Source organism: Phytobacter sp. RSE-02, from assembly GCF_040578655.1.
GTDB classification, from domain to species: Bacteria; Pseudomonadota; Gammaproteobacteria; order Enterobacterales; family Enterobacteriaceae; genus Phytobacter; species Phytobacter diazotrophicus.
In genome coordinates, this window is record NZ_JBEULY010000006.1 from 230,687 (window position 1) to 287,861 (window position 57,175).

The window sequence follows — 57,175 nt, forward strand, 5'->3', positions numbered from 1 at the left end:
AGAGGAGGACTGGGTAATCAGCACGACAGAAATACCCGCACGCGACATCGCGGCAAACACGCGCGCCGCCATGCCAACCATGCCTTTCATCCCCGGACCTGAAACACTGAACATCGCCATGTTATTCAGATTGGAAATACCTTTGACCGGCAGGCCATCCTCATCAGAGGTGGCACCAATCAGAGTACCGGGTGCCTGCGGGTTACCGGTATTTTTAATGAGGCAAGGGATCTGGAACTGAGCGATAGGGGTAATGGTACGCGGGTGGAGCACTTTCGCACCGAAGTAGGAGAGTTCCATCGCTTCCTGGTACGACATGGATTTCAGCAGACGGGCATCCGGTACCTGGCGTGGATCACAGGTGTAGACACCGTCAACATCGGTCCAGATTTCACAACAATCCGCACGCAGGCAGGCAGCCAGAACCGCAGCGGAGTAATCAGAACCATTACGTCCCAGAACAACCAGCTCACCTTTTTCGTTTCCGGCAGTGAACCCTGCCATCAACACCATATGGTCGGACGGGATACGGCTGGCGGCGATGCGGCGCGTTGACTCCGCAATATCCACCGTAGACTCAAGATAGTGCCCAATAGCCAGCAGTTTCTCGACCGGATCAATCACACTCACCTTATGACCGCGCGCTTCAAGCAACCCCGCCATAATGGCGATGGAGAGCTTTTCGCCACGGCAGATTAGCGCCGCATTAATGCTGTCAGGGCATTGCCCCAGCAGGCTTATCCCGTGCAAGACGTGTTTGATCTGCGCAAATTCTTGTTCGACAAAGGTTTTTAACTGTGCGAGGGGAAAACCAGGCTGTGCATCCGCCAATCCTTGCAGTAGCTCAGAAAAAATACGTTCGGCATCGCTAATATTTGGTACGGCATCCTGACCTCCGATCGTTTTTTCGATCATTGCGACCAGGTGATTGGTGATTTTCGCCGGGGCAGATAACACAGTTGCCACCTGCCCCTGCCTGGCATTGCTCTCCAGGATGTCGGCAACACGCAGAAACCTTTCCGCATTTGCCACTGATGTACCGCCGAACTTCAACACTCGCATGGTATTACCCCTTGATCTTTGCTCGAAAAAAAAGCCCGCACTGTTCAGGTGCGGGCTTTTTTCTGTGTTTCCTGTACGCGTCAGCCCGCACCGTTACCTGTGGTAATGGTGGTGGTAATAATAATGGTGACGGTGCTGGTGCGTTTCATGGATGTTGTGTGCTCTGTAATTTTATTCTGTCTGTGCTCTGCCTATATTGGTTAAAGTATCTGCCGCCTTAAGTCAACGAATTTTTAGTTTTCAGCTATTTTGCGCAACCTTGCGCTACGCCCGCTGCTTATTGACTTATCATAGGTAAAGACCATACAAACCGCATCATTGTAGTGACTTCATCCATAAAATATTCTTATGACAGTGATTTACTCGGCGAGTTTTTTTTCAATGTCATGAAGCAAACGATGCAACATTGCAGTGTCTCGCTGCTCCAGCATCCCCACACGCTGATCCAGCCAGTCGGCCATTTTCATGTCATCCGCCACATCGAGTTTTTCGAGCAACGCATGCGCGCGCAGACGTAAAGCACGAAGCTGGTTATCATCACGTTGCGTTACCACTTTGGCAGCATTTTGTATTAAAGATGCTAATTGATAACAATAAACCATGACGGCCTGCCCCAGATTGAGTGAAGGATAATCGGCAACCATCGGCACACCCGTCAGAATGTCTGCAAGCGCCAGTTCGTCATTTGTCAGACCCGAATCTTCCCGGCCAAACACCAGTGCGGCGGCGGGGAGCCACGCGTTTTTTTCCGCCAGAAGCGGTACCAATTCTGCAGGCGTTGCATAGTAATGGAATTTCGCGCGACTTCGCGCCGTCGTGGCGACGGTGAATGAAATATCGGCCAACGCATCGGATAATGAAGAATAAGTTTTAACATTATCAAGCACATCCCCGGCGCCATGTGCGACACGGCGAGCGCCTTCCTGTAAATGGGCATCGCTGTCGACAATGCGCAGATCTGTGAAACCCATCGTTTTCATCGCGCGCGCGGCAGCGCCAACATTCTCCGCTCTGGCGGGAGAAACCAATACAATGGCCAGGTGCATTTTTACTCTCTTTTTTATCATATCGACGCGCGAGTGAAGGATTATGTCAGCATATTACGCGTCGCGAATTTACAATTTTGTAACAGCAATCACTGAATTTCGTCTTGCCAACGGTTAAAAAAAGCTAAACTGTTGACTGGCGGATTAACCGCTTAAATGTTAACAGAAAATGCTTATCCCTATGTTTCTTCATGGCATTTTAATTATGAATCTGAATCTCCTATTGGATTCAGCTTATTTATCAATTAATATCCGCAACTAGTTGGTTTATTGAAAAATTGTGATAATCGCTAGCATTTAGATATCAAGATTTCACCAAACTGTTAACGTGCTACAATTGAACTTGATATATGTCAACGAAGCGTAGTTTTATTGGGTGTCCCTTGCGTCTTAGCCTGTTATGTTGCTGTTAAAATGGTTAGGATGACAGCCGTTTTTGACACTGTCGGGTTCAAAGGGAAAGTGCCCACGACCAAGCTAATGATGTTGTTGACGTTGATGGAAAGTGCATCAAGAACGCAATTACGTACTTTAGTCATGTTACGCCGTTCATGTTAATTTGCGACATGTACCAGGCTGGTCAGGGACTTTTGTACTTCCTGTTTCGATTTAGTTGGCAATTTAGGTAGCAAACATGCAGACCCCGCACATTCTTATCGTTGAAGACGAGTTGGTAACACGCAACACGTTGAAAAGCATCTTCGAAGCGGAAGGTTACGATGTCTTTGAAGCGACAGATGGCGCTGAAATGCATCAGATCCTCTCCGAAAATGATATCAACCTGGTGATTATGGACATCAATCTGCCAGGTAAAAATGGCCTTTTACTTGCCCGTGAATTACGCGAGCAAGCAAATGTCGCACTGATGTTCCTGACCGGTCGTGACAACGAAGTAGACAAAATCCTGGGCCTCGAAATCGGTGCGGATGACTACATCACCAAACCGTTTAACCCGCGTGAACTGACTATCCGTGCGCGTAACCTGCTGTCCCGTACCATGAATTTGGGCACCATCAGCGAAGAGCGCCGCAGTGTCGACAGCTATAAGTTTAATGGCTGGGAACTGGATATTAACAGCCGCTCACTGATCAGCCCTAATGGCGAACAGTATAAGCTGCCGCGTAGCGAATTCCGTGCGATGCTGCATTTCTGCGAAAACCCGGGCAAGATCCAGTCCCGCGCCGAATTGCTGAAAAAAATGACCGGGCGTGAGCTGAAACCACACGACCGTACGGTTGACGTCACCATCCGTCGCATCCGTAAGCATTTTGAATCCACTCCGGACACACCGGAAATCATCGCGACGATCCACGGTGAAGGTTACCGTTTCTGCGGTGATCTGCAGGAATAATCCTCCTTCAAAAAAAAGCGGCGCCAGGCGCCGCTTTTTTTATTTCCATATCCGTAGTTCTTCATCGACAGGAACCTGGCTTTCTACGGGCTTTTTCACCGCCCGCGAAAGGGAGTACCAGTCGAAGCGCCGTGTCAGTATCATCACGGTACTCAGTGCCGCAAACAGTACGCCTGTTCCCAGTAACAACGCGCTGTCTTCGGAATTCAGCAAACTCCACATTACGCCATAGAGCACCAATAGCGCACCGCTAAAGGGCAGGCTGGCACGCCAGCTTTTCATCACGCCTTGCAAATAGATACCGTTAATCGCCGCCCCCAGTCCACTGGCAATAATCCACGCCCAGGTAAAGCCGACATGCTCTGACAACGCCAGCAGGACCAGATAGAACATCACCAGCGATAACCCCACCAGTAGATACTCCATGGGGTGCATTTGCCGCCCGGTAAGACTTTCAAAGACGAAAAACGCGGCGAAAATGAGGGCAATAAGCAAAATCGCATACTTCACCGCTCTGTCCGTCAGTTGGTACTGATCCGCAGGCGTGGCGATATTGACGCTGAATGCGGGCAGGCGCCACTCGTTGTCGCTGCTCAGACTCAGGACATCACGAATTTTGCTGTCCAGGTTATTGGCAAACCACGTACTTTGCCAGCGCGCCTGGTAACCCGCAGGGGTAACTTCGCGTTTCGCAGGCAGAAAGTCACCGGTGAAGCCGGGGTGAGGCCAGTCCCCCATCAGCGCCATTTCGCTGTTTCTGCCTAGTGGGACCACGGAAAATGCGCCGGTACCATTGAGACTAAATGAAGCGTTTAGTTTGATATTTTTTTGCGTAATACCCGGCGCCGTCAGTGGAACATGGATACCCTGTAAGTCGCTCATCAGCCCCGATCCCGGCTCTACGCTGAGCGATTCACCGTTCACCTTCATCGCCCGTATTTGCCCAATCCCTCGGGCATCACTCAGAGCAAACACGACAAACGGCTCGCCCAGTTGCCTGGTATCACTCGCCTCCAGCCCGGCACGTTTTGGGTCAAACTCAGCGTTGATACTGATATCCCCATGCCACACTTGCCCGTCGTAGATACCCACCTGGCGGTTTTCGACTTGCTGTTTCCCCTCAACCATGAGTGATTCAGGTAGCCAGAAACGGATATAGCTTTTCGAACGGCGAACTTCCTTCGGGGGTTCATCTCCCGTCGACTCCAGCGAAGTCACAACGTCCGTCACCGGAATCGCAATTAGCGGACCAATCAACTTTTGCGGCCCGGCGCTACTTTGCCGCAGCGTATCGGCGACCTCATTACGGTAGTCGCCTCTCTCTTTGATTAAATTGCCAACCATTATCAGTGGGATCAGCAACAGACAAATGCACCCTGCCAGGGTGGTAATTTTCCAGAATAACGGTGATTTCAACATAGCCCCTCCTTTGTGTTGCGCGCAGAGTAACGGGGCTATAAGAGGAGAATTTGAAGTTATGTGAAGTGACGGTGAAGTGTCAGTCGCGCCTCTGCGCCACCCTGCGGCAGGTTACATACCTGAATCGTTCCCTGGTGCAAACGCGCCACCTCCTGCACCAGGGCCAGTCCAAGGCCACTGCTCTTTTGTCCATTCTCTCTGGGCAATGAGTAAAACCGTTCAAAGATCCGCTCAAGGGCGTAATCCGGAATACCCGGCCCGTTATCGCATACGGTGAAGACGACATATTCAGCGTGCTCGTGAGCGCGCAGCGAAATATGCCCGTCGCGAGGGGTAAAATCGATCGCATTGTCGAGCAGATTGCCCAATGCCTGGCTAAGCAGCCCGGCATCCGCTTCGACGACAAGCTGCCCCGCATCGCATTCCAGGGTCAGATTTTTGGCGGACAGCACCACGCTACGTTCGTCCTCAAGCTGTCGGAACAGGGCATCAACAGGGATGGATGTTGTCACTACTTCCTGGCGATTTTCGAGCTTCGCCTGCTGTAGCAGCTTCTCAACCAGCATCTGCATCCGCGCATTTTGCGCCAGGATATTGTTAGTAAAACGGGTGGCGATATCCGGCGGCGGGTTCTCATGGAGAATTTCTGCCGCGCCGCGTATGGCCGCCAGCGGGCTTTTAAGTTCATGGGTAAGCGCGTAGACGTACTGCTCAATATAATTTTTTCCTTCGAGCTTAAGGCGCATACTCTCCAGCGCCTGCGCCAGCTTACGCAGCTCGCTACTTCCCAAGTCAGGAAGAGGTAAAGGATTTTTTTCGCTCACGGCATCCGCATAGCGTGTCAGCTTGCCGATGGAACGGTTAATCCACAGCGTCACCCCAAACCCAATCACCAGAGCAATCCCCAGTAAGGCCGCACTGGCCCAGAGCATGCGCCGCTCACTGCGTTTGATGACCGGGGCAATCGCACTATTAGGTTTGCCCACGCTCAAAACGCCGATAATGCGCCCCTGGTCAGTGACGGGAGCCGCCACATACATCACCGTACTTTCCGGGTCGTTCGGATCGGAAGGGGTACTGCGCGCGCCATATTTACCGCGCAGCGTCAGCCAGACATCGTTCCAGCGGGAATAATCCTGACCTACGGCCTGGCCCGCAGAATCAAAAACAACCTTACCCAGCGCATCCGTCATGTAGACATGGTATTCGTTACGTACTTTGCGAATGCCGCTGATATTGGCGTTAATGTTGCTTTGGTTGAGCGAAGTGAACGCCTCTGCCAGCTTGCCATTTTGCGCCTGTCCGGAGAGCAAATCATCGTGCGCTACCTCGGCCAGCAGCGTGGCGGTATCAATGAGCGTGCCTTCGGTTGCCCGTCTGACGCCCGGTTTGATCTCCTGGACAAAAATCGACAACACAAACCAGGCGGCAACCGCCACAAGGAGAAAGTAGCCCAGCAACAATCGCATCCCGATACGCATTAGCGGATGCCCAGGCTGTAACCCATACCGCGATGAGTATTAATCGGTGACAATTCGCTATTCACCGCACGCAATTTGGCGCGCAGCGTTTTGATATGGGTATCGACAGTGCGATCGAAGCTCTCTTCGGCATCGGTCCAGACGAGATCCATGAGTTGCTGGCGTGAGAAAACCCTACCCGGTGCATGCAGCAGGGTTTTTAACAGCAGAAATTCATAGCGTGTAAGGGGGAGAATATCGCCAAACCAACGAACGATAGCCGCCTCTTCGTCCAGTTCGAATTGCCCGACACGGAGAAGAGAAGATTGCACCGTGGCTTTCTGGAAGCGGCGCAGCACGGTACGTACTCTGGCGCAAACTTCCCTTGGCGAAAACGGTTTGGCGATATAATCATCAGCCCCCATTTCCAGCCCCAGCAATTTGTCGATCTCGTCGCTGCGTGCGGTCAGAAACAGCACCGGTAGCCCCGGCGCCCTGGCCAGCAAACGGCGGCACAGCTCAAAACCACTGATGTCCGGCAGCCCGACATCCAGGATCGCCAGGTCCGGTAACTGCCGCGCCGCCGCGTCAAGAACAGGCAGTCCCCGTTCAAATGACGTGACGGCGAACCCATCCTGCTGCAGCATATAAATCAGCGTCTCGGCAATACTTGCCTCATCTTCAACCAGCCAGATTCGCGGTTGTGACATCTCCATTCCTTTTTATTTACTCCACGGCATAATCGGCACCGCACTCAGTGCGTTTTTCGGGGAACCTTCCACCACCTTATCGGAATAGGTCAAATAAACCAAAGAGTTACGCTTACTGTCATAAAAGCGGACCACCTGAAGTTTCTTAAACACCAGCGAGGTACGCTTCTGGAAGACCACATCGCCCTGGGCTTTGCCATTTTTAATCTTATCACTGAGTTCGATTGGCCCTACCTGCTGGCAGGAAATCGCCGCATCGGATGTATCCTCCGCCAGCCCCAGTCCCCCTTTAATGCCGCCTGTTTTTGCCCGGCTAATGTAACAGGTCACATTTTGCACATCAGGATCGTCAAAGGCTTCCACCACAATTTTGTGATCCGGGCCGAACATTTTAAACACAGTGTCCACTGAGCCAATCTGTTCCGCCTGCGCAGAACCCCACAGCAACGCTAATGAGGAAAGTATTAAACGCGTGTATTTCATATTGTTACCATTTTTGAATATAACGTTGAGCGACTATTCTCGGGTTTAAGAGGAAAAGGTTTATAGATCACCAATTTACAAAAATTATCATGAAAATCAGACACAATGCGCACTAATGCACAAAAAAAACACTGAATGCTAAAACGCCAAACAGTGGTATTATCCATCCCCTGGTATCAGGCGTAAGCCGTTTTAAGGATGAGGATATTTTATGGATCAGGCTGGGATTATTCGTGATCTACTTACCTGGCTGGAAAGCCACCTGGATCAGCCATTGTCGTTAGATAATGTGGCGGCAAAAGCGGGTTATTCCAAGTGGCATCTGCAAAGGATGTTCAAAGACGTGACGGGCCATGCGATTGGCGCTTATATTCGCGCGCGCCGCCTGTCGAAGTCTGCTGTTGCTTTGCGTCTGACCTCGCGTCCCATTCTGGATATCGCCCTGCAGTACCGCTTTGACTCTCAGCAAACCTTTACCCGCGCGTTTAAAAAGCAGTTTAATCTGACGCCCGCGCTGTATCGCCGTTCACCTGACTGGAGCGCCTTCGGCATTCGTCCGCCGCTGCGTTTAGGTGAGTTTGCCATGCCGAGACATGAATTTATCACCCTTCCGGATATGCAGCTCATCGGTACAACGCAGAGCTATACCTGCTCGCTGGAAGAAATTTCCGATTTCCGCAACCAGATGCGTATCCAGTTCTGGCGTGACTTTTTAGGCAATTCGCCCACTATTCCGGCTGAGATGTATGGCCTGCATGAACCGCGACCAAGCCTTGAGAAAGATGACGAGCAAGAGGTGTTTTACACTACTGCTTTAACGCCGGAGATGGCGAATGGCTACATGCATAATGCCCAGCCGGTGAAGCTCGAAGGCGGTGAGTATGTCATGTTCTTCTACGAAGGGCCGGGCACGGGCGTGCAGGAGTTTATCCTGACCGTCTACGGTACCTGCATGCCGATGCTGAATCTGACACGCCGTAAGGGTCAGGATATTGAGCGTTTCTACCCGCAGGAAGATGCGCGGGCGCAAGAGCCACCGCTTTACATCCGCTGCGAGTATCTGATTCCCGTCCGCCGTTAACGCTGCAGTTCATCCAGCGCAGGGGCGTCCAGATGTGAGACGTCTCCTGCCGTTTCCACTACCCATCCCGACGCCAGCCATGCGCTATCCTGATAATCGATACGGGAAATAGAGCAGTTACGTAAGCGCAGGCGGCGCTCAGCATACGCCGGAAGCCCCAGAATAGTGCTGACCAGACAGCCCAGGGCCATGCCGTGGCTGACGATCATCGGGCGGCTACCCTGCGGTAACTCCAGCGTGGTCGCAAGGGCAGCATGCATACGATCGGCAAGCTCCTGCATCGACTCGCCACCGGGAATGCGCCCCCCTGCGGTGCCATTTACCAGTTGGCGACGCCAGCCTTCTTCTTCTTCGGTCAGGGTTTCAAGATTGCGCTGTTCGAGCACGCCCATATCAAGTTCACGCAGGCGCGAGTCGAGGGTGATATCGCAGCCACATAGCTCTGCAATGATTTCAGCCGTGCGACGTGTACGTCCGAGATCGCTGGCAATAATATGGGTGATGCCCAGCGCTTTCGCGCGTTCAGCCACCTGCCATGCCTGCTGCTCGCCTTTTTCGGTTAACGGACTGTCTGAATGGCCTTGAATACGACGCTCGGCGTTCCACTGCGTTTCACCGTGGCGGACAAGGTATACCTGTAACATGCTTTTATATCCATTATACTGCGATGAAGTTTATTATATGAGGAAGGCCTTACCCGTCATGCAGACAGAACTGGTCTCGTTACGGGCAGCCAGCTATAGATTATGCACCATGTTGTCGCTGCTACCACAAACCCCGCCAAAATTCGGGCTATTCTGCACGCTTTTAATGAGATTTTCGGTGAAGACGCCAGCCGCATCGACGCGATTGCTGTTGAAAGCGGTGTACCGGAACAGCCTATGGGCAGTAAAGAGACGCTTGAAGGCGCACGTAACCGTGTCGAAAATGCCCGCCACGCCTGTCCGAATGCGGACTTTTGGGTGGCTATCGAAGCCGGAATCGATGAAGGCAGCACGTTTAGCTGGGTCGTCATCGAAAGTCGCGACCAGCGCGGCGAAGCCCGCTCTGCCACCCTGCCCTTGCCTGAGGTGATTCTGCAAAAAATCCGTGCCGGGCAAGCGCTTGGTCCGGCGATGTCGGCATATACCGGTATTGATGAAATTGGGCGCAAAGATGGCGCAATTGGCGTGTTTACCGCCGGAAAATTGACGCGCGCCAGCGTCTATCATCAGGCCGTGATACTGGCATTAAGCCCCTTTCACAATGCGGTCTATCGCTGATCGTTAAGCAGCGTCTGCTCCAGCCATAAACGCAGGTCGGCTGGCGCCGCTTTCAGGCTGTTGGATCCCCGGGTGATCGTGGCAATACCCGCCCCGAGTTCACTTTTGAGTTCTCGTTGACTCATCTCTCCGCGCAACAACTCTTCGATAATACGTACGCGGGTACCCAGCGCTTCACGTTCATCGGGGGTGAGCATCAGGTTAAGTAACGGAAGATGTAGATCCTGTTCGTAAGACTGCCTGACGAGTTCAACAAAGCGAAGCCATTCCTGGTGACGCTGCTCGGCCATGGCCGCTGAATAAGGTGATTGCTGGGTCATAATATGCCGCCGTTATGCTATGTACTCGCTTGAGAGTACACAGCATAACACAAACCACAAAAATCAGTAACGACGCTGCCATTCCGCGTCCGTCAGCACTGGCCCTTTGTTGCCATTGATAAAGAAACGGTAATACGCGTCATAGGCCAGCACGTTTTTCACATAACTACGGGTTTCGGAAAAGGGGATGCTCTCAATAAAGGCCACCGCATCAATTCGTCCACCGCTGTTGTTCAGCCAGGTGCGCACCCTGCCCGGCCCGGCGTTGTACGCCGCAGAGGAGAAGATGCGGTTGTTACCAAACTGCTGATAGACATATTGCAGATAGCTGGTACCGATGTTGATATTCACTTCCGGTTCCAGCAATTGAGCCGCGTTACTGTAGCCTGGAATGTTAAACATCTTCACCGTATGCGTTGCCGTGCCCGGCATGATCTGCATTAACCCACTTGCCCCGACCGGGGAGCGTGCTTTCGGGTTCCAGGCACTCTCCTGACGAGAGATCGCCATTGCATAGCTTTGCGGAATATCTTTCCCGCTCGTATAGCGGGCATACAGATCGCTGTAGGCCAACGGGAATCGCTCTTCGAGTTGATCCCACAATTTACCGGCGATGGTCGCCTGTACACTCAGGTCCCACCAGTGCTGGTTAAACGCATAGCGCGCCAGTTGCGCCTGCTCCTGCACACTGCGGCTGGTGATCAAATTGGCCCACTCGCTACGGGCAATGTTGTCCTGATTCCAGTACATGAGTTCGCGTACACGGGACATTTCAGGTCCGTTTGCCAGCGCAGGATCGATGTTGCCCGGCGCTTTATCGATTTTCATGGTGTACTCTTCACCCAGCCGCTGGGCCGCCGCCATCGGGTAGAACCCACGTTGTTGCATGAGCGCATGCAGGATCTCTTTCGCCTCGGCGTCACGCCCACGTTCCAGCAGCAGGTCGGCCTGCCAGTAGCGCCACTCATCCTTATCTTTTGCTTCCATCGGTAAGCGCGCAAGCCAGGTATTCAGCCCACGACGGTCGCCGTTGCCGATAGCCATCCGCACCCGCCGTTCAACGATCGAAATAGACTGCGAACGCATGATGGCGTCATCGCGCCAGCGCGCCTGTTCGCTGGTCACGTCATTGCCCATCAAACGCCAGGCGACAATGTCACGCAGCGCTTGCGTCTGATCTTCATTCAGTTGTTGCGCCTGCACCAGCGACGGGATCATCAACCGGGCGTTTTCCACATCATCACGCGCGACGCTTTCGAACGCTTCGGCCGCCATCTGGCGGGTAAAATCGGTCGCCCCCGTGGTACGGGCAAAGGTCATGACACTGCCAGGATTATTGGCAAGCGTAATGATGGCAGAAGAGATGGTCTGATAGTCCGGGGGCATCTGGCCCGCCAGCAGAATAACCAGCCGGGTATTACCCGCTTTCATAGCCAGACGGATACGTTCCAGAAACGCCAGCGGGTCTTGCGTGCCGGACGCACGCCATGCGCCAAACAGCCGGTCACAGGCGTTTGGCTGGCTGTTTCCTGTCAGCCACAGCTCCTTCGCCCCCTGCCAAGCCTCATCTGCCTGCCCGGTGTTCCATTTCGCAAAGTAGTAGTTACATTGCGCTTCCGTTGTCGTGGGTTTTTCCGGGCTGAATGCCAGCAGACCACGCCAGTCTTCCCGACGTGCCAGCTCGTTGATAAAACGTGTTTTCAGCGTGCGGGCCGGCGGCAATGTGGGGTTTGCCTGAATAAAATTGGTTACCGTTACGGCGGGTTGGTTCATCAGATCATCGGTTATCTGCCGGTACTGCAGATAAGGGTATAGCGGATAGTTTTGCAGTCCTGGCATCAGTTGCGATACCACATCCATCTGCTTGTTATCCCATGCCTGTTTAATCTGAGCATAGCGATTACGTTGTTCATCCAGTGAGTCCGCTCGCGCCACATTGCTGAGGGACAGCAAACAAATACTGGCCGCCAGAAAACGCCAGGCGGCATGTTTAGCTCTCTGCACAGCTTATTCCCCTTATAAAAACGATACCTACAGCGTCATGCCGCATAATGCCTTAATGCTAACCGCGCCTGCCGTAACGCGCCACGTAATGCACACTTTTTTACCTTTCTTGTGTCATTTAACACGACGGGTGCTGCTGGCTGGGATTGAGCACGGAAAACGGCTACACTTCGCCTTTGAAAACTATCACCATTCATTAGCCCTGAATAATTCAGGTTGTAAGGCGGCGGCAAAGGAATGAATCCTGGCCGGCATCAGCAACCTGATGGATGAAGGGATAAAAAGAGGCGAAGTCCAACGTGGCTCAATTCGTTTATACCATGCATCGTGTCGGCAAAGTGGTTCCGCCGAAACGTCATATTCTGAAAAATATCTCGCTGAGTTTCTTCCCTGGCGCAAAAATCGGTGTACTGGGCCTTAACGGTGCCGGTAAATCTACCCTGCTGCGCATCATGGCTGGCATTGATACCGATATTGAAGGTGAAGCCCGCCCACAGCCTGGCCTGAAAATCGGCTACCTGCCGCAGGAACCGCAGCTAAACCCGGAACAGACCGTGCGTGAATCCGTTGAAGAAGCGGTTTCCGAGGTGGTGAACGCGCTGAAAGGTCTGGACGAAGTGTATGCGAAATATGCTGAACCGGACGCTGACTTCGATAAACTCGCGGCACAACAAGGCAAGTTTGAAGAGATTATCCAGGCGCACGACGGCCATAACCTGAACGTGCAACTTGAGCGCGCCGCTGACGCCCTGCGTCTGCCGGACTGGGACGCGAAAATCGCTAACCTCTCCGGTGGTGAGCGCCGCCGCGTTGCGCTGTGCCGTCTGCTGCTTGAAAAACCAGACATGTTGCTGCTCGACGAACCGACTAACCACCTGGACGCCGAGTCTGTCGCCTGGCTGGAACGCTTCCTGCACGACTTCGAAGGTACCGTGGTGGCAATCACCCACGACCGTTACTTCCTCGACAACGTTGCTGGTTGGATCCTCGAACTGGACCGCGGCGAAGGTATTCCGTGGGAAGGCAACTATTCCTCCTGGCTGGAGCAAAAAGATCAGCGTCTGGCGCAGGAAGCCTCTCAGGAAGCGGCGCGTCGTAAATCTATCGAGAAAGAACTTGAGTGGGTTCGTCAGGGCGCAAAAGGCCGCCAGTCTAAGGGCAAAGCCCGTCTGGCACGCTTCGAAGAACTTAACAACGTCGAATACCAGAAACGTAACGAGACCAACGAACTGTTTATTCCACCAGGCGCGCGTCTGGGGGATAAAGTCGTTGAAGTCAGCAACCTGCGTAAGTCCTACGGCGACCGTCTGCTGATTGACGACCTGAGTTTCTCCGTACCGAAAGGCGCTATCGTCGGGATCATCGGCCCGAACGGCGCGGGTAAATCGACCCTGTTCCGTATGATGTCCGGTCAGGAACAGCCTGACGCCGGTTCAATCACCCTGGGTGAAACCGTCAAGCTAGCCTCCGTCGATCAGTTCCGCGACGCTATGGATAACAGCAAAACCGTATGGGAAGAAGTTTCCGGCGGACTGGATATCATGAAGATCGGTAATACCGAGATGCCGAGCCGCGCCTACGTGGGCCGCTTTAACTTTAAAGGCGTTGACCAGGGCAAACGCGTTGGCGAGCTGTCCGGCGGTGAGCGTGGTCGTCTGCACCTGGCGAAACTGTTGCAGGTTGGCGGCAACGTTCTGCTGCTCGATGAACCAACCAACGACCTGGATATCGAAACCCTGCGCGCGCTGGAAAACGCCCTGCTGGAGTTCCCGGGCTGCGCGATGGTTATCTCGCACGACCGTTGGTTCCTTGACCGTATCGCGACCCACATTCTGGATTATCAGGATGAAGGTAAGGTGGAGTTCTTCGAAGGTAACTTTACCGAATACGAAGAGTATAAGAAACGCACCCTTGGCGCCGATGCGCTGGAGCCGAAGCGTATCAAGTACAAACGTATTTCAAAATAAACAGCAAAAAGGCAGCGTAAGCTGCCTTTTTAATGTTTGCTCCCTCTCCACGTGGGTGAGGGCATCAGACCGCACAAGGTCAAAGCAAGTAGCCCGGCTAAGTGAAACGCCAGCCGGGGCATGTCCGGATGATGGCGTAAACGTCTTACCCGGCTGCTAATCACCCATCAACTCTTTTACCAGTTCCACGCAGTGCAGAAACCGGGAGTCATAATCAGGTTCTTCCACATGCCGCCAGGTAATATTGTTCTCTTTGAGCATATCCACCAGCATCTGCTGGAACTCGCTGCGATCCACTGAACTGCCCAGGCTTCTCAACCCGTCGGCAACCCATGGCGTATTATTTTCCAGCAGAATCACCAGGTCGAAACGGTATTCATCGATCATCGCCTGCACAAAAGGGTGCTCACGCCCTTCATACTTCACGCAAAACGCCTGCGTAGTGACAAAATCTGTGTCGATAAAAGCCACTTTATTGGCATATTTCACAGCAAAATCAATATACTGCGCCTGCCCCAATGCGATCTTGTCATAGTCGGAATACTGCAGCGCCATCTCATCGCCGCCAAGATGGGAGAAGACATAATCCCGCCCGTACTCCCACGCGCTGGTGGTATTGAAGATATTCGCGAGCTTATTGACCAGCGTCGATTTCCCGCTGGATTCCCCTCCCAGTATCGCCACGGTGCGCACGAAAAATGGCTTCACTTCGGTCGGAATATAATCCCAGTAGCGGAACGGATTCTCACGAATGAGCGCGCCGCTGATATTCATAAAAGTGCGTTTGGGATCGATAAGCACCGTTTCAATACCCAGATGCTCAAGGTACTGGGGAGCGTCCGCCTCTTCCGAACTGTAGATCCAGTCAGGCTGAATGCCCTTTTCATCCATAAAGGCTTTAATGCCTTTACTCCAGACATCCCAGCCATGCGGGTAAGGCTCCATTCCCTCTTCATTAAACGCATGAATACGAATGTTTTTCTGATATTTGAAGGTCTGCAGCAACCAACGCAGGCGGTCGCTGATGGTCGGTTGCTGGGACATCGCACTGTCTTCAAACAGTTCGCGGTCGCGCTTCTCGTCATACCCCATCACAATATGCAGCTCATCCACCTGGCTACAGGCACGCTGAATCAGGTAGATATGCCCGGTATGCAGCGGGTAAAACTTACCAAACACCACGCCAACGCTTTTTTGCCGACGCGGAAATTCCAATCCGAGGAAACGGTGCAGCGCCTCGAGTTTTTGCGCGCTGGGACTTTTGATTTTGGCATTCAGGAGTTGGCTCAAATAGCCTTTGGTCATGCCGCTGGCGTCGGCCACCTGCTGCAACGTGCAGCCTTTTTGACGGATTGCGGTCTTGAGATAGTCGAATGACGACACGAGTGCCTCCTGCTGGCTGAACCTGCCTGGCAGCATCAACGTGCCAGGCCTATTATGCAAAATTCCCTATGTATTTCGGGGCAGGAGGCGGGGAATAAACGCAGCCATCACACCTGCCGCCAGAAAGACGACGGGAATGTAATTATAAGTCGTCAAAGACGCTTAGTGCATCTGCGAGTTTTTTAACACCGAAGACCTGCATCCCTTCTGGTGGTTTTTTCGGCACATTCGCGGCAGGTACAATGGCGCGTCGGAAGCCATGTTTCGCGGCTTCGGAAATACGCTCTTGCCCGCTGGGCACCGGGCGGATCTCACCCGCCAGCCCAACCTCGCCAAAGACCACCAGGTCCTGAGGCAGAGGCCGGTCGCGCAGGCTCGACACCATAGCCAGTAACAACGCCAGGTCCGCGCTGGTTTCTGTCACTTTTACGCCGCCGACAACGTTGACGAACACATCCTGGTCGGCCATCTGCAGACCGCCGTGGCGATGCAGCACCGCCAGCAGAATGGCAAGACGGTTCTGCTCAAGCCCGACAGCAACACGCCGGGGATTGGACATCATTGAGTGATCCACCAGCGCCTGAATCTCTACCAGTAGCGGACGCGTGCCTTCCCAGACCACCATCACCGAACTGCCGGAAGTCACTTCATCGCCACGGCTAAGGAAGATGGCGGACGGGTTACTCACTTCCCGTAGCCCTTGTTCGGTCATCGCAAAGACGCCCAACTCGTTGACCGCGCCAAAGCGGTTCTTATGGCTGCGCAGCGTACGGAAACGAGAGTCCGCATCACCATCCAGCAACACAGAGCAGTCAATACAGTGCTCAAGGACTTTCGGCCCCGCCAGCGAGCCATCTTTGGTCACGTGCCCGACCATGACAATCGCCACCCCGCGCGTTTTCGCGAAGCGCGTAAGATAAGCCGCCGTTTCACGCACCTGCGCCACGCTACCGGGAGAAGACTGAATATCTGCCATGTGCATGACCTGGATGGAGTCAATAACCATCAGCTTCGGCTGCTCTTCATCGGCAATCTGGCAGATTTGCTCAATGCTGGTTTCCGACAACATATTCAGATTGGCAGTCGGCAGGCCAAGACGGTGCGCGCGCATCGCCACCTGCTGCAACGACTCTTCCCCGGTGACGTACAGCGTTTTCATCTGTTCCGCGAGTCTGCACAGGGTTTGTAGCAGAAGCGTCGATTTACCTGCGCCGGGGTTACCGCCAATCAGGATAGCGCTTCCCGGCACCACGCCGCCGCCCAACACGCGGTCGAACTCTTTAAAACCGGTCGAAAAACGCGGCAAGGCTTCCAGGCTGATATCGGAAAGTTTCTGTACTTTCGACGCGCCCGCATTGCCAGCATACCCGCTTAAGCGCTCATTACGCGCCACGACAGGCGAGGCGGCCACACGCACTTCGGTAATCGTGTTCCAGGCATGGCAGGCGCTACATTGCCCCTGCCAGCGGGGATAATCGGCACCACATTCATTACAGACAAATGCGCGTTTTGGAGCTTTCGCCACAGAGACCCCTCGTTATTTCTTCGCCAGACTGGCTGAGAGAATGCAGAACACCCCCATCAAATCAGCGTGACGGATGGTGACTTCGGCTTTTTCATTTACTTTCGGTTTCGCGTGAAAGGCGATACCTAACCCGGCGGCTTTAATCATCGGCAGATCATTAGCACCGTCGCCAATGGCGATCGTTTGAGTCGCCGGAATCTCATGTTCCTGCGCCAGACGCTTGAGGGTATTGGCTTTGTACTGCGCGTCCACAATGTCGCCCAGCACGTTGCCGGTGAACTTACCGTCAACCACTTCCAGATGGTTGGCTACCGCCGCTGTCAGGCGCAGCATTTCGCGCAGGTGATCGGCAAAGAAGGTGAAGCCGCCAGACGCAATCGCCACTTTCCAGCCCAGCGCTTCCAGTTTTAACACCAGTTGCGTAAGGCCTGGCATCAGGGGCAGGCTGTCTCGGACCTGATGCAGGATGTTTGCGTCAGCCCCTTTGAGCGTTGCCACACGTTGACGCAGGCTGGCCGTGAAGTCCAGCTCACCGCGCATGGCGCGTTCTGTCACTTCCGATACCATTTCGCCCGTACCGGCCAGTTTAGCGATTTCATCAATGCACTCAATTTGAATCGCAGTTGAGTCCATATCCATCACCATCAGGCCCGGATGACGCAGAGACGGAATTTTACCGAGCGGCGCAACGTCCAGCCCTTCATCATGTGCCAGGCGGGTAGCACGCGGGGTGAGTGAACCGGCAAGGCGGATAACCTGATAATCTTCCACACACCAGGCGGCCACGATCACCATTGCCGCGCCCAGTTTACGTTGCCAGGCGGTCAAACGTTCTTTATTCAGGGCGCGTCCATACAGAAGCCAGCCGCTACGACCCGCGTGATAATCCAGGGGCATGACCTCATCGCCACTTAAAGAGAGCGGCAACCCAGGCCACTGAGAAACGTCGTTGGGCAGGTCGCACCAGGTCAAATTATTCGGCATTACAGCTCCTGTAGGGGTATGTGCTGAGGTAAAAATAACGCATGAGGCTACCTTGTAACCAGCGCTTCTGGCAACATTAAGCCGCAAATTTTCAACAGGTGGAATATGGCTCGCGCAAAACTCAAATTCCGGCTTCATCGTGCCGTGATCGTGCTCTTCTGTCTGGCGCTGCTGGTCGCCCTTATGCAGGGCGCATCCTGGTTCAGTCAGAATCACCAGCGTCAGCGCAATCCGCAGCTTGAAGAGCTGGCCCGCACGCTGGCGAAACAGGTCACGCTAAACCTTGCGCCACTGATGCGCGCGGAGACGCCTGACGATAAGCGTATCAGCGTTGTGCTGCGGCAATTGACCGAGGAGAGCCGAATTCTCGATGCGGGTGTCTATGACGAACGCGGCGATCTAATTGCCCGGTCTGGCGAAAGCATTGATGTGCGCGACAGGCTGGCGCTGGACGGCAAAAAAGCCGGGGGCTATTTCAACCAGCAGATCGTCGAGCCGATTCAGGGCAAAAGCAGTCCGCTGGGCTACCTGCGTTTAACGCTGGATACCCATACGCTGGCGACGGACGCCAAACAGGTCGACAACACCACCAATATTTTACGCCTGATGCTGCTACTTTCACTGGCGATTGGCGTCGTGCTGACCCGTACGCTGTTGCAGGGGAAGCGTACCCGCTGGCAACAGTCCCCTTTCCTACTTACCGCCAGCAAGCCGGTGCAGGAAGAGGAAGAGAACGAAAAGAAAGAGTAATCTACCTACACCCTACGGATTTCATGTCGCAGCCCGCGCGGTAGCAACGTGAAAAACGGCGCTTTTTCAGGAAAGGAAATCTGTCATGTCCACACTGCGTCTGCTTATCTCTGATTCTTATGATCCCTGGTTTAACCTGGCGGTGGAAGAGTGTATTTTCCGTCAGATGCCCGCCACTCAGCGCGTACTTTTTCTCTGGCGTAACGCCGATACGGTAGTTATCGGGCGGGCACAGAACCCGTGGAAAGAGTGCAATACACGGCGCATGGAAGAAGACAATGTGCGTCTGGCGCGGCGCAGTAGCGGCGGCGGCGCGGTATTCCATGATTTAGGCAATACCTGCTTCACCTTTATGGCAGGCAAGCCGGAGTACGACAAAACGATTTCTACCGCGATTGTGTTGCAGGCGCTGAACTCGCTGGGCGTGACGGCAGAAGCGTCCGGGCGTAACGATCTGGTGGTCAAAACGCCGGAGGGCGATCGTAAGGTCTCAGGCTCCGCCTACCGCGAAACCAAAGATCGCGGTTTCCATCACGGCACACTGTTGCTCAATGCTGACCTCAGCCGCCTGGCCAACTATCTCAACCCGGATAAGAAGAAGCTCCAGGCCAAAGGCATTACCTCTGTGCGTGGGCGCGTGGCGAATCTGGTCGATCTGTTGCCGGGGATCAGCCATGAGCGTATCTGCGAGGCGGTGACGGAAGCCTTCTTCGCCCACTACGGTGAGCGCGTGCAAGCCGAGGTGATTTCACCGGATAAGACCCCGGACCTCCCCAATTTCGCGGAAACCTTTGCCCGCCAGAGCAGTTGGGAGTGGAACTTTGGTCAGGCGCCTGCGTTCAGCCACTTGCTGGATGAGCGCTTTAGCTGGGGCGGTGTGGAGCTGCATTTTGACGTGGAGAAAGGGCATATCACCCGCACACAGGTGTTCACCGACAGCCTGAATCCCGCCCCGCTGGAGGCACTGGCGGCACGCCTGCAGGGTTGTTTGTACCGGGCGGATATGCTGGCACAGGAGTGTGATGCGCTCTTAGGTGATTTCCCTGAGCAGGAAAAAGAGCTGCGGGAGCTGTCGGCGTGGATTGCCGGGGCGGTGAGATGACCTTTTTATGCAAGTCGCTGGATAATCGAGGCGGCGAGCGTTAATTTTTCCAGCACCGGGTTGCCCGGGCTTTACCAAACGGCACCACCTCACTATGTGCTGATACAATACGCGAGAACGTGGCCTGGCTGATGGCCAGTGACTGTCGCAATTCAGAGGCAGAACGCGGCCCTTGCAAGAGTAAATCGGTTAAGGCGCTCATGTGCGAATAGATTTATGAATAGATAAAACGGGCAGCATAAAAGCCGCCCGTTTTGAAAAAGGTTTACTCTTTATCGCCCAGCAGAACAGATTCCAGCGCGATTTTGATCATGTCGTTGAACGTGGTCTGACGCTCAGCAGAGGTGGTCTGCTCGTGGGTACGGATATGGTCAGAAACGGTACAGATGGTCAGCGCTTTCGCACCGAACTCTGCGGCAACGCCGTAAATACCGGCCGCTTCCATTTCCACGCCCAGAATGCCGTATTTTTCCATAACGTCGAACATCTCGCCGCCGTCCGGTGCATAGAACAGATCTGCTGAGAAGATGTTACCAACGCGGGCATCTACACCCAGCGCTTTAGCAGCATCAACAGCGTTACGCACCATACCAAAGTCAGCAATTGCTGCAAAATCATGGTCTTTAAAACGCATACGGTTGACTTTAGAGTCCGTGCACGCGCCCATACCGATGACGATATCACGCAGTTTCACGTCCATACGTACCGCGCCGCAGGAGCCCACACGGATGATTTTTTTCACGCCGAAATCGGTGATCAGCTCTTTCGCGTAAATGGAGCAGGATGGGATACCCATACCATGACCCATTACAGAGATTTTGCGGCCTTTATAGGTACCGGTGTAACCCAACATGCCGCGGACGTTGTTCACTTCACGGATATCTTCGAAAAAAGTTTCAGCAATGTGCTTTGCGCGCAGCGGGTCGCCAGGCATCAGCACAACGTCAGCAAAATCACCCATTTCAGCGTTAATGTGAGGAGTAGCCATCTTCAGTTCCTTTTTATTCGTTGTGTTTTCCCCCTCTCCCGCAGGAGAGAGTCGGGTTAAGGGCATCAAACGATGCCCATTCCCAAATCAAAGCATGTTTTTACCGTAGTCCATGGGCGACGTACCGAAGTACGACGCAATGGTCTGGCCGATATCGGCGAAAGTTTCACGGTGACCGAGTGAGCCCGGTTTCACTTTCGGACCGTAGATCAGCACCGGGATGTGCTCGCGGGTATGATCGGTGCCCTGCCAGGTCGGGTCACAGCCGTGGTCAGCGGTCAGGATCAGAATGTCATCTTCCCCCACCAGCTCCATCAGCTCCGGCAAACGACGGTCGAACAACTCCAGACCACTCGCATAACCGGCGACATCGCGACGGTGGCCCCATGATGAGTCGAAATCAACGAAGTTGGTAAAGACGATTGTCTTATCACCCGCGCTTTTCATCTCTTTCACGGTGGCGTCAAACAGCGCATCCAGGCCTGTTGCTTTCACTTTTTTGGTGATACCGCAGTTGGCATAGATATCCGCGATTTTACCCACGGAAACCACCTGACCATCTTTCTCATCGACCAGTTTTTGCAGCACGGTCGCTGACGGCGGCTCAACGGCCAGGTCATGGCGGTTACCGGTGCGCTGGAAGTTACCGGCTTTATCGCCAACGAACGGACGGGCGATCACGCGACCAATGTTGTAACCCCCTTCGGTCAACTCAACGCGTGCGATTTCGCACAGCTCGTAGAGTTTATCCAGACCGAATGTCTCTTCGTGGCAGGCAATCTGGAACACGGAGTCGGCAGAGGTATAGAAAATCGGTTTGCCGGTTTTCATGTGCTCTTCGCCCAGTTGGTCAAGGATGACCGTACCGGAAGAGTGGCAGTTGCCGAGGTAGCCAGGCAGGTTTGCGCGTTCGACCAGTTTATCCAGCAGTTCCTGTGGGAAGCTGTTTTCATGATCGGAGAAATAGCCCCAGTCAAACAGTACCGGTACACCAGCGATTTCCCAGTGGCCAGACGGGGTATCTTTACCGGAAGAGAGCTCATGCGCCCAGGCGTATGCGCCCACCACTTCCGCGTTGCCGTCCATTCCGGCTGCGATTTTACCGGTAGAACCTTCATGTGCTTTCACCAGGCCCAGGCGGGTCAGGTTTGGCAGGTGCAACGGGCCTTTACGACCGTTGTCCGCTTCGCCTTTGGCACAGGCTTCTGCGATGTGACCCATGGTATCGGAACCCACGTCACCAAAACGCTCGGCATCTTCTGTTGCGCCGATGCCGAAGGAGTCCAGCACCATAATAAATGCACGTTTCATATTGTTCTCCGTACGTAGTGCTTAAAAAATAGCGATCAGATCAGTATATCGTTAATCGGTAATGCGTCGCCAGACTGTTGGCGTCTCTTTTGGCGCTTTATCGGCAATCACAATCGCGGCTTTGACCGCATTTGCCGCTTCCTGCCAGCTTGCTTCATCTTTTGCATGGATCACCGCTAACGGACGCTGTCCGTCTATCGCATCACCCAGACGCGCCATATCGGTAAAGCCGACGCTGTAATCGATGGTATCGGACGCCTGACGACGACCACCGCCCATGGAGACCACTGCCATACCCAGCGCGCGGGTGTCCATCTGCGCGATAAACCCTTCGGTATCGGCATACACGGCCTTGCTGAGCGTCGCGGTTGCCAGGTATTTGTCATAGTTTTCGACGAAATCGGTCGGGCCTTTTTGTGCCGCCACCATACGCCCGAAGATTTCTGCCGCTTTGCCGTTATCCAGCACCGCCTGCAATTGTCTGCGCGCTTCGGCGTCATCTTTCGCCAGTTTTCCGGAGACCAGCATTTCTACGCAGAGCGCCATTGTCACATCAAAGAGACGCGGATTGCGGTAATCGCCAGTCAGGAAGCGGACGGCTTCGCGCACTTCAACAGCGTTACCGGCGCTGGAGGCAAGTACCTGGTTCATATCAGTGAGCAGTGCGGTCGTACGCACACCCGCGCCATTCGCCACCCCAACAATCGCCTGCGCCAGTTCCGCAGAAAGTTCTGCCGTCGGCATAAAGGCCCCGCTGCCCACTTTGACGTCCATGACCAGCGCGTCCAGTCCTTCCGCCAGTTTCTTGGCAAGGATCGAGGCGGTGATCAGCGGAATAGAATCGACCGTCGCGGTAATATCACGCGTGGCATAAAAGCGTTTGTCAGCAGGGGCTAAAGAATTCGTTTGTCCGATAATCGCGACGCCCACATCTTTAATGATGTCGCGAAAGCGTTTGTCATCGGGGAAAATATCAAACCCTGGAATGGCTTCCAGTTTGTCGAGCGTACCGCCGGTATGACCAAGCCCGCGCCCGGAAATCATTGGGATATAGCCGCCACAGGCCGCAACCATCGGCCCAAGCATGAGCGAAGTGACATCGCCCACGCCGCCCGTGGAGTGCTTGTCGACGACAGGTCCGTTGAGATTAAGGTGTTTCCAGTCGAGGACAGTCCCTGAGTCTCGCATCGCCATGGTCAGCGAAACGCGCTCCTCAATTGCCATGTCGTGGAAGAAAATGGTCATTGCCAGCGCGGCAATTTGCCCTTCGGACACGGTGTTGTCACGGATCCCATTAATAAAGAAACGAATCTCTTCATCGCTGAGCACGTAGCCATCGCGTTTTTTACGAATTATTTCTTGAGCGAGAAACAAGGTAACCCCCTGAAAATCAAGGTTGGTTGCGGCGGACGCGCCGCCGCAAAGTAGAATTAGTAGCCGCTTGCGCTCTTACCGTCGCCATGGCCCAGTGCTTTGAGCAGGCTTGCCAGCAGGCTGGAAGCACCAAAGCGATAGTGGCGAGAATCTGCCCAGTCAGCACCAAACAGTTCGTCGGCAATCGCGAGGAATTTCTGCGCATCTTCTGCTGAACGCACGCCGCCAGCCGGTTTGAAACCAACGGTTTTCGCCACACCCATATCGCGAATAACTTCCAGCATGATGCGCGCACTTTCCGGTGTGGCATTTACTGGCACTTTACCGGTAGAGGTTTTAATGAAATCAGCCCCCGCTTTGATAGAAATTTCAGACGCTTTACGAATCAGCGCCTCTTCTTTCAATTCGCCGGTTTCGATAATCACTTTCAGCAGAACATTGGCCACTGCACAGGCATCTTTACAGGCCTTAACCAGATCAAAGCCCACTTGTTCATTGCCTGCAATCAGCGCACGGTACGGGAATACCACATCGACTTCATCAGCGCCGTAAGCAATCGCCGCGCGCGTTTCCGCCAGCGCGATCTCAATATCGTCGTTACCGTGCGGGAAGTTAGTGACCGTTGCGATGCGGATATCTGGCGTGCCCTGCTCTTTCAGCGTTTTGCGCGCAATCGGGATAAAACGCGGATAGATACAGATAGCGGCCGTGTTGCCAACCGGGGTTTTCGCCTGATGGCACAGCGCGATCACTTTTTCGTTCGTGTCGTCGTCGTTCAGGGTAGTCAGGTCCATCAGTTTCAACGCGCGCAGGCTGCTTGCAGTTAAATCAGTCATTTCTCTCTCCGTCGGCATAAGCCGGTTAAATACGGGTCTGTTATTATTCTAACATTAACCCACCATCACACTTCGACACTCATCACAGTTAATGAAAACCACATTCATATTTGCAAAACCGTAATGAGACATTCATCAAACTTTTAGCCTTAACATAGCCCCATACCCGGATATTTAGGGGTGTGGATCAAAGGCGGGCTCCGTCCGGTTACTTACACTGGGCCAGATGCTCAAGGAATAAGAGGAACGAATATGTCCACGCCAAATGATTCAGCATACCTGGCTCGTTGCCAGCAGATTGCGACAAGCAGCACCCTGACTCCCGCACAAAAACGCCATTTTCTTGCGCTTGAGGCCGAGAACAGTCTGCCTTATCCCCCACTGGCAAAAGAAGCGCGCGCTGCGCTTGATGAGGGCGCCATTTGCGATATGTTCGAAGGGCATGCGCCCTACAAACCACGCTATGTCTTGCCAGACTATGCGAAATTTCTCGCGAATGGCTCGCAATGGCTGGAACTCGAAGGGGCAACCGATCTCGACGACGCGTTATCGATGCTCACCATCCTTTATCACCATGTTCCGTCAGTCACATCTATGCCCGTCTGGCTGGGCCAACTGGATGCGATACTGCAACCGTATGTTAGAATTCTAACACAAGAAGAGATCGATATTCGAATAAAACGTTTCTGGCGTTATCTGGACAGAACCCTGCCGGATGCGTTTATGCACGCCAATATTGGCCCTGCCGATACGCCAGTTACCCGTGCCATTTTACGCGCTGACGCAGAGCTTAAGCAGGTTGCGCCTAATCTGACCTTTATTTATGACCCGGATATGACGCCGGATGACTTACTGCTTGAAGTGGCAAAAAACATTTGTGAGTGCAGTAAGCCCCATATCGCTAACGGCCCCAAAAATGATAAAATTTTCACAAAAGGTGGCTATGGCGTCGTCAGTTGTTACAACTCGCTGCCGCTCAGCGGCGGTGGCAGTACGCTGGTGCGGCTTAACCTGAAAGCCATCGCCGAACGCAGCAGCAGTATTGAGGATTTCTTCACACGCCAGCTTCCCCACTACTGTCAGCAGCAAATCGCGATCATTGATGCACGCTGCGACTTCCTCTATTCGCAATCCGGCTTTTTCGAGAATAGCTTCCTGGTGGCCGAAGGGCTGATAGACCCGCAACGTTTTGCGCCCATGTTTGGTATGTACGGGCTGGCCGAAGCGGTGAATACCCTCTGCGAACGTGCAGGGCTCAGCGTCCGCTACGGAAAAAATGAAGAAGCCAACGCGCTGGGTTACAGAATCAGCGAACAACTGGCGACATTTGTCGCTAACACGCCGGTAAAACATGGCTGGAATAACAGAGCGATGTTGCACGCGCAATCGGGAATCAGTTCTGATACGGACACCACGCCGGGGGCGCGTTTACCCTACGGCGATGAGCCGGATCCCATTACCCACCTGCTGACGGTTGCCCCACATCATGTCTGGTACACGGCGGGTATCAGCGACATTCTGACCCTCGATGAGACCGTCAAACGCAATCCGCAGGCCGTCGTGCAACTCTGCCTCGGCGCCTTTAAAGCCGGTATGCGTGAGTTCACCGCCAATGTCAGCGGCAACGATCTGGTACGCGTAACAGGTTATATGGTGCGCCTGTCGGACCTGGGAAAATTCCGTGCCGAGGGGTCACGCACCAACACGACCTGGCTTGGAGAGGAAGCCGCCCGAAATACCCACATCCTTGAAAGACAACCGCGCGTGGTCAGCCATGAACAGCAGATGCGCTTCAACACGCAACGTGATTCAGATTGAATCAAGGCACCATGATGGAGAAGCCTGAGCGTACCAATACAGGATGCGCTCAGGCTTCGAAGGGACAGCTAACAAGGAGACAGCACGAAGGATGAAATGTTTAGTCAGTAAGATTATCCCGTTCTCCTGCGTCGATGGGCCAGGCAGTCGTCTGGCGCTGTTCTTACAGGGCTGTAATTTGAACTGTAAAAATTGCCACAATCCGTGGACGATCGGACGCTGCAACCATTGTGCACAATGTGTTTCCGCCTGCCCGCATAACGCATTAACACTGGTTGATGGACGGGTTAACTGGGATGCCAGCACCTGCCAGCAGTGCGATACCTGTTTACATCTCTGTCCACAGCAGTCCACACCTATGGCGCAAACGCTCAGTGTAGAAGAGGTGCTGGCCCACGTCCGCAAAGCGGCAATGTTTATCGAAGGGATCACCGTCAGCGGCGGCGAGGCAACAACACAGTTACCGTTTCTGGTTGCGCTGTTCAGTGCGCTCAAAGCGACGCCGTCGCTTCAACACTTGTCCTGTCTGGTCGACAGCAACGGTCTGCTTAGCGAAACGGGTTGGCACAGACTTCTGCCTGTCTGTGACGGGGCGATGATCGATCTCAAAGCCTGGGGTAGCGACCATCATCGATTTCTGACCGGGCGCGATAATGCGCAGATAAAGGCCAGCATCCGTCTTCTGGCGGCGCATCAGCGGCTGGCGGAGTTACGTTTATTGGTCATCCCCGACCAGTGTGATTACCTGCAACACATTGATGAGTTGTGCGAATTTATCGGCGAGTTAGGCGATGTGCCGGTGCGTATTAACGCCTTTCAAACCCATGGCGTGTATGGCGAAGCAAAACAGTGGCGTAGCGCCACCGCCGGGGATGTGGAACCGCTGGCGCAGGCGCTGACTGCCCGAGGCGTGAACACCGTGATCCTTCCGGCGTTGTACCTGTAAATCAGCTTAACGAAAACGTGGCGTGGGTATTGTCGAACAGCGCCTGAGCAATCACGTCTGGCGCTTCCGGGCGTAATTCACAGAGGGTGTCAAAGACCCGAGCCGCCTGTTCCGGGCGATTAGGCTGGCCCTGAAAACCGTTTAATGGCATATCCGGGGCATCGGTTTCCAGCAACAGAGCGTTTAGCGGCAAATGCGCCATCACTTCGCGGGTCTTGCTGGCGCGCGGGTAAGTAATGGTACCGCCAACGCCAATTTTATATCCCAGGCTGATAAAACGTTCCGCCTGCTGCAGGCTACCGGCAAAGCCATGTACCACCCCCGTTCGCGGCAGGTCATGGCGTTTAAGGTGCATCGCCAGCTTGTCGTGCGTACGGCGCGAATGCAGGATCACCGGCAGATCAAAGCGCTTTGCCAGCTTAAGCTGCGCATCCAGCACCGCCTGCTGACGTTCAAACTGCGGATCATCACGATACAGATCCAGACCAATTTCGCCAATCGCCACCACCTTCTGCGGACGGGTTGCGAGCAGTTGCTCAAGGCGCTCCAGGCAGCTCGCCGTATGCTCTTCAATAATGATCGGATGCAGCCCCAGCGCGGCATAGAGCGCCGGATAATCCCCGGCAAGTTTGATAACGCGGGCAAAGTACTGTGAGCCAATCGCCGGGACGATAATCCGTTCGACCCCAACGGCGCTGGCGCGGGTAATACTGTTCGATTCATCATCCTGGAAGGGGGGAAAATCGAAGTGACAGTGAGTATCGATAAAGCGGAACGTCACGCAGTATCCTCGTTATTAAAAGGCAAATCGTTGGCCTGAACCGCGCTGACAAGCGGCGTATCGACCGCATCGTTGGCGACGGCGGCTGGCGGCACCACGATGGTGGCAGATGTCGTGGCCACGCGCGGCGCATGGCGAAGTAATGGCGGCTTTTCTGCCAACAGCTTACCCACCGTCGCCAGGAAATAACGCCCGCAGAGTCTTCCCAGTTTGTAATCATCCCGCAACGCAGGTAAACGACTTCCCAGCGCCATGCTGTGCAGAAGCTTCGGCGGGTAGATTTCAAAAATACGCAACTTACCGGGCGGTGCTTCGATAAATTTCTGCGTCGCCGAATAGGTCTTCTCGTGATGCTGAACGAGATTAACGAAAGGCTGTAAGCTGCTTTCCCCCAGCCAGCGTTCCATTCGCTTAAACCATTGAGGGGTGTAATACATTTGCGAGGGCACGGTGCGGATAACCACAATGGTCTTCGCCCCGCGTTTCGCCGCTTCCTGAACAGGTATAGCGTCGCTGACGCCGCCATCAAGGTAATTGACGCCGTTAAGGGTAACGCCCGGACGATAGAACCCGGGAATAGCGCTGGATGCCCGAATGATATCGAGCCAGGAACGACTGTCGGGGGAGAAGTATTCCGGCGTGTAGTCATCCTGACGGCAGGCGCACATATAGAAGGCTTTGCCTGTATCGAAGGCACGCGCGGCGTAGTCCATCGCCAGCGGCATCTGACTTGAGGTAGAAGAAATAAGCCAGTCCAGATCGATCAGGTTGCCGCCACGCACGAAACGCACGGGATCAAAGAAATCGCGAGTGGTTGTGTAGCGCATAATGACCTTACGCGCATAACCGGGCTGATTACACAGGTATGCCGACAGGTTTTGCGCCCCAGCGGAGGTGCCAAGAAAAAGGTCAAAGGGGTTAAAGTCAGCGCGCATGAATTCATCCAGTACGCCGGCCGTAAAAATGCCCCGCTGACCGCCACCCTCACATACCAGAGCGAGTCGGCCTGGGCGAAATGGCGTTAACGCCAATGGCGCAATGTTGCCAAGCGTTACCGGAATATATTGCCCCACCCTGCTTTCCTTTCGATGTTAGGTTTTAACAAAGTAACGCAATTTTCCCCTTGTAGAAACAATGAAAGCCAGTCACGAGGACTGGCTTGATGATTCGTTTAAGAGGGTAGCTCGCGCTACGGGCGTCTGCGGCCCATAAACAGGCTGACGAGGAACAGAATGATACCGACGATAAAGACAATTTTCGCGGCACCCGCTGCCGTACCTGCCAGACCACCAAAGCCCAGAGCGGCGGCAATTAACGCGATAACCAGAAATATAATGCCCCAACGAAACATAAGACTCTCCTTAACCATAGTTAATGTCGACCGCTAATGTGAGCGCTCAGGATGCTCACTGGCGATATTTTCCAGGTGCGTTCTACTGACTCCCGGCAAAGCGCCGGGATTGCACATTTCAGGAATCGTTACTTAGCTTTCAGATCGTTTTTCACACTTTTGACGCCATCTACCGCTTTAGCGATACTTTCGGCCCGCTCAATTTGCGCCTGTGAATCTACGGTACCGGATAGCTGTACCACGCCATCAGTCGTTTCAACTTTCACCTTACGGGAAGGAACGATGTCGTCGGCCAGCAATTTTGCTTTGATTTCACTGGTAGTCGCGGTGTCGCCGGCATAGCCTTTCGCAGAGGTGTTTTTACCATCACGAACATGGAGTTTGTCGCTTACTGACGCAACGCCTTCCACCCCTTTCGCGACGGTTACCGCCTGTTCTGCCTGTGCCTGGCTTTCAACGAAGCCACTTAACGTCACCACTTTTTTCTCAGTTTTTACGGAGATATCGGTACTCTTGATATCTTCGTGATCGACCAGCGCTGCTTTGACTTTCGCCGTAATCGCGCTGTCATCCATGAAATTACCGACTTTATTCATAGAGCTATCGATTTTTTGCCCTGCGTTGTCGGCCGCGTTTTGCGCCTTATTGGTCGTCGTGTTTTCCGCCATTACGGAACCACTTGCCAGGGTAGAACCCAGCACGACAGCCAGCAGAGTTTTCGAAATCTTCAGTCTTGTCATCGTCATCGATCTATATCCTGTTGGTTTGCCCACAATTTGGGCGGTAAGCAGCAATGAAGGCCGCTTTTCCTGCTGTGGTGAATCACCAGTCTGACAAATCAATAAGTTAGGTTATTAACGCTAACTCATTAGACTTAAGTCAGTAATTAATATTATGTAATGCATATTTTTCTGAACAAAAAACCGCTAAACACGCATTGAATAGGATTTATATCCAGTCAAAATGTCATTACTTTGTTAAATATAGAACACAATCGCAGAAACGCTTGCGAAAGCGGTTAAAAAGTGACCAGAGAAGAGGGAAATGCGGCTATTTAAGAACTTTCCGCAAGGGGCTAAAAAGACAGGTAAAGTGACGGAGCACGGCGTCTGCCTCGCTCCGTAGAGGAGATTAGTGTTCGCGGGTCTGGTGGAACTGAACGTCAGGGTAACGCTCACGCGCCAGATTCAGGTTAACCATCGTTGGGGCAATGTATGTCAGGTTATCGCCGCCATCGAGCGCCAGTTGTACTTCGTTTTTGCGTTTGAACTCTTCAAATTTCTTCACATCGCTGCACTCCACCCAACGGGCGGTAGCGACGTTAACGGACTCATAGACCGCTTCCACGTTGTATTCGCTCTTAAGACGCGAAACGACAACGTCGAACTGCAGCACGCCGACTGCACCGACGATCAGATCGTTGTTAGCGATGGGACGGAAGACCTGAACCGCACCTTCTTCTGACAACTGAACCAACCCTTTGAGCAGTTGTTTCTGCTTCAACGGATCTTTCAGACGAATACGGCGGAACAGTTCCGGCGCGAAGTTCGGAATACCGGTGAACTTCATCATTTCACCCTGCGTGAAGGTGTCGCCAATCTGGATGGTGCCGTGGTTGTGCAGACCAATGATATCGCCCGGATAAGCCTCTTCAACGTGCGAGCGATCGCCTGCCATAAAGGTTAACGCATCAGAGATCACCACATCTTTGCCAAGTCGTACCTGGCGAAGCTTCATGCCCTTTTCATATTTACCCGATACCACGCGCAGGAAGGCCACGCGGTCGCGGTGTTTCGGGTCCATGTTGGCCTGAATTTTAAAGACGAAGCCGGAGAATTTCTCTTCCGCCGCTTCCACTTCACGCGTGTCGGTCGCGCGCGGCATCGGCGCAGGGGCCCATTCCACCAGGCCATCCAGCATATGGTCAACGCCAAAGTTACCCAGCGCGGTACCAAAGAAGACCGGCGTGATTTCACCTGCCAGGAACAGGTCTTTATCAAACTCGTTAGAGGCGCCCTGAACCAGTTCCAGTTCATCGCGCAGTTGCTGCGCCAGATCTTCACCGACAGCGGCGTCAAGATCCGGGTTATTCAGCCCTTTAACGATGCGGACTTCCTGGATCGTATGGCCTTTACCGGTCTGGTAGAGATAGGTTTCATCTTTATAGAGGTGGTAAACGCCTTTGAACAACTTACCGCAGCCAATCGGCCAGGTAATCGGCGCACAGCCGATTTTCAGCTCGTTTTCCACTTCATCCAGCAGCTCCATCGGGTCACGGATGTCACGGTCGAGTTTGTTCATAAAGGTGATGATAGGCGTATCGCGCAGACGGGTAACTTCCATCAGCTTGCGGGTCCTGTCCTCAACGCCTTTTGCGGCATCAATAACCATCAGACAGCAGTCAACCGCCGTCAGCGTACGATAGGTATCTTCGGAGAAGTCTTCGTGCCCGGGGGTATCGAGCAGATTGACCAGACAGTGATGGTAAGGGAACTGCATCACAGAGGTGGTAATAGAAATACCACGCTGCTTTTCCATCTCCATCCAGTCAGATTTTGCATGCTGGTTAGAGCCGCGACCTTTAACCGTACCGGCAGTCTGGATAGCCTGTCCGAACAACAACACTTTTTCAGTGATCGTGGTTTTACCGGCATCGGGGTGCGAGATGATGGCGAACGTGCGTCGCTTCGACACCTCTTGTAAATAAGGAGACAACGTCATAGTAAAATTCTTCTGTGAAAATGCGCGGCCTCGGCCACGCTATGAAATTCGAAAAATGCGGCTATTGTACTCAACGGCTGAGTGCAGACAATTAATGTTTACACAGGAGTTGCTCCAGTTCGGTTAACGATGTCACGGTCCAGGTCGGGTTGATCCCCTCGGGCAACGCGCGACCGTTAGCGTTCAGCCAGCAGGTGGAAAGCCCCGCATTAATGCCGCCCAGGATATCCGATTCAGCGGTATCGCCAACCATCAACACCCGCGAGCGGTCCGGGTTTTGTGCCTGTTCCAGCGCGTAGTCGAAAATGCGCGGATCGGGTTTCGCCACACCGACCTGCTCAGAAATCACCAACAAATCAAAGTAGTCGCGAAAACCGGTACGTTCCAGACGCGTCTGCTGCAATGCGGTAAAACCGTTGGTGATAATGCCAAGCTTCACTTTCCCTTTTAACGCCGACAGGAGCGAAACCGCCCCCGGCAAAGGTGCGCAAATCTCTGCCATCGCATTGAGAAACGCGTTGTTCAGGTCGCCTGGCGCAACGCGCAGACGCTCCGCCCATCCCTGAAAGCGCTGATGCTGTAATTGTAGTGCGGTGATGGCACCGTTCTGATATTCCACCCACAACGGTTTGTTAATGGCCTGATAATCTTTAAAATCCTCGGCAGTAAATGTCACGCTGTAATCCAGAAACATTCGCTGCAGGCCACCAAACGAATCAAAGGTAAACAGCGTTTCGTCGGCGTCAAAAAAGATCCAGTCCCATTTCATTACATCACCTTTCATTTATTAAATTGGCAGCGCCATGATGATGGCGTCTTCACGTCCTTGCGCTGTGGGGTAATAGTTGCGGCGAATTGTCGCCTCATTAAACCCCAGGCTTTCATATAACGCGATGGCAGCGGTATTGGAGGCCCGCACTTCCAGCCACAGCGTCAACACGCCACGTTTTTCCAGTTCGCCGATCAGATGCTCGAGCAACTGGCGACCCAGCCCCTTACGTTGCCAGGCGGGATCGACGGCAATATTAAAGAGGGTGGCTTCATCCAGCACTACCTGAGTAATGGCGAAAGCCGCCATCACATCACCCACCAGTAAACGGTAATTAAGGTAGCGCTCGCCCTGGTTACTGGCGAAGGTCTTCTCACTCCAGGGAAACGCGTGCGCCCGGGTTTCGATCTCGTATGCGCGGGCTAAATCAGTCGTCGTGAGGGAAGAAATCGTGTTCATAATTGCAAATTTGTCGCCATAGCGCGGCGCGTGCCGCAGGGTTGCCCCGTAGTTCATCGAGGCCAGGCGTCGTTACCTGCACCCCCTTGAGCGAGAGGGGCGCGTCAATGCCCAGCCGCCAACTGTTGCAAGTACTGTCCGGCGGTAACATCTCTACCCTGTCCGGGGTGAGCTGTAAAACCTGATCCGGACTGACGGCAAGCGCACGCAGCACATCGCCAACAAGCGGCTCAGTCAATGCAGGAAGATCAGGAGCTACCATCACTAACCGGATGTGCGCGGGTAGAGAAATTGCGATTTCCCCTTGCAGCGCCGTTGGACGGCGCAGGGACCACTGGGTGATGCCCAGTTGCTGTAATTGCCAGTCGCGTCGGGAAGTCATAGCGAAACACTCCTGTCTGTCAGGCGCGCAAATATAACAAACCCGACGAATTTTCGCCATCTGGTCTCTGCTCTCTCTGTCTGTATTAAAGGTATTAATAGGGTGTAGACGCTGCCAACAAAGAGGCAGCGCGAAGGATAACGTTGTCATACACAAAATCATTCATGATGCGTCGAGGCGGCAAGGATGAGTATCCCCGGGAGCTTACACAAGTAAGTGACCGGGGTACGAAGACGCTGCCAACAAAGAGGCAGCGTGAAGGATAACGTTGTCATACACACAATCATTCATGATGCGTCGAGGCGGCAAGGATGAGTATCCCCGGGAGCTTACATAAGTAAGTGACCGGTGTATGAAGACGCTGCCAACAAAGAGGCAGCGTGAAGGATAACGTTGTCATACACACAATCATTCATGATGCGTCGAGGCGGCAAGGATGAGTATCCCCGGGAGCTTACATAAGTAAGTGACCGGTGTATGAAGACGCTGCCAACAAAGAGGCAGCGTGAAGGATAACGTGTATAATCCCCGCCTAAGTTTAATGAGGAACCATTCATGTCTGCTTTAACTCCGGCAAGTGAAGTCTTGCTGCGCCACAGTGACGATTTCGAACAGAGCCGCATTCTTTTTGCCGGTGATTTACAGGATGACCTGCCTGCAAGGCTGGAGTCGGTTGAAAGCCGCGCCTGGACTCAACAGTACCATCAGTGGCAGACACTCAGCCGTCAGATGGGTGACAAGGCCGTTTTCGGGCTTACGCTTGACAAGGCTGCCACTGGCGAGAGCGATACACTGATTTACTACTGGCCGAAGAATAAGCCGGAAGCACAGTTTCAGTTAATGAATCTGCTGTCGCTGCTGCCGGTTGGCACGGATATTTTTGTTGTTGGCGAAAACCGCAGCGGCGTTCGCAGTGCGGAACAAATGCTGGCGGAGTTTGCGCCGCTGAACAAAGTCGACAGTGCGCGTCGCTGCGGGCTTTATCATGGACGTCTGGAAAAACAACCAACGTTTGATGCTCAGGCATTCTGGGATGAATATCACCTGGACGGGTTGTCTATTAAAACGCTGCCGGGCGTCTTTAGCCGCGACGGTCTGGATGTGGGTAGCCAGTTGTTGCTCTCTACGCTGACACCGCATACTAAGGGCAAGGTACTGGATGTGGGCTGTGGCGCGGGCGTACTGGCAGCCGTACTGGCCAGCCACTCGCCGAAAGTACGTCTGACCCTGTGCGATGTCTCGGCGCCGGCTATTGAAGCCAGCCGAGCAACCCTCGCGGCGAATGGCTTTGAAGGTGACGTTTTTGCCAGCAATGTCTTCTCTGAGGTGACGGGCCGTTTCGATATGATCATCTCAAATCCGCCTTTCCACGATGGCCTGCAAACCAGCCTGGAAGCCGCGCAAACGCTGATTCGCGGCGCGGTGCGTCATCTGAACAGTGGCGGCGAGCTGCGTATCGTCGCTAACGCCTTCCTGCCCTACCCGGCGGTGCTGGACGAAACCTTTGGTTTCCACGAAGTGATCGCGCAAACAGGGCGTTTTAAAGTCTACCGTACCGTGATGACTCGTCAGGCAAAACGCTGATCTTTTCCTGCCCGGTAGCATTTCGTTACCGGGTAATTCCGCAGCAAATTCCAGGTGTTGGTTTTTAAAGCAGTTATAAAATCGACACGCAATTAACTATTGACGAAACCTGGAAAACATCTAGAATGCGCCTCCGTGGTAACGATACTTATTGGGTATCGATGGTATGCGAAGGTGGCGGAATTGGTAGACGCGCTAGCTTCAGGTGTTAGTGTCCTTTGGATGTGGGGGTTCGAGTCCCCCCCCTCGCACCATAATCCACGTTGATATTGCTCTCACCGGGCGAAGGTGGCGGAATTGGTAGACGCGCTAGCTTCAGGTGTTAGTGTCCTTTGGATGTGGGGGTTCGAGTCCCCCCCCTCGCACCAACGAGGCGATATCAAAACAGTAAGATAGATGTGCGAAGGTGGCGGAATTGGTAGACGCGCTAGCTTCAGGTGTTAGTGTCCTTAGGATGTGGGGGTTCGAGTCCCCCCCCTCGCACCAAATATCTTATGACCTCCCTGTTACATCATCAGCTTCAAATTCAGCATCACCAGCATTATCCCCCCGACAAGCGCAATCCCTGACGGCAGTAAAACAAAATGACGTAATCTTTTGTGATAAAGCATCACGGACGTTAGCAACAAGCCAATGACAATCACCGAGCGCCAGGCACCCACGGAAAGATCCGCAAAGGCCATCACCGCGACGATAACCCCTGACAACAAGATAGCCCATCCACTACCCAGTGCGCGTTGCAACATACTTTAGACTCTCACAACGATAATGATAACCAATATCATATGATAGGTTTTCTCATTTGTCAGCATACCTTAGCGAATCGGTATGAACTTTACGCATCTTCTGGTGACAGGGATTCACGAAGGTGATAAATTAAGCACCACTTAATTAAATCTAAAAAATTGCTTTTTTCGCGGTAATCTTTCTTCGCGTTATTTTTCAGTTTGGCAACCAGTTCAATTATACATTGCAGATTAATAACGACTTTTTTAAATATGACACCACACTCCTGGCAATCCCTTTGTAACAAGAAATATCGCTTATCCGTGCGACTCTTCTTGCTACTTAATACCATCTCGGCTCTTTTTTCTATCGCACTGCCACTTTATAACCTGCATGCGTTCACATTGCCCGTATGCCTGATCCTGGGCTCAAGCCTTGCTGGCTTGGTCGGTCACTGGAAATTTCCAAAAAAGAAAATAAACATTACGCTGATCTCGTTTTTATTTGGCTGTATGTGGGCGTGGGATATCATTATTAAATCCGCAGCATTAGGAGATAATGGTTCAACCTATCTACTTATCGCCCTATTAAGTGTTTTATTTATTGGCTCGCTCGCTTTCTCTAATAATATCATTGCATTTATGTTGCACTCTTTACCTGCTTTCATGGGGTGCGTCTTGTTAAGCAGCGGTGAAATAACATTGCGGATTGTCTACGCTTTTGCGCTGCCCATGATCGGGATTGCTATTCAGCATGTGATTCAAAAGCGTAACGACAACTTCTCACAGGCTTTGATGTATCGCCTGATGCAGGAGCGCAAAACGTTGAACGATTTAAGTATGCTGGATCCGCTTACGGGGCTCTACAACCGACGTGGTCTGCAAAACAAGCTCGATAATCTGCTGGCGCTCGATGACGGTACGCGTTTTGTGCTACTGCTTGATATCGACCACTTCAAAGCCTACAACGATCACTACGGTCATATGATGGGTGATCAGGCGTTAATTCGCGTTTCTGCCGCCATTCGTAATGCCGTCCGATCCCGAGATATTGTCGCCCGCTTTGGTGGCGAAGAGTTCCTGATCTTATTAAACAGCGTTGATCTGGAACGTGCTCGTGTTGCAGCGGAACGGATTCGTCAGCATGTTTACGACCTGAAAATCCCCCATATGTTTAATGAGAGTGTCGCGACCAACGTCACTGTGAGCATTGGCATTGCCCCGCTGGAAGATGGCGACATTGAGGGCGCACTCGATAAAGCAGACAAAGCACTGTACGAAGCCAAACACCAGGGACGGAACAGTATTCTCGTCAGCAGCGACTTACAGGTCCAGGTCGCATAATTCGGCCTGTCCAGGCTGACTTTACGATAAACATCTTGCTATAGGCCTGGCCTCTGGATAGGATTGGAAATCATTATCATTTAGATTTCTATCTTTCTGACACTATGGCTTATCGTTACGCACCCGTTAATGAATTTGTGATCCGTCAGGCGAGGCTTTTTACTGAGAGCGACACCCTGGCGAATGAGGTGCGCGATGTCCTTGCTCGCCTGCGCCCTCATCTTCTCGATTTCATCAAGCTGAACGAACTTCCGCCACAACAGGCGCTAACGCTGGCGGAATGGGCGCGACCAGATCATCTGCACTCACTGCGGACAACTTACACAAACCATATCTACCAAAAGCAGCCGACACTGCCGTATGAAGGCAAACCGCTTCTGTCATTATGGGCGCAGTGGTACCTCGGCCTGATGGTGCCGCCGCTGCTGGTAGCCTTATTAACGCAAAACATTGCGCTGGACCTTTCCCCGGAGCATCTGCATGTCGAGTTTCATGAAACTGGCCGTGCCGCCTGCTTCTGGATGGATGTAGAGCGGGATGAGGCTCTGACGGCGCAGGGTGACATCCCGCGTATTGAGGCATTAATCGTTCGGGCGATGGCCCCCGTCGTAGCGGCACTGGAAGCGACTGGCGAGATCAACGGTAAGCTTATCTGGAGCAATACGGGTTATCTGATTAACTGGTGTCTGGGGGAAATGAAGCCTTTGCTGGGCGATGAACGGGTCACCGCGCTGCGCCAGTTCTGCTTCTTCGAAAAGAAGCTTTCGAGCGGTAACGACAACCCTCTATGGCGGACTGTCGTCACCCGTGATGGTGCGCTGGTCAGACGTACTTGCTGCCAGCGATATCGCTTGCCGGATGTCCAGCAATGCGGAGACTGCACACTAAAAAAATAGCGTCATGTGACCAGATACCCTCACGCTTGTGAAGTTGTGCGGCTTGATGCTCTCACCCCGCCCTCTGCCACAGAGAAAGGACGTAAATACTCAAAAAGGCAACTTTCGTTGCCTTTTTGCTTTTATTTAGGCCACTTGCTGGCCTTCTTCTGCGCGTTGCGCCTCTTCCGCTTCCTGTTCCAGTAACTGTTTCTCGTACACTTTAAAGAACGGGTAGTAAATGATGGCGGAGATAACCGCGAGGATCACGACAAGCACGGCGGCACGGAAATCCCAGCCCAGCGCCCACGCCCCGCCAATAGGTGCAGGAGCGGTCCATGGAACAACAGAAATCACGCGTCCAATCAGATCCATTTTCATCGCCGCCCAGGCAATAATGGCGTTAACTAATGGCGCCAGAAGGAAAGGAATAAAGAACACCGGGTTCATGACAATCGGCGTACCGAAAATAACCGGCTCGTTAATATTGAACATACTGGGGACGATACTCAAACGGCCAATGGAGCGTAGATGCACCGAGCGGCTGCGCAGATAGCAGAACACCAGCCCCATGGTTGCACCGGAACCCCCAATAACGATAAAGAATGTCCAGAAGGCCTCCATAAAGATGTGCGGTAACGGCGCCCCCTGCGCAAGTGCCGTCTGGTTCAGCCCCAGGTTAGTCAGCCAGAACATTTGCAGCATGCCAGACACAATCGCCGCCCCATGAATCCCGGCAAACCACAGTAAATGTCCGATCAGCACCGCCAGTAAAATCGCAGGCAGGGAATCCGCAGCCGACACCAGTGGCTTAAAGAGCGCCATAATGGCTTGCGGAATCAATACATTGAAATGTGACTGAATGAGGAGGCTCAGCGGATAGAGCGTCAACACAACCACCAGCACCGGAATCAACAGGTCAAATGAGTTTTTGATCATCGGCGGCACCTGATCCGGCAAGCGGATGCCGATATTGTGCGCCTTAAGGAAACGCATCATCTCCACACAGTACACGGCGACCAGAATGGCGGTAAAAATCCCGGTTCCCCCCAGGCTATCTACCGGTAATGTGCCATTGGTTTTGGGTGCCGCAACCAGTAAAAAGGCCATCAGCGACAGCATGGCGCACATAAAGGGATCGAGCTGATGCGACTTCACATAATGCTTGCCCAGGTTATAGGCGATGGCCGCACAGATGTAGATAGACATAATGCCCATCGTCATGTCGAACGGCGTCAGGATACGCCCTTCATACTGCTTAGCCAGATCGAGCCACGCACGGGCGAAGCCCCACGTCGTGTCAGGCGAAAACGGTGGATAGGCGAAGACCAGCAGGAAAGAACCGACTATCATAAACGGCATGGCCGAAATGAAACCATCACGGATGGCCATGACATGACGCTGGGAAGAAATCCGTCCGGCTATAGGGCTGACGTAGTTTTCGATGAAGCGAAAAATCACGTTAAACACTGCATGGTTGGCAGACATAGCGGCTCTCCTGTCAGTCTATATAATTCAGCGCAACAGCGAATGTTCTGCCGTGCAGCAATCCATTTGTAGGGTTTAAGATCATGCTGGCTAACGAACCAGCATTACAGCGAAGCAGGATACGTTTCATAGACGGCTCTTATTGATTATCGGGACAGAGGAAGTGACAAAATCAGTATTAACCCCGATGAAAAACACTGCAACCGGTTACTGAAACCGGTTTCCACGATTGTGAAGGTGATCGTGAAACGCGTGGTAACGGGATTGTTTTGACAAGATATTTACAGGGATCACAGGGTTGTGACAGATTATTGAAGGTTATGTTCAGGAGAAGAAAATGAGTTTGCAGTCTGTCAGGCAATTTTTTGCCGAACACGCCCCCGATATTGACATCATCGAGCTCAACCAAAGTACCGCAACCGTCGCACTGGCTGCTGCCGCCCATAATGTTGAACCCGGTCAGATAGCCAAAACGTTATCTCTCAAAATCAAAAACGACGTGGTGTTAGTTGTCGCAAAAGGCGATGCCCGCCTGGACAACAAAAAGCTGAAGTCCACCTTCGGTGCGAAAGCGAGAATGCTTAGTAGTGATGAAGTGGTCACCCTTACCGGCCATCCGGTTGGCGGTGTCTGTCCGTTCGGGCTGGAAAACCCGTTGGCTGTTTATTGTGATGTTTCATTGAAACACTACGAGGAAGTACTCCCGGCAGCGGGCGCCATCCATAGCGCAGTGCGTATTTCCCCGGAGCGCATGGCGCAATTAACAGACGCAAAATGGATTGATGTTTGTGAGTAATCAAGGCAGTGCCAGGCGAACCTGGCACTGAGTAAGCGGGTTATGCCAAGGATTGAGCCCCTTTCAATGCTGCTGCGGCAGGAACCCAGGTTAAAATATCTGCCGCATTCAGCAGCCCCACATCGGAATTCACCCCTAACTTAGCCATGGCGTTAAATTTATGCGCCCGGATGGTCTTAATGTTGCGCTCCAGATGTACGGCTATCTCCGGCATCGACAAACCACGCGTCATACATTGCAAAATGGCGCGCTCAGTCGGACTCAACGTGCGGTTCTGGCTGACATACCAGTGATTGACCACGTTCTCATTGACACGGCGGGTCTCCCCCAACAGGGTACAAATGTGCCCAAGTAAAATGGGTAACGAAGCTGATTTACTTAAAACGCCATGCAATCGTGACGGAGAAAGACGGCTGACAAGGCGCGCTTCGCGGTCATCATCCGCCAGTACGATCCGCTGGATGCCTGGGTTTGTCAGTGACAGCGCATGCAAGCAAAGCAGACATTCCCGTCGGAGCTCTCGCATACTCGATAGCGAATAAATGACTGAAAAGAAAGGCGTCTTTTTCTGCGCTTCAACAAATGCTTTGTGACTGTTAAAAAAATGAAAGTGATATGATTTCATGACTGGCGATGCGAACAGATGGCGCAGGCCAGCCTCACTCATCATGCATCTCTCGATGACGGCAACATGCTTTTTCCCGGCACTGATTTCCATTCTGATTGCTCTCCATACGCCGACACAAGATTCAGCTCTTTAGCCCCCTGCGCACTATTAATCCATGCATACATTTCCGCATTACTTCGTAATGACAGTCGACGCATGGCGCTGTTTTTTTGCGCGCTAATCGTTTTATTGCTTTTTTTAAGTAGCATCGCAATTTGATTAATACCCCATCCTTTACCCAGCAGACGGAATACCTTTCGCTCAGAAAGCGTTAATGACTCCAGCTTATTTACGGCCTCATCTGCGTCAAAGAAATCTGCTGATAATAAAGTCTGGCTAATTCTTTCTGCACTTTCATCACCAGCACGAATAGCATTAATAACACCGTCTACTGGTTCTCTGTCTGAAAGTAAGGTGCTACAAGGTCGCATCAGCAATTCAACGGCCATGGGATAAATCGTACGTGAAACAAAGAATATCCAATGGATATCAGTGTATTGAGAAAGAAGGGAATAATATTGTTCACAGGCATTGCGCATCTGACGCTGTTCATCAGAAAGATCTGCGATGACCAGAGAGGCGCGGCGTAACTGTAATAGTGTTATCTCTTCTAAAGAGCGGCAAAAAGTTAATTCATATTCGGGGAAATGACGTTCCAGAATGTCCCCCAATCCAACAGTCATTACGGGAATTTTACTGACAACTATCCCATATTTACAGCTTCTCGATAACATGTAACCTCCGCATCCATTCGCGAGCCTTATAAAATAAGTGATGTGAATATTTACTAATAACGCCAACCACCGTGTCAGCGGATACCACCCATTAATAAATATAAAATGAAAATATGACGAGAACGTTTGTCAATATTCGGTTGTAACAATTAGTGATTATAAAAACAGCTTAATGGGGTGTCAATATATCTAACGAGCCAATAATGGTACCTGAAACGTACTATTCAGAAGATAAAAAGAGAAACATAAATTAATTAATCACAAAATATATATTTATTGAAAATAAATACACCAGAAAAATGAATCTCTCTTTTCATCTCTCACGTGGCGTAGGTTTCCCTTCCCCTTTCTGAAAACGGCGCACAATCCTGCCAGAGAGCAGTAAAACAGCACCATTTTGTGATTTATTGCGCGAATCTTGATCTATCACCACGCCATACACAGGGCCTCCTGTGCTAAAAATTACCTTTTCGTGCCACGCCTTGTGGACCTTGTGCAACATTACCAGGGCTATCATGCAAGAAGACCAGTCATCACAACGCGCCATTACACGTTTGTGTATCCAATGCGGCCTTTTTTTATTGCAACACGGTGCGGAAAGCGCACTGGTAGATGAATTATCCACGCGCCTCGGACTGGCGCTGGGCATGGATAGCGTCGAAAGCTCCATCTCATCAAACGCCATTGTGCTGACCACCATTAAAGATGGCCAGTGCCTGACGTCGACCCGAAAAAACAGCGATCGCGGCATCAATATGCATGTGGTGACTGAGGTTCAGCATATTGTCATCATGACAGAGCATAAATTACTGGACGCCAAAGATGTCGAAAAGCGTTTTTCTCAGGTAAAACCCCTTCGTTACCCTCGCTGGCTGGTCACGGTAATGGTTGGCCTGTCCTGCGCCTGTTTTTGTCGGCTTAACAATGGCGGCTGGGATGGCGCGTTTATTACGTTCTGCGCCAGTAGTATGGCGATGTACGTCCGACTGGTGCTGGCGAACCGTCATATGCACCCGCAAATCAATTTCTGCATCACCGCATTCGTGGCGACCACCATTTCCGGGCTTATGCTCACGCTACCGGTTTTCCTGCATACGCCTACGGTCGCTATGGCAGCAAGTGTCTTATTGCTGGTCCCCGGCTTCCCGTTGATTAATTCCGTCGCAGATATGTTTAAAGGCCATATCAATACTGGCCTCGCACGCTGGGCTATCGCCAGTCTGTTAACACTCGCTACCTGTATTGGTGTCGTTTTGGCTATGACCATGTGGGGGCTGCGCGGATGGATGTAATCTGGTTTTTGCTTAATCTGATACAAGACATGTTGCTGGCCGCTATTCCGGCCGTAGGCTTTGCAATGGTGTTTAACGTTCCGCATCGCGCCCTGCCCTGGTGCGCTCTGCTCGGCGCAATTGGTCACGGTACACGCTTCGCCATGGTCTCCTGGGGCTTTAACATCGAGTGGTCGACATTTATCGCCTCGATGTTGGTCGGCAGTATTGGGATTCACTGGTCACGCTGGTATCTCGCGCATCCAAAAGTCTTTACGGTTGCCGCAGTAATCCCCATGTTTCCGGGGATATCAGCCTATACCGCAATGATCTCCGCCGTAAAGATCAGTCACCTCGGTTATAACGAAGACCTGATGATTCTTTTACTGACCAATTTTCTCAAAGCGTCGTCGATTGTCGGCGCGCTCTCAATCGGCCTGTCTATCCCTGGCCTGTGGATCTACCGCAAACGTCCGCGCGTGTGAAATTTGAGTTATTTCTTTGCCATGGTGATAATCCCCCGAACCGATTGTGACTGACGAGGAGAGGATGTGGAACACCATGGCATTTATTCACCGGACAGTTTTGACGATACCCGAGTGAAGGACAAAATTTTCCTCAGCGCGATTACACTGTTTGCGGAATATGGGCTCAATGGCGCCCGCATGGAGCAAATCGCTGAAAAAGCCGGCACGACAAAGCGCATGGTGGTGTACCACTATAAAACCAAAGAAAACCTGTACTTGCAGGTTATCGAGTATGTTTATGCCGCTATTCGCGCCAACGAAAAATCCCTCGAACTCGCCACCCTGCCGCCTGTCGAGGCGCTGGTACAGTTAGTAGAAAGTAGCTTCGATTACCACGCCGACCACCCCGATTTTATTCGCATCATCTGCATGGAGAACATGCAACGCGGCCGCTTCATTCAGCAATCGGCCTGGCTGCGGGATGTCAACCTCAGCGCCCTGACGCTGCTGGAAGATATTTTGCGTCGTGGTCAGCAAAAGCAGCTATTCAACCAAAGCGTCTGCGCGCGCGACCTGCATCGCCTGATCAGTAGCTTTAGTTTTCATTACGTTGCCAATAGTTATTCGTTCTCCATGCTTTTCGAAGCGGATGAAGATCAACAGCAACAACGTCAGCATTATCGCCGGATGGCAGTACAAGTCGTGCTGCGTTATATCTGTCCCTAAAAAAATAACTTGCAATTAAATCGTGCACTATCTATATTCAGAAACATGAAAACGAAATCAACTGAACCCGCGAATGCGCAGCTCGCGTTAGATAACCAGTTTTGTTTTGCGTTGTACTCAACAAACCTGGCGCTGCATAAGCTGTATCGGCAGTTACTGGCACCGATGAATCTGACCTACCCGCAATATCTGGTAATGCTGGTGTTGTGGGAACAAGATGACGTCACGGTGTCGGAGATTGGTGAACGCTTATTTCTGGATTCGGCAACACTTACCCCGCTGTTGAAGCGGCTGGAAAGCGCCGGGTTTATTATTCGCCAACGTTCCCGCCAGGATGAACGCCAGGTCGTCATTACCCTGAGCGAGACAGGTCGGGAATTGCAACAACAGGCAAAAGCGATACCGAATGCGGTCATGTGCTCGTTCGATTGTGACCATAAGCATCTGATGGAGCTAAAACAGCAGCTCGAAGTATTGCGCCAACAGTTTCAGCAAGCATAAGCCCGACTGTGGACGGTTTTATGCGACCATATATATAGCGTGCTATTTTATAGTAAACGACAATTATGAAAAGGAACCTGTTATGTCTTTAGAAAAAGTGATTTATACCGCCAAAGCCAAAGCCACCGGTGGCCGTGAAGGTCGCGCAACCTCTTCTGACGGCGTACTGGACGTCAAACTGGGTTTACCGAAAGAGATGGGTGGCGCAGGCGGTGAAGTCACCAACCCGGAGCAACTGTTTGCCGCAGGTTATTCAGCCTGCTTCCTGGGTGCGATGAAGTTCGTCTCTGGTCGCGACAAGATCGCAATTGCAAAAGACGCCTTTATCGAAGCAGAAGTGGGTATCGGTCCGCTACCGACCGGGTTTGGGATTGAAGTTAAACTCAATATCCACCTGGAAGGAATGGATGCCGCAGAGGCGAAGAAACTGGTCGATGCCGCCCATATTGTCTGCCCTTATTCTAACGCCACTCGTGGCAACGTCGATGTTACGTTAAACATCATCGCGTAATACTAAGCCGGACGGGCATTAGCCAAAGATCCGGCAGCCAGCACCATTGGGAAAACACACAGCCGGGGCAACCCGGCTTTTTCGTCTCTGCTCCCCCACGCCTCCACTGTGTTACTATGTGTCATTATGTCTGCGAAAATCTTCGCAGAACGTCTTTCTGTTATTGCCCTGTTTGAGAACGCGCTATGTCTTCCAGAATTCTGACTTCTACAGTTATCGGCATTGATGATTTTATGCGCGATCACGAAAGCGTTCTGGCGCGAACGGAAGGGGGCGCGGTCGCTGTTTTTGCCAATAACAGCCCTGCGTTTTACGCTATTACCCCCGAACGTCTGGCAGAATTGCTGGCGCTGGAGTCACGTCTGGCGCGCCCGGCCAGTGATATCACGCTGGATAACCAGTTCTATGAAGAGCCAGCCGCCGCACCGGTAAATGTTCCTATGGGGAAATTTGCCATGTATGCGGGCTGGCAGCCGGATGCGGATTTTCAACGCCTTGCGGCGCTATGGGGCATCGCCCTTGCCCACCCCGTTGCGCCGGAAGAGCTGGCGTCGTTTATTGCCTACTGGCAAGCCGAAGGGAAAGTGTTCCACCATGTGCAATGGCAGCAAAAACTGGCGCGAAGCCTCCAGATAAATCGCGCCAATCAGGGCGGCACGGCGAAACGCGACATTAACGCGATTTCCCAGCCTGACAGCCAAATTCCACCAGGTTTTAGAGGATAACGATGAAAAACGTCGCTGAACTGATGAAACGTCTGCAACGGATGATGCCTGCCAATACTCAGCCCGCGTTTAAAAACGGTGAGGAACTTATGGCCTGGCAGAAGGAACAGGGTAAGATCCGCGCCGCCGCGATTGCCCGCGAAAATCGGGCGATGAAAATGCAGCGCACGTTTAATCGCTCAGGTATCCGTCCGCTTCACCAGAACTGTTCTTTCGATAATTACAAAGTGGAATGCGAAGGCCAGATGCGCGCACTGAGCCAGGCGCGGCAGTATGTGGCTGAGTTCGATGGAAATATTGCCAGCTTTATCTTCTCCGGCAAACCGGGTACCGGTAAAAACCACCTCGCAGCCGCTATCTGCAATGAACTGCTACTGCACGGCAAATCCGTGTTGATTATCACGGTCGCTGACATCATGTCCGCCATGAAAGAGACATTTGGTAACCGCGATAACAGCGAAGAACAACTGCTCAACGATCTGAGCAGCGTGGATCTGCTGGTTATCGATGAGATCGGCATGCAAACCGAATCACGCTACGAAAAAGTGATCATTAATCAGATTGTCGATCGTCGATCTTCCTCAAAACGCCCGACAGGTATGCTCACCAACAGCAATCTGGAAGAGATGAACAAGCTATTGGGCGAGCGTGTCATGGACAGGATGCGCCTGGGCAACAGTTTGTGGGTCATCTTTAACTGGGACAGCTACCGTAGCCGCGTCACCGGCAAAGAGTATTGAGAGTTTTCCACTCCTTAATCCGGACGCGGGCAGGTGTATAATGTGCGCTTTCAGGCCACCCCAGGATTACGCCATGTCCTTTGCTAAACACCTTCTCTGCGTCGCCTTCGCCGGCGGCGCGTTTTTCACTCACGCCAGTTATGCCTCTTCCTGGCAGGACAGTCTTTCCAGCGCAGCCAGCCAGCTTAGCCAGCAGAGCGGTTCTGGCGGTCAGCAACAAGGTGGTATGTCCCTGTCTTCATTGACGGGCCTGCTCAACGGTGGCAATCAGTCACTCAGCTCAAGCACCATGAATAATGCAGCAGGCGTAATGTCTTACTGTGCCAAACATAAGCTCGCCTCACTGACTAACACGGATAACATTAAAAATCAGGTGCTGGATAAACTTGGCCTGAGTTCCCAGACAGAACAGCAGAAAGACACTAACTATCTCGAAGGCCTGCAGGGAATGTTAAACACTAAAAACGGCGAGCAGCTCAATCTGAACAATATTGGCAGCACGCCGCTGGCGGAGAAAGTGAAAACCAAAGCCTGTGACATTGTCCTGAAACAGGGCGTAAATTTCCTCTCCTGAGTTAAAAAACGTCGCGTTTGCCGCCCCACGGGCCCAGACGCGGCGCCTGTCTTTTACCTGCGTACTTTCCCTCTCCATACAGAAAGCGACAGCGGTCATACTTAAATCTTTCTAAACCAATTCCGAATAAATCTGTATAAAGATGACACTACAATTGCAGCTATGTTACATCGCAATTAAATTGTATCCCCAAAGGATTTATGCCAGCAGGATGCTGGTGTCGTAGAGGAATGACGGTTGTCCGAGTTACTTTCTATTGTTCTATTTCTCGCGTCCGTGGCGATTTACGCCTCTAAAGCGGGCCGTAATACCTGGTGGTTCACTGCAATATTGCTGGTGCTGGGTTTCTTTGTCCTGCTAAACATCACCCTCTACGCCAGTAACTACTTCACAGGCGATGGGATCAATGATGCGGTTATCTACACGCTGACCAATAGCCTCACGGGCGCGGGGGTGCGCAAATATCTGCTGCCCGGTGCAGTTCTGGTTCTCGCCCTGGCGGCGGTTTTTGGCGCGCTGGCCTGGATACTACGCCGTCGTCGCCACCGCCCCTATCACTTCGGTTACAGCCTGCTGGCACTGCTGATGGCGCTCGGCTCCGTGGACGCCAGCCCGGCATTTCATCAGATTACTGAGCTCGTAAAATCGCAGTCCCGTGAAGGCGATCCTGATTTCGCAGAATATTATCGCGAACCGGCGAAAAAGATCCCCAATCCAAAGCTGAACCTGGTCTATATCTACGGCGAGAGTCTGGAACGCACCTATTTCGATGATGAGGCGTTTCCCGGCCTGGCGCCTGAGCTGGGCGCATTAAAAGAAGAAGGTCTGGATTTCTCGCAAACGGAACAACTGCCCGGTACGGATTACACCATTGCCGGAATGGTCGCCTCTCAGTGCGGTATCCCCCTGTTTGCGCCGTTTGAAGGTAACGCATCTGCGTCCGTTTCCAGCTTTTTCCCGCAGAACACCTGCCTTGGCGATATCCTGAAAAACTCCGGCTACCAGAACTATTTTGTTCAGGGCGCAAACCTGCGCTTTGCCGGTAAAGATGTGTTTCTTAAATCACATGGCTTTGACCATTTGATCGGCGCAGAAGAGTTAAAAGGCGAAGTAAGTGATCCTAAATACCGCAATGACTGGGGTTTTTACGACGACACCGTGCTGGATGAAGTGTGGAAAAAGTATGAGGCGCTATCCCGTTCCGGGCAACGTTTCTCATTGTTTGCGTTAACTGTCGATACCCACCACCCGGACGGTTTTATCTCCCGAACCTGTAGTCGTAAAAGCTACAGCTATGACGGTAAACCAAATCAGTCGTTTAGCGCCGTAACCTGTAGCCAACAGCATATTGCCGCGCTAATTAACAAAATCAAAGCCTCGCCCTGGTTTAAAGATACGGTCATTGTGGTCTCTTCCGATCATCTGGCCATGAATAACACAGCCTGGAAATACCTGAACAAAGAGGATCGTAAGAACCTGTTTTTCGTTCTGCGTGGCGATGAGCCACAGCAGGACACGCTGGCCGTGAAACGCAGCACCATGGATAACGGCGCTACGGTGCTGGACATTCTCGGTGGCGATAACTACCTCGGCCTTGGGCGCAGCAGCCTGTCCGGGCAGTCGCTTTCCGGCGAGTTCCTGAATATGAAAGAGAAAATCGTCGCCTGGAAGCCCGATATCATTCGTCTGTGGAATTTCCCGAAACAGATGAAAGACTTCAATATCGATCGTGATAAAAAGATGATCGCCTTCTCCGGCAGTAATTTCCGCCTTCCACTACTGGTACGTGTGTCATCAAAACGCATCGAACCTATCCCGGAAAGCGAATACTCTGCGCCGCTGCGTTTCCAGCTCGCCGATTTCGCCCCACGCGATAACTTTGTCTGGGTTGATCAATGCTACAAGATGGCCCACCTGTGGGCGCCGGAGCTGGTGCTTTCCACCGACTGGTGTGTATCACAAGGGCAGCTTGGCGGTGAACAGAAAGTCCAGGCGGTCGACAAAGATCAGTGGAAAGGCAAAACCGCTTTCAAAGACACCGTTATCAGCACCGACCGTTACAAGCAAAATGTGGATATGCTCAAAATTGTCGATGACGACATCCGCTACAAAGCCGATAGCTTTGTCTTCAACGTCGCAGGCGCGCCTGAGGAAGTGAAAAAATTCAGCGGTATTTCTCGCCCGGAAAGCTGGGGACGCTGGTCGAATGCGCAGCTCGGCAACGAAGTCGAAATTGAATTTAATGACCCGCTGCCAGCATCCTTTGACCTGGTGATCACCGCAAAAGCCTATGGTGCAAACGCCAACCGCCCTATTCCGGTAAGAGTAGGCGATGAGGAACAAACGCTGATGCTGGGCAACGATGTTTCCACCACCACGTTGCGTTTCAACAACCCGACACGCAGCAATACGCTGGTAATTGTGCCGCCGGAACCCGAGTCGACCAATGAGGGGAATATCCTCGGCCACTCTCCACGTAAACTCGGTATCGGGATGGTGGAAATCAAAGTTATTGAATCCGCAGGATAAAAAAATGCGCCCGAAATACCCTGGGCGCTGAATAGCAATCGTTATTGCTGCCTGTCTTTGCAACCTATCCTCCGCTGGCGGATGAATACCCCGCGACAACCTCTGCCTCAAGCCACAACACCTGAGTGCCGAAAGGCACTCAGAAATGAATAACCCCTTTGATCAATTCGCGGTTGTTAATCACCTGTTGTTCGTAGATTTCTGCCAGTGCGTGAAACGCATAGCGGTGTGTCAGCATCATTTGTGCGGTGATCTTGCCTTCCGCCATCAAACGCCCGACTTTGGCAAAATCCTCCTCCGTCGCGTTACGGCTGCCCATCATGGTGGTCTCTTTTTTGTGGAATTCCGGATCGGAAAACTGCAAATCCCCTTTAAATAGCCCCACAAAGGTGATGCTGCCGCCGTGGCGAATCAGGTTCACCGTGTTATTCATCGCTTGCTGATTACCCGTTGCATCAATGACTTTTTGCGCTAGCGAACCACCAAAGGCGGCACGCAAAAGGGCATCAAAATCTGCCGAGGAAGGATCGAGGGTCACCAGATCCAGATGTTTTTCGACATGTGCACGGCGGGCCGCGCTGGTGTCGGCAACCAGCACCTGCGCGCCATCGGCGTTGGCAATAGCCGCCGCCCCCAGCCCGATTGGCCCCGCCCCCACAACCAGCACCTGTTCCCCTGGCTGGATCGCGGCACGGCGCACCGCATGGGCACTGATCGCATAAGGTTCAATCAATGCGGCGGCTTCCGGGTCGATGCCCTCGGCCACCAGCAGGTTTGCCGCCGGGACGCTCAGGAACTCGCTAAAGCCGCCATCCTGATGCACACCGATCACCGAGATGTTCTCACAGCAGTTGGTGCGCCCACTACGGCAGGCCGGGCATTTACGACAGGCAACGTAAGGAATAACCGCAACCTGCTGACCATTACGCAAATGGTTTATATTTTTCCCCAGACCAACAATCTCGCCACATATTTCGTGGCCTAAAACACGTGGATAACTAAAAAAGGGCTGATTACCCGCCCAGGCATGAATATCCGTTCCACATATCCCTACTGTTTTTATTTTTATTAACGCTTCATTATCGCCAGGCATTGGAATTTCACGTTTTTTCCAAATCATTACTTTAGGTTCCTGGCATACCAGGGTATTCATTGTGGTCATTATTCATTCTCCCGTATTTCTTGTTGCTCCAGATATCAGGGAAAAGGAGAAACAAAACGAAACCGGCATGCTGAATTGTGAAACTCAGCCCATAAAAATGTTTTAAATAGGTTTTTAATAATAAAAAACAGGAGACACGATGAGCCGTTCGCAAAACTTACGCCATAACGTAATTAACCAGGTGATTGATGATATGGCGCGTGGTCATATTCCATCCCCGCTGCCCACGCAAAACGCGCTGGCAGAAATGTATAACATCAGCCGCACAACCGTACGGCACCTGCTGTCGCATCTGTGTGAATGCGGGGTTCTGGTCAAGTCCGAAGGCGCCTGGTGCATTATCCGTAAACCGACACAGGAAGATGGCTTCAACTGCATCAGCGCGCCGCTGGCCGAGCAGAATCGTCTCTTTGAGCAAGCATTCTTCACCATGATTAACCAGCGCCAGCTGCGCGCAGGCGAATCTTTTTCCGAGCTACAACTGGCGCGTGCGGCAGGTGTCAGCCCGGTGGTGGTACGGGAATATTTGCTCAAATTTGGCCGTTATAATCTCATTGAGAATGAAAAACGCGGCCAGTGGAGCATGAAACAGTTCGACCAGCGCTACGCCGAACAGCTTTTTGAACTACGGGAAATGTTGGAAACCCATGCCCTGCAGCATTTCCTGAATCTGCCCGCAGATGACCCGCGCTGGCTGAGTGCCAAAACGCTGCTCGAACGCCACCGTATGCTGCGCGATAGTATCGGCGATAGCTTTCGCATGTTTTCGCAACTGGATCGGGATTTTCACGCATTATTGCTTTCCGCTGCTGATAACATCTTTTTTAATCAATCACTTGAAATCATATCCGTTATCTTCCATTTTCATTATCAGTGGGATGAAAGTGACCTGAAGCAGCGCAATATCATCGCCATTGATGAACATATGACCATCCTCAGCGCCCTGCTTTGCCGCAGCGATCTTGATGCCACATGTGCGTTGCGCAACCATCTGCATACCGCTAAAGAATCCATGATCCGTTCTATTCAGCAATCCCTTGCCGCTCACTATTAAGTACCAATTAAAAACAGCAAATTTCAATCGGGAGCACGCTTCTGCTAAAAGGCAAAGAACTAAAAATAACACCGCTCCTATCCTTTGATTAAGTCGACTGAATTAAATGGATGTAAGTGAGTGGTGTCAGATTTATTAATCTGGCATCGGGATTGATATTTTCTCCTTCACTGATAAAGCGCGAAGAGAGATAAGTAACATTTTGGAGTCAGGCGTGGAAAAAAACGATATTACCCTCGACCCACGGACAACGTTTGATAAAACAACCGAAGCGGATATTCCTGTTCCGCCAGATGGCTTATTAAAACGTAGCGCCCGAATTAAGCGGATTCAAACCACAGCGATGCTTTTATTATTTTTTGCTGCGGTTATCAATTATCTCGACAGAAGCTCATTATCGGTCGCGAATTTAACCATTCGCCAGGAGTTAGGGCTAAGCGCAACCGAAATTGGCGCCCTGCTCTCCGTCTTTTCACTGGCTTATGGTATCGGACAGCTCCCGTGTGGCCCCCTGCTTGACCGCAAAGGTCCGCGTATCATGCTCGGCTTAGGCATGTTTTTCTGGTCGCTGTTCCAGGCGCTTTCCGGCATGGTGCACAGTTTTACTCAATTCGTACTGGTACGTATCGGCATGGGACTGGGTGAAGCGCCAATGAATCCGTGCGGCGTCAAAGTGATCAACGACTGGTTCAACATTAAAGAGCGTGGCCGCCCGATGGGCTTCTTTAACGCCGCATCGACCATTGGCGTCGCCATTAGCCCGCCCATTCTTGCCGCCATGATGCTAATGATCGGCTGGCGCGGCATGTTCATCGTCATCGGTGTGCTGGGGATTTTCCTCGCTATTGGCTGGTACATGCTCTATCGCAACCGCGAAGATTTGCAGCTAACCGGGGTTGAACAGGCCTATCTGAATGCCGGTAGCGTCAATGCTCGTCGCGATCCGCTGAGCTTCGCAGAATGGCGCAGCCTGTTTCGTAACCGAACCATGTGGGGCATGATGCTTGGCTTTAGCGGTATCAACTACACCGCCTGGCTCTACCTTGCCTGGCTGCCTGGCTATTTGCAAACCTCTTACAATCTCGATTTGAAAAGTACCGGCATGATGGCCGCGATCCCCTTCCTGTTTGGCGCCGCCGGGATGCTGACCAACGGTTATGTCACCGACTGGCTGGTAAAGCGCGGCATGGCGCCGATCAAAAGCCGCAAAATCAGTATCATCACCGGGATGCTCTGCTCCGCCGCTTTTACTTTCGTCGTACCGGAGGCCACAACCTCCATGGCCGCCGTCTTGCTGATTGGCATGGCGCTGTTCTGCATCCACTTTGCGGGCACATCATGCTGGGGATTGATCCACGTCGCAGTGGCATCAAGAATGACCGCCTCAGTAGGCAGTATCCAGAACTTCGCGAGCTTTATCTGCGCCTCATTTGCACCGATTGTCACCGGGTTTATCGTCGATACGACCCAGTCATTCCGTCTGGCGCTGATTATCTGCGGCTGCGTGACAGTCCTCGGCGCCATTGCTTATGTGGTGCTGGTTCGCCAACCGATCAGCGATCCGAAGCAAAACTAACGAACAAACGGGCGATCACAACATCGCCCGCATTTCAATTTGACTGATGTTCATCGTGGAATACCCCGCTGAGGAAAACAGCGGGGTGAAGGATTCCGGCACCGCCACACTGGTCGTTAACCCAGGGAAGTGATGATTGAGGGTGATCAGCATCTCACGGGCAAAGCCTTTGTGGCGGTACTCCGGCTCGACATAAAGAAAGCGCAGTTGCGGAGCATCCATCAGCGTTGAAATGACCGCATACGCATGCTTACGATACTCAAAAGCCCGGCAAGGAAGGGTAATGACGCAAAGAGGATCAAGCTGCCAGGGTAGCGTGTTCTTTACCTCAGCCACGGAGCGCCAGAGCAGCTCAAGAGGATTGCACTCCCGCAACAGGTTCTCTGGGATAGCGGTAAACGTATTGCCCTGATAGCCCCGCAGCACCCGCTGTTGCTCAAAACCCACTGACCGATACAGACCGATCCCCGCCTGGTTGTCTGCAAGCACCTCCAGCCATATCTGCTGAACGCCCTTTGCCTTCAACCTGTCAATTAAGGGCACCAACAGCCGCTTACTTACCCCATTCCCCCTGTATGCCGGGCGCAGGGCAAAGGCGGCCAGCCGCGCGGATTCGGTACGCCGGGTGATAAGGGCAATGGCCACAAGCTTTTCGCCTTCCCACCAGACACAAGAGTCGGTCAGACTGATATCTTCTGCGCCGAAACGCAGAGCAAAGCGCTCAGGAGTAAGAGAGATGGGAATGCGGTAGCCTTCAAAGCACTCGCCTAAAAAAGCGGAAAGCTGCTCGCTACTGTAGTGAAGGGCAGAAACGGCGGTCAGGTTCATAGTGCTCCTCCGGGCGGAAAAACCAAGGATAGCACGATGAAAAAAGATTAAGTGCGCCCCGCGTCAGCAGGGCGCGAGGTTTATCAGAAGGTTTCCCAGTTTTCGTCGCCGACCGCCGCTTTACGCGGCATTGGGCTTGCAGATGGGGTTTTCAGCGTGGATGCCGCAACCGGTGCTTCGCGGGACACGCGACGGGTACGGAACACGGCAACCGCCTGCGTCAGACGGCTGGCCTGTTCTTCCAGCGCGGCAGCCGCAGCGGCAGATTCTTCTACCAGTGAGGCGTTCTGCTGGGTCACGCGGTCCATTTCTGCTACAGCCAGACCCACCTGATCGATACCACGGCTCTGCTCATCGGAGGCAGAGGCGATTTCGCCCATGATGTCGGTGACGCGGGTTACCGCACTGACAATCTCGTCCATCGTTTCACCGGCGCTTTCCACCAGCGTAGAACCCAGCTCAACACGACCGACAGAGTCTTCAATCAGACTTTTGATTTCACGCGCCGCCTGCGCACTGCGCTGGGCCAGGTTGCGGACTTCCCCTGCTACCACCGCAAAGCCACGCCCCTGCTCGCCAGCACGTGCGGCTTCTACCGCAGCGTTCAGCGCCAGAATGTTGGTCTGGAAGGCGATACCATCGATCACGCTGATAATATCGGCAATTTTCTGCGAACTGGCGGTAATGTCACGCATTGTCTGCACAACGTTATCCACCACTTTACCGCCTTTCTGCGCGGTATCGGATGCGCTTTTCGCCAGATGACTGGCCTGACGGGCGTTTTCGGCGTTCTGTTTCACCGTTGCGGTCAGCTCTTCCATACTGGCGGCAGTCTCTTCCAGCGAAGCAGCCTGCTGTTCAGTACGGGAAGAGAGATCGTTGTTACCTGCAGAGATTTCGCTTGCGCCGCTGTAAATGGCATCGGCACCGTTACGGACATCGCCTACGGTACGCACCAGCTCAGCCTGCATGTGACGAAGGCTGGAGGCCAGTTGGCCCATTTCGTTGCTACCGTGCACATTGATGCTCTGTTCCAGATCGCCACCGGCAATATGGCGGATGTTTTCAATCAGATGATTCATCGGACCGATAACACCACGCTTAATACCCAGCCATACGGCGACAATCACTACCAGTACGACCAACAGGACACTAATAATTATCCATACGGCAGTGGAGTAAGAGCCGTTACTCTCTTCGACCGCGATAGCATACAGACGGTCGTTTTGCTGCAAGTAGTCAAGGTACGGCTTCTCAAAGGCGTCCTGATAGCCCTGGGTCGGCTGATCAAAGAACTCATTGATTTTGCCTGCACCCAGCAACTGAATCAGCTCAGCCAGCGCATTGTGGTAAATATCATAAGTACGATTGATTTCCGCTGCCGCAGCCTCGTTCTGGCGCGGATCGCGAGGTAAAGCTTGATACTCTTTCCAGTGCGTTTCCGCCTGCTTTAACGAGCTGCTGGCGATCTGCATCAGATCGTTCACCGTTGCACCACTACCAATCTGGTTCTGATCCATCATGTAACGGATCCCGGCGCGGTTGAGCGTGTTACGCGTCTGCAAAAGCGCCACCCAACTGGCGTTGAGCGTGGATTGTTGCTGACGAATAGTCTGCAACACAGTGAAGTTTTCTTTGTCGTGCTTAAGTGCGTTAAAGAATAAGCCGCCAGATGTGAGCTGCAAAAGACCAAAAAGTCCCAGTACAAAAAGTAAACTGGTGACAAGTTTCATACGATTCAACATGTTTTCTATCTTCCATTAGCCAGGTATCAGTTTTTCGGCCTGACCAGAGAAAACTTTAAAGGAAATCATGCTGAAACGCGCTTTCCAATTTAACATTTTCGCAACATATGTGCCAGGGCTTTTTCTGGCGACCTGTTAGCGGATCGCATAGTGAGTGATCCTTATCACATATTTTCAGCCGCTTAGCGCCGTATAAAACCGCTTATCCGCTTAGCTGACCGCTTACCCCGCTATTCATACCACTCAATCAGATCGCGCCCTTTTTACGCTTGTAATTTGCCATGATCGTCACCAGCAAGGCCGTCTTTTAACACATCAACTCCGATTTCATTTTTCTTGATAATCAGGTCTGACATGGATACTAAAAAGCTATTCAAACATATACCCTGGGTGCTCCTCGGCATCCTCGGCGCCTTCTGCTTATCCGTCATTGCTTTACGACGCGGTGAGCACGTCAGTGCGCTGTGGATCGTGGTCGCTTCCGTTTCTGTGTACCTCGTGGCGTATCGCTACTACAGCTTGTACATCGCGCAAAAGGTGATGAAGCTCGATCCGACACGTTCTACCCCGGCTGTTATTAATAATGACGGCCTGAACTACGTACCCACCAACCGTTACGTCCTGTTTGGTCACCACTTTGCCGCTATCGCAGGCGCTGGTCCGCTGGTCGGCCCGGTGCTGGCAGCGCAAATGGGCTACCTGCCGGGTACCCTGTGGCTGCTGGCAGGCGTTGTGCTGGCAGGTGCGGTGCAAGACTTTATGGTGCTGTTTATCTCTTCACGCCGTAACGGCGCCTCTCTGGGTGAGATGGTGAAAGAAGAGATGGGCCGCGTGCCAGGGACTATCGCCCTGTTTGGCTGCTTCTTAATCATGATCATCATCCTCGCCGTGCTGGCGCTGATCGTGGT

General features: G+C 52.7%; 57 protein-coding genes, 3 tRNA genes, 1 pseudogene and 1 other annotated feature (2 of these 62 cut by a window edge). Of the genes and pseudogenes, 27 read left to right on the forward strand and 34 right to left on the reverse strand.

Annotated features, from left to right (window positions below):
• From thrA to yjjY, 4 genes are all read right to left on the reverse strand, one after another.
• Positions 1-1,062 carry the 5' end (the start) of a bifunctional aspartate kinase/homoserine dehydrogenase I gene (gene thrA, locus ABU190_RS15230; protein ID WP_354691743.1) on the reverse strand. It extends 1,401 nt beyond the left edge of the window, so 1,062 of the gene's 2,463 nt are visible here — the first part of the coding sequence; the start codon lies at positions 1,060-1,062; the stop codon falls past the left edge of the window.
• A gap of 24 nt (positions 1,063-1,086) precedes the next feature.
• Positions 1,087-1,204, reverse strand: a sequence feature (Thr leader region).
• Positions 1,143-1,211, reverse strand: a complete 69-nt coding sequence (gene thrL, locus ABU190_RS15235) for a thr operon leader peptide (protein ID WP_071846003.1) — start codon at positions 1,209-1,211, stop codon at positions 1,143-1,145. It overlaps the preceding feature by 62 nt.
• A 210-nt stretch (positions 1,212-1,421) precedes the next feature.
• A complete protein-coding gene (locus tag ABU190_RS15240; protein WP_354691744.1) occupies positions 1,422-2,108 on the reverse strand; it encodes a tRNA/rRNA methyltransferase in 687 nt (228 codons plus the stop codon).
• A gap of 398 nt (positions 2,109-2,506) precedes the next feature.
• A complete protein-coding gene (gene yjjY / locus ABU190_RS15245) occupies positions 2,507-2,647 on the reverse strand; it encodes a protein YjjY (RefSeq protein ID WP_086870418.1) in 141 nt (46 codons plus the stop codon).
• 95 nt (positions 2,648-2,742) lie between these two features.
• Here yjjY and arcA point away from each other — a divergent pair, with 95 nt between their 5' ends.
• On the forward strand, positions 2,743-3,459 hold the full coding sequence (gene arcA, locus ABU190_RS15250; protein WP_039078271.1) for a two-component system response regulator ArcA: 717 nt from the start codon (positions 2,743-2,745) through the stop codon (positions 3,457-3,459).
• A gap of 39 nt (positions 3,460-3,498) precedes the next feature.
• Here arcA and creD read toward each other — a convergent pair whose 3' ends face one another.
• From creD to creA, 4 genes are read right to left on the reverse strand one after another with little or no spacing between them, the layout of a single operon-like run.
• On the reverse strand, positions 3,499-4,878 hold the full coding sequence (gene creD / locus ABU190_RS15255; RefSeq protein WP_296413942.1) for a cell envelope integrity protein CreD: 1,380 nt from the start codon (positions 4,876-4,878) through the stop codon (positions 3,499-3,501).
• A 56-nt stretch (positions 4,879-4,934) separates the two neighbouring features.
• On the reverse strand, positions 4,935-6,359 hold the full coding sequence (creC, locus tag ABU190_RS15260) for a two-component system sensor histidine kinase CreC (protein ID WP_354691745.1): 1,425 nt from the start codon (positions 6,357-6,359) through the stop codon (positions 4,935-4,937).
• On the reverse strand, positions 6,359-7,048 hold the full coding sequence (creB, locus tag ABU190_RS15265) for a two-component system response regulator CreB (RefSeq protein WP_354691746.1): 690 nt from the start codon (positions 7,046-7,048) through the stop codon (positions 6,359-6,361). The genes creC and creB overlap by 1 nt, the downstream gene beginning before the upstream one ends.
• Before the next feature lie 12 nt (positions 7,049-7,060).
• Entirely contained in the window at positions 7,061-7,531 is a 471-nt protein-coding gene (gene creA, locus ABU190_RS15270; RefSeq protein WP_039078267.1) for a protein CreA, read from the reverse strand.
• A gap of 211 nt (positions 7,532-7,742) precedes the next feature.
• Here creA and robA point away from each other — a divergent pair, with 211 nt between their 5' ends.
• The gene (robA, locus tag ABU190_RS15275; RefSeq protein WP_039078266.1) at positions 7,743-8,612 is read left to right on the forward strand and encodes an MDR efflux pump AcrAB transcriptional activator RobA; all 870 of its coding nucleotides are present in this window, start codon (positions 7,743-7,745) and stop codon (positions 8,610-8,612) included.
• On the opposite strand, the gene gpmB is transcribed toward robA, so the two are convergent.
• On the reverse strand, positions 8,609-9,256 hold the full coding sequence (gene gpmB, locus ABU190_RS15280; RefSeq protein ID WP_039078265.1) for a 2,3-diphosphoglycerate-dependent phosphoglycerate mutase GpmB: 648 nt from the start codon (positions 9,254-9,256) through the stop codon (positions 8,609-8,611). The two genes, robA and gpmB, sit on opposite strands and share 4 nt — an antisense overlap.
• 102 nt (positions 9,257-9,358) lie before the next feature.
• Here gpmB and yjjX point away from each other — a divergent pair, with 102 nt between their 5' ends.
• Positions 9,359-9,874, forward strand: coding sequence for an inosine/xanthosine triphosphatase (yjjX, locus tag ABU190_RS15285; protein WP_107223728.1), 516 nt, complete (start codon positions 9,359-9,361; stop codon positions 9,872-9,874).
• Here yjjX and trpR read toward each other — a convergent pair.
• Positions 9,865-10,194 (reverse strand): trp operon repressor, encoded by a 330-nt coding sequence (trpR, locus tag ABU190_RS15290; RefSeq protein ID WP_039078263.1) that lies wholly within the window; start codon positions 10,192-10,194, stop codon positions 9,865-9,867. The two genes, yjjX and trpR, sit on opposite strands and share 10 nt — an antisense overlap.
• Before the next feature lie 63 nt (positions 10,195-10,257).
• The gene (gene sltY / locus ABU190_RS15295) at positions 10,258-12,198 is read right to left on the reverse strand and encodes a murein transglycosylase (RefSeq protein WP_354691747.1); all 1,941 of its coding nucleotides are present in this window, start codon (positions 12,196-12,198) and stop codon (positions 10,258-10,260) included.
• 299 nt (positions 12,199-12,497) lie between these two features.
• Here sltY and ettA point away from each other — a divergent pair, with 299 nt between their 5' ends.
• Positions 12,498-14,165: an energy-dependent translational throttle protein EttA gene (gene ettA, locus ABU190_RS15300; RefSeq protein WP_271848749.1), complete on the forward strand. Its 1,668-nt coding sequence runs from the start codon at positions 12,498-12,500 to the stop codon at positions 14,163-14,165.
• A 156-nt stretch (positions 14,166-14,321) separates the two neighbouring features.
• Here the strand turns inward: ettA and nadR are convergent, their stop codons facing one another.
• From nadR to serB, 3 genes are all read right to left on the reverse strand, one after another.
• Positions 14,322-15,548, reverse strand: coding sequence for a multifunctional transcriptional regulator/nicotinamide-nucleotide adenylyltransferase/ribosylnicotinamide kinase NadR (gene nadR / locus ABU190_RS15305; protein WP_354691748.1), 1,227 nt, complete (start codon positions 15,546-15,548; stop codon positions 14,322-14,324).
• Positions 15,549-15,690: 142 nt separating this feature from the next.
• Complete coding sequence (gene radA / locus ABU190_RS15310) at positions 15,691-17,073, reverse strand: DNA repair protein RadA (RefSeq protein ID WP_039078260.1); 1,383 nt, start codon at positions 17,071-17,073, stop codon at positions 15,691-15,693.
• A gap of 12 nt (positions 17,074-17,085) precedes the next feature.
• Positions 17,086-18,057, reverse strand: a complete 972-nt coding sequence (serB, locus tag ABU190_RS15315; protein WP_071193593.1) for a phosphoserine phosphatase — start codon at positions 18,055-18,057, stop codon at positions 17,086-17,088.
• Positions 18,058-18,162: 105 nt separating this feature from the next.
• Between serB and ABU190_RS15320 the strand changes: the two genes are divergently transcribed.
• Both ABU190_RS15320 and lplA read left to right on the forward strand, forming a co-directional pair.
• Positions 18,163-18,807: a YtjB family periplasmic protein gene (locus tag ABU190_RS15320; RefSeq protein WP_354691749.1), complete on the forward strand. Its 645-nt coding sequence runs from the start codon at positions 18,163-18,165 to the stop codon at positions 18,805-18,807.
• Between the two features lie 85 nt (positions 18,808-18,892).
• Positions 18,893-19,909 carry a lipoate--protein ligase LplA gene (lplA, locus tag ABU190_RS15325; protein WP_039078257.1) on the forward strand — a complete coding sequence of 339 codons (1,017 nt, stop codon included), beginning with the start codon at positions 18,893-18,895 and terminating at the stop codon, positions 19,907-19,909.
• Between the two features lie 55 nt (positions 19,910-19,964).
• On the opposite strand, the pseudogene ABU190_RS15330 reads toward lplA, so the two are convergent.
• The 5 genes and pseudogenes from ABU190_RS15330 to deoC form a co-directional block, all read right to left on the reverse strand.
• A pseudogene (locus tag ABU190_RS15330) lies at positions 19,965-20,111 on the reverse strand (transcriptional regulator); the annotation flags it as partial.
• Between the two features lie 63 nt (positions 20,112-20,174).
• The gene (deoD, locus tag ABU190_RS15335; RefSeq protein ID WP_039078256.1) at positions 20,175-20,897 is read right to left on the reverse strand and encodes a purine-nucleoside phosphorylase; all 723 of its coding nucleotides are present in this window, start codon (positions 20,895-20,897) and stop codon (positions 20,175-20,177) included.
• Between the two features lie 87 nt (positions 20,898-20,984).
• Positions 20,985-22,208, reverse strand: coding sequence for a phosphopentomutase (deoB, locus tag ABU190_RS15340; protein WP_071193591.1), 1,224 nt, complete (start codon positions 22,206-22,208; stop codon positions 20,985-20,987).
• 51 nt (positions 22,209-22,259) lie between these two features.
• Positions 22,260-23,582, reverse strand: coding sequence for a thymidine phosphorylase (gene deoA, locus ABU190_RS15345; protein ID WP_039078254.1), 1,323 nt, complete (start codon positions 23,580-23,582; stop codon positions 22,260-22,262).
• 56 nt (positions 23,583-23,638) lie between these two features.
• Positions 23,639-24,418, reverse strand: coding sequence for a deoxyribose-phosphate aldolase (deoC, locus tag ABU190_RS15350; protein WP_354691750.1), 780 nt, complete (start codon positions 24,416-24,418; stop codon positions 23,639-23,641).
• 252 nt (positions 24,419-24,670) lie between these two features.
• Between deoC and ABU190_RS15355 the strand changes: the two genes are divergently transcribed.
• Positions 24,671-26,236, forward strand: coding sequence for a YjjI family glycine radical enzyme (locus ABU190_RS15355; RefSeq protein WP_354691751.1), 1,566 nt, complete (start codon positions 24,671-24,673; stop codon positions 26,234-26,236).
• Positions 26,237-26,327: 91 nt separating this feature from the next.
• Complete coding sequence (locus tag ABU190_RS15360) at positions 26,328-27,182, forward strand: YjjW family glycine radical enzyme activase (protein ID WP_354691752.1); 855 nt, start codon at positions 26,328-26,330, stop codon at positions 27,180-27,182.
• Between the two features lies 1 nt (position 27,183).
• Here the strand turns inward: ABU190_RS15360 and ABU190_RS15365 are convergent, their stop codons facing one another.
• The 8 genes from ABU190_RS15365 to ABU190_RS15400 form a co-directional block, all read right to left on the reverse strand.
• On the reverse strand, positions 27,184-27,963 hold the full coding sequence (locus tag ABU190_RS15365; protein WP_354691753.1) for a TatD family hydrolase: 780 nt from the start codon (positions 27,961-27,963) through the stop codon (positions 27,184-27,186).
• Complete coding sequence (locus tag ABU190_RS15370; protein WP_354691754.1) at positions 27,960-29,036, reverse strand: patatin family protein; 1,077 nt, start codon at positions 29,034-29,036, stop codon at positions 27,960-27,962. The genes ABU190_RS15365 and ABU190_RS15370 overlap by 4 nt, the downstream gene beginning before the upstream one ends.
• Positions 29,037-29,152: 116 nt before the next feature.
• Positions 29,153-29,314, reverse strand: a complete 162-nt coding sequence (locus ABU190_RS15375; RefSeq protein ID WP_007373037.1) for a DUF1328 family protein — start codon at positions 29,312-29,314, stop codon at positions 29,153-29,155.
• 128 nt (positions 29,315-29,442) lie between these two features.
• Positions 29,443-30,060, reverse strand: coding sequence for a molecular chaperone OsmY (osmY, locus tag ABU190_RS15380; RefSeq protein ID WP_039078248.1), 618 nt, complete (start codon positions 30,058-30,060; stop codon positions 29,443-29,445).
• Between the two features lie 385 nt (positions 30,061-30,445).
• Positions 30,446-32,035, reverse strand: coding sequence for a peptide chain release factor 3 (prfC, locus tag ABU190_RS15385; RefSeq protein WP_039078247.1), 1,590 nt, complete (start codon positions 32,033-32,035; stop codon positions 30,446-30,448).
• A gap of 91 nt (positions 32,036-32,126) precedes the next feature.
• On the reverse strand, positions 32,127-32,804 hold the full coding sequence (gene yjjG, locus ABU190_RS15390; protein WP_071193585.1) for a pyrimidine 5'-nucleotidase: 678 nt from the start codon (positions 32,802-32,804) through the stop codon (positions 32,127-32,129).
• Between the two features lie 18 nt (positions 32,805-32,822).
• A complete protein-coding gene (rimI, locus tag ABU190_RS15395) occupies positions 32,823-33,263 on the reverse strand; it encodes a ribosomal protein S18-alanine N-acetyltransferase (RefSeq protein ID WP_039078466.1) in 441 nt (146 codons plus the stop codon).
• Entirely contained in the window at positions 33,232-33,645 is a 414-nt protein-coding gene (locus ABU190_RS15400) for a DNA polymerase III subunit psi (protein ID WP_354691755.1), read from the reverse strand. Before ABU190_RS15400 ends, rimI begins: the two co-directional genes overlap by 32 nt.
• Positions 33,646-34,200: 555 nt before the next feature.
• Between ABU190_RS15400 and rsmC the strand changes: the two genes are divergently transcribed.
• The 4 genes from rsmC (at position 34,201) to ABU190_RS15420 (ending at position 35,715) form a co-directional block, all read left to right on the forward strand.
• Positions 34,201-35,229 (forward strand): 16S rRNA (guanine(1207)-N(2))-methyltransferase RsmC, encoded by a 1,029-nt coding sequence (gene rsmC, locus ABU190_RS15405; RefSeq protein WP_079497306.1) that lies wholly within the window; start codon positions 34,201-34,203, stop codon positions 35,227-35,229.
• A gap of 168 nt (positions 35,230-35,397) precedes the next feature.
• Positions 35,398-35,483, forward strand: a tRNA-Leu gene (locus ABU190_RS15410).
• 28 nt (positions 35,484-35,511) lie between these two features.
• Positions 35,512-35,597, forward strand: a tRNA-Leu gene (locus ABU190_RS15415).
• A 32-nt stretch (positions 35,598-35,629) separates the two neighbouring features.
• A tRNA-Leu gene (locus ABU190_RS15420) sits at positions 35,630-35,715 on the forward strand.
• Between the two features lie 20 nt (positions 35,716-35,735).
• Here ABU190_RS15420 and ABU190_RS15425 read toward each other — a convergent pair.
• Entirely contained in the window at positions 35,736-35,975 is a 240-nt protein-coding gene (locus tag ABU190_RS15425; RefSeq protein ID WP_110295092.1) for a DUF1435 domain-containing protein, read from the reverse strand.
• Between the two features lie 252 nt (positions 35,976-36,227).
• Between ABU190_RS15425 and ABU190_RS15430 the strand changes: the two genes are divergently transcribed.
• Both ABU190_RS15430 and fhuF read left to right on the forward strand, forming a co-directional pair.
• Positions 36,228-37,298 (forward strand): GGDEF domain-containing protein, encoded by a 1,071-nt coding sequence (locus tag ABU190_RS15430; RefSeq protein ID WP_354691775.1) that lies wholly within the window; start codon positions 36,228-36,230, stop codon positions 37,296-37,298.
• A gap of 104 nt (positions 37,299-37,402) precedes the next feature.
• Positions 37,403-38,194: a siderophore-iron reductase FhuF gene (gene fhuF, locus ABU190_RS15435; RefSeq protein ID WP_354691756.1), complete on the forward strand. Its 792-nt coding sequence runs from the start codon at positions 37,403-37,405 to the stop codon at positions 38,192-38,194.
• Between the two features lie 126 nt (positions 38,195-38,320).
• Here the strand turns inward: fhuF and ABU190_RS15440 are convergent, their stop codons facing one another.
• Positions 38,321-39,661: a PTS sugar transporter subunit IIC gene (locus tag ABU190_RS15440; protein ID WP_071193582.1), complete on the reverse strand. Its 1,341-nt coding sequence runs from the start codon at positions 39,659-39,661 to the stop codon at positions 38,321-38,323.
• A gap of 337 nt (positions 39,662-39,998) precedes the next feature.
• Here ABU190_RS15440 and ABU190_RS15445 point away from each other — a divergent pair, with 337 nt between their 5' ends.
• The gene (locus ABU190_RS15445) at positions 39,999-40,457 is read left to right on the forward strand and encodes a YbaK/EbsC family protein (protein ID WP_039078240.1); all 459 of its coding nucleotides are present in this window, start codon (positions 39,999-40,001) and stop codon (positions 40,455-40,457) included.
• A gap of 40 nt (positions 40,458-40,497) precedes the next feature.
• On the opposite strand, the gene bglJ is transcribed toward ABU190_RS15445, so the two are convergent.
• Together bglJ and ABU190_RS15455 are read right to left on the reverse strand one after the other, a co-directional pair.
• Positions 40,498-41,124, reverse strand: coding sequence for a DNA-binding transcriptional activator BglJ (bglJ, locus tag ABU190_RS15450; RefSeq protein WP_296414362.1), 627 nt, complete (start codon positions 41,122-41,124; stop codon positions 40,498-40,500).
• A complete protein-coding gene (locus tag ABU190_RS15455; protein WP_354691757.1) occupies positions 41,124-41,858 on the reverse strand; it encodes a LuxR C-terminal-related transcriptional regulator in 735 nt (244 codons plus the stop codon). The genes bglJ and ABU190_RS15455 overlap by 1 nt, the downstream gene beginning before the upstream one ends.
• A gap of 515 nt (positions 41,859-42,373) precedes the next feature.
• On the opposite strand from ABU190_RS15455, the gene ABU190_RS15460 reads away from it, so the two are divergent.
• The 9 genes from ABU190_RS15460 to opgB all read left to right on the forward strand — a co-directional run bounded on the left by ABU190_RS15460 (position 42,374) and on the right by opgB (position 49,902).
• A complete protein-coding gene (locus ABU190_RS15460) occupies positions 42,374-43,150 on the forward strand; it encodes a threonine/serine exporter ThrE family protein (RefSeq protein ID WP_271848730.1) in 777 nt (258 codons plus the stop codon).
• The gene (locus ABU190_RS15465; RefSeq protein WP_039078235.1) at positions 43,141-43,614 is read left to right on the forward strand and encodes a threonine/serine exporter; all 474 of its coding nucleotides are present in this window, start codon (positions 43,141-43,143) and stop codon (positions 43,612-43,614) included. Before ABU190_RS15460 ends, ABU190_RS15465 begins: the two co-directional genes overlap by 10 nt.
• 66 nt (positions 43,615-43,680) lie before the next feature.
• Positions 43,681-44,322: a TetR family transcriptional regulator gene (locus tag ABU190_RS15470; protein WP_071193580.1), complete on the forward strand. Its 642-nt coding sequence runs from the start codon at positions 43,681-43,683 to the stop codon at positions 44,320-44,322.
• A gap of 45 nt (positions 44,323-44,367) precedes the next feature.
• Complete coding sequence (locus tag ABU190_RS15475; RefSeq protein ID WP_354691758.1) at positions 44,368-44,823, forward strand: MarR family transcriptional regulator; 456 nt, start codon at positions 44,368-44,370, stop codon at positions 44,821-44,823.
• Between the two features lie 82 nt (positions 44,824-44,905).
• On the forward strand, positions 44,906-45,334 hold the full coding sequence (locus tag ABU190_RS15480) for an organic hydroperoxide resistance protein (RefSeq protein ID WP_039078233.1): 429 nt from the start codon (positions 44,906-44,908) through the stop codon (positions 45,332-45,334).
• A gap of 185 nt (positions 45,335-45,519) precedes the next feature.
• Positions 45,520-46,059, forward strand: coding sequence for a primosomal protein DnaT (gene dnaT / locus ABU190_RS15485; RefSeq protein WP_354691759.1), 540 nt, complete (start codon positions 45,520-45,522; stop codon positions 46,057-46,059).
• Positions 46,060-46,061: 2 nt separating this feature from the next.
• Entirely contained in the window at positions 46,062-46,799 is a 738-nt protein-coding gene (gene dnaC, locus ABU190_RS15490; RefSeq protein WP_047371948.1) for a DNA replication protein DnaC, read from the forward strand.
• A 73-nt stretch (positions 46,800-46,872) separates the two neighbouring features.
• Positions 46,873-47,373 (forward strand): DUF2501 domain-containing protein, encoded by a 501-nt coding sequence (locus ABU190_RS15495; protein ID WP_165159275.1) that lies wholly within the window; start codon positions 46,873-46,875, stop codon positions 47,371-47,373.
• Between the two features lie 237 nt (positions 47,374-47,610).
• On the forward strand, positions 47,611-49,902 hold the full coding sequence (opgB, locus tag ABU190_RS15500) for a phosphatidylglycerol--membrane-oligosaccharide glycerophosphotransferase (RefSeq protein ID WP_354691760.1): 2,292 nt from the start codon (positions 47,611-47,613) through the stop codon (positions 49,900-49,902).
• Positions 49,903-50,041: 139 nt separating this feature from the next.
• Here the strand turns inward: opgB and ABU190_RS15505 are convergent, their stop codons facing one another.
• Positions 50,042-51,064, reverse strand: coding sequence for a zinc-binding alcohol dehydrogenase family protein (locus tag ABU190_RS15505; RefSeq protein ID WP_354691761.1), 1,023 nt, complete (start codon positions 51,062-51,064; stop codon positions 50,042-50,044).
• 139 nt (positions 51,065-51,203) lie between these two features.
• Here ABU190_RS15505 and ABU190_RS15510 point away from each other — a divergent pair, with 139 nt between their 5' ends.
• Positions 51,204-52,118, forward strand: a complete 915-nt coding sequence (locus ABU190_RS15510) for an FCD domain-containing protein (RefSeq protein WP_354691762.1) — start codon at positions 51,204-51,206, stop codon at positions 52,116-52,118.
• Between the two features lie 214 nt (positions 52,119-52,332).
• Positions 52,333-53,694 carry an MFS transporter gene (locus ABU190_RS15515; protein ID WP_039078226.1) on the forward strand — a complete coding sequence of 454 codons (1,362 nt, stop codon included), beginning with the start codon at positions 52,333-52,335 and terminating at the stop codon, positions 53,692-53,694.
• A gap of 15 nt (positions 53,695-53,709) precedes the next feature.
• Here the strand turns inward: ABU190_RS15515 and ABU190_RS15520 are convergent, their stop codons facing one another.
• Entirely contained in the window at positions 53,710-54,522 is an 813-nt protein-coding gene (locus ABU190_RS15520) for a GNAT family N-acetyltransferase (RefSeq protein ID WP_354691763.1), read from the reverse strand.
• 83 nt (positions 54,523-54,605) lie between these two features.
• Complete coding sequence (gene tsr, locus ABU190_RS15525) at positions 54,606-56,267, reverse strand: methyl-accepting chemotaxis protein (RefSeq protein ID WP_271848726.1); 1,662 nt, start codon at positions 56,265-56,267, stop codon at positions 54,606-54,608.
• Between the two features lie 354 nt (positions 56,268-56,621).
• On the opposite strand from tsr, the gene ABU190_RS15530 reads away from it, so the two are divergent.
• On the forward strand, positions 56,622-57,175 hold the 5' portion of the coding sequence (locus ABU190_RS15530) for a carbon starvation CstA family protein (protein WP_039078222.1). Its footprint extends 1,600 nt past the window's final position; the window shows 554 of its 2,154 coding nt (coding positions 1-554); it begins with the start codon at positions 56,622-56,624; its stop codon lies beyond the right edge, outside the window.

Excerpts from the sequence above, each read along its gene's own strand:
- ABU190_RS15240 (WP_354691744.1), bottom strand. The coding sequence starts at position 2,108 with ATGCACCTGGCCATTGTATTGGTTTCTCCCGCCAGAGCGGAGAATGTT.
- yjjY (WP_086870418.1), bottom strand. The coding sequence starts at position 2,647 with ATGACTAAAGTACGTAATTGCGTTCTTGATGCACTTTCCATCAACGTC.
- arcA (WP_039078271.1), top strand. The coding sequence starts at position 2,743 with ATGCAGACCCCGCACATTCTTATCGTTGAAGACGAGTTGGTAACACGC.
- creD (WP_296413942.1), bottom strand. The coding sequence starts at position 4,878 with ATGTTGAAATCACCGTTATTCTGGAAAATTACCACCCTGGCAGGGTGC.
- creC (WP_354691745.1), bottom strand. The coding sequence starts at position 6,359 with ATGCGTATCGGGATGCGATTGTTGCTGGGCTACTTTCTCCTTGTGGCG.
- creB (WP_354691746.1), bottom strand. The coding sequence starts at position 7,048 with ATGTCACAACCGCGAATCTGGCTGGTTGAAGATGAGGCAAGTATTGCC.
- creA (WP_039078267.1), bottom strand. The coding sequence starts at position 7,531 with ATGAAATACACGCGTTTAATACTTTCCTCATTAGCGTTGCTGTGGGGT.
- robA (WP_039078266.1), top strand. The coding sequence starts at position 7,743 with ATGGATCAGGCTGGGATTATTCGTGATCTACTTACCTGGCTGGAAAGC.
- gpmB (WP_039078265.1), bottom strand. The coding sequence starts at position 9,256 with ATGTTACAGGTATACCTTGTCCGCCACGGTGAAACGCAGTGGAACGCC.
- yjjX (WP_107223728.1), top strand. The coding sequence starts at position 9,359 with ATGCACCATGTTGTCGCTGCTACCACAAACCCCGCCAAAATTCGGGCT.
- trpR (WP_039078263.1), bottom strand. The coding sequence starts at position 10,194 with ATGACCCAGCAATCACCTTATTCAGCGGCCATGGCCGAGCAGCGTCAC.
- serB (WP_071193593.1), bottom strand. The coding sequence starts at position 18,057 with ATGCCGAATAATTTGACCTGGTGCGACCTGCCCAACGACGTTTCTCAG.
- ABU190_RS15320 (WP_354691749.1), top strand. The coding sequence starts at position 18,163 with ATGGCTCGCGCAAAACTCAAATTCCGGCTTCATCGTGCCGTGATCGTG.
- lplA (WP_039078257.1), top strand. The coding sequence starts at position 18,893 with ATGTCCACACTGCGTCTGCTTATCTCTGATTCTTATGATCCCTGGTTT.
- deoD (WP_039078256.1), bottom strand. The coding sequence starts at position 20,897 with ATGGCTACTCCTCACATTAACGCTGAAATGGGTGATTTTGCTGACGTT.
- deoB (WP_071193591.1), bottom strand. The coding sequence starts at position 22,208 with ATGAAACGTGCATTTATTATGGTGCTGGACTCCTTCGGCATCGGCGCA.
- deoC (WP_354691750.1), bottom strand. The coding sequence starts at position 24,418 with ATGACTGATTTAACTGCAAGCAGCCTGCGCGCGTTGAAACTGATGGAC.
- ABU190_RS15355 (WP_354691751.1), top strand. The coding sequence starts at position 24,671 with ATGTCCACGCCAAATGATTCAGCATACCTGGCTCGTTGCCAGCAGATT.
- ABU190_RS15360 (WP_354691752.1), top strand. The coding sequence starts at position 26,328 with ATGAAATGTTTAGTCAGTAAGATTATCCCGTTCTCCTGCGTCGATGGG.
- ABU190_RS15375 (WP_007373037.1), bottom strand. The coding sequence starts at position 29,314 with ATGTTTCGTTGGGGCATTATATTTCTGGTTATCGCGTTAATTGCCGCC.
- osmY (WP_039078248.1), bottom strand. The coding sequence starts at position 30,060 with ATGACGATGACAAGACTGAAGATTTCGAAAACTCTGCTGGCTGTCGTG.
- prfC (WP_039078247.1), bottom strand. The coding sequence starts at position 32,035 with ATGACGTTGTCTCCTTATTTACAAGAGGTGTCGAAGCGACGCACGTTC.
- yjjG (WP_071193585.1), bottom strand. The coding sequence starts at position 32,804 with ATGAAATGGGACTGGATCTTTTTTGACGCCGACGAAACGCTGTTTACC.
- rimI (WP_039078466.1), bottom strand. The coding sequence starts at position 33,263 with ATGAACACGATTTCTTCCCTCACGACGACTGATTTAGCCCGCGCATAC.
- ABU190_RS15400 (WP_354691755.1), bottom strand. The coding sequence starts at position 33,645 with ATGACTTCCCGACGCGACTGGCAATTACAGCAACTGGGCATCACCCAG.
- rsmC (WP_079497306.1), top strand. The coding sequence starts at position 34,201 with ATGTCTGCTTTAACTCCGGCAAGTGAAGTCTTGCTGCGCCACAGTGAC.
- ABU190_RS15425 (WP_110295092.1), bottom strand. The coding sequence starts at position 35,975 with ATGTTGCAACGCGCACTGGGTAGTGGATGGGCTATCTTGTTGTCAGGG.
- ABU190_RS15430 (WP_354691775.1), top strand. The coding sequence starts at position 36,228 with ATGACACCACACTCCTGGCAATCCCTTTGTAACAAGAAATATCGCTTA.
- fhuF (WP_354691756.1), top strand. The coding sequence starts at position 37,403 with ATGGCTTATCGTTACGCACCCGTTAATGAATTTGTGATCCGTCAGGCG.
- ABU190_RS15440 (WP_071193582.1), bottom strand. The coding sequence starts at position 39,661 with ATGTCTGCCAACCATGCAGTGTTTAACGTGATTTTTCGCTTCATCGAA.
- ABU190_RS15445 (WP_039078240.1), top strand. The coding sequence starts at position 39,999 with ATGAGTTTGCAGTCTGTCAGGCAATTTTTTGCCGAACACGCCCCCGAT.
- bglJ (WP_296414362.1), bottom strand. The coding sequence starts at position 41,124 with ATGAGTGAGGCTGGCCTGCGCCATCTGTTCGCATCGCCAGTCATGAAA.
- ABU190_RS15455 (WP_354691757.1), bottom strand. The coding sequence starts at position 41,858 with ATGTTATCGAGAAGCTGTAAATATGGGATAGTTGTCAGTAAAATTCCC.
- ABU190_RS15460 (WP_271848730.1), top strand. The coding sequence starts at position 42,374 with ATGCAAGAAGACCAGTCATCACAACGCGCCATTACACGTTTGTGTATC.
- ABU190_RS15465 (WP_039078235.1), top strand. The coding sequence starts at position 43,141 with ATGGATGTAATCTGGTTTTTGCTTAATCTGATACAAGACATGTTGCTG.
- ABU190_RS15475 (WP_354691758.1), top strand. The coding sequence starts at position 44,368 with ATGAAAACGAAATCAACTGAACCCGCGAATGCGCAGCTCGCGTTAGAT.
- ABU190_RS15480 (WP_039078233.1), top strand. The coding sequence starts at position 44,906 with ATGTCTTTAGAAAAAGTGATTTATACCGCCAAAGCCAAAGCCACCGGT.
- dnaT (WP_354691759.1), top strand. The coding sequence starts at position 45,520 with ATGTCTTCCAGAATTCTGACTTCTACAGTTATCGGCATTGATGATTTT.
- dnaC (WP_047371948.1), top strand. The coding sequence starts at position 46,062 with ATGAAAAACGTCGCTGAACTGATGAAACGTCTGCAACGGATGATGCCT.
- ABU190_RS15495 (WP_165159275.1), top strand. The coding sequence starts at position 46,873 with ATGTCCTTTGCTAAACACCTTCTCTGCGTCGCCTTCGCCGGCGGCGCG.
- ABU190_RS15505 (WP_354691761.1), bottom strand. The coding sequence starts at position 51,064 with ATGACCACAATGAATACCCTGGTATGCCAGGAACCTAAAGTAATGATT.
- ABU190_RS15510 (WP_354691762.1), top strand. The coding sequence starts at position 51,204 with ATGAGCCGTTCGCAAAACTTACGCCATAACGTAATTAACCAGGTGATT.
- ABU190_RS15520 (WP_354691763.1), bottom strand. The coding sequence starts at position 54,522 with ATGAACCTGACCGCCGTTTCTGCCCTTCACTACAGTAGCGAGCAGCTT.
- tsr (WP_271848726.1), bottom strand. The coding sequence starts at position 56,267 with ATGTTGAATCGTATGAAACTTGTCACCAGTTTACTTTTTGTACTGGGA.